The sequence below is a fragment of the Streptomyces sp. NPDC031064 genome (genome assembly GCF_055570965.1).
Map to the genome: position 1 here is coordinate 1546976 of NZ_JBVIGF010000001.1, position 56762 is coordinate 1603737.

Annotated in this window: 50 protein-coding genes and 2 pseudogenes; 21 read left to right on the top strand and 31 right to left on the bottom strand. The window is 72.4% G+C overall.

All coding sequences use genetic code 11. From position 1 onward, the window contains the following. Positions 1-105: 105 nt before the first annotated feature. The 4 genes from ACZ46W_RS06440 to sbnB all read right to left on the bottom strand — a co-directional run bounded on the left by ACZ46W_RS06440 (position 106) and on the right by sbnB (position 5581). Positions 106-900 carry an AfsR/SARP family transcriptional regulator gene (locus ACZ46W_RS06440; RefSeq protein ID WP_468332170.1) on the bottom strand — a complete coding sequence of 265 codons (795 nt, stop codon included), beginning with the start codon at positions 898-900 and terminating at the stop codon, positions 106-108. A 171-nt stretch (positions 901-1071) separates the two neighbouring features. Beyond that, entirely contained in the window at positions 1072-3306 is a 2235-nt protein-coding gene (locus ACZ46W_RS06445; protein WP_468332173.1) for an MMPL family transporter, read from the bottom strand. Between the two features lie 220 nt (positions 3307-3526). Then, on the bottom strand, positions 3527-4504 hold the full coding sequence (gene sbnA, locus ACZ46W_RS06450; protein ID WP_468332176.1) for a 2,3-diaminopropionate biosynthesis protein SbnA: 978 nt from the start codon (positions 4502-4504) through the stop codon (positions 3527-3529). A 15-nt stretch (positions 4505-4519) separates the two neighbouring features. After that, positions 4520-5581 carry a 2,3-diaminopropionate biosynthesis protein SbnB gene (sbnB, locus tag ACZ46W_RS06455; protein WP_468332179.1) on the bottom strand — a complete coding sequence of 354 codons (1062 nt, stop codon included), beginning with the start codon at positions 5579-5581 and terminating at the stop codon, positions 4520-4522. 313 nt (positions 5582-5894) lie between these two features. On the opposite strand from sbnB, the gene ACZ46W_RS06460 reads away from it, so the two are divergent. The 8 genes from ACZ46W_RS06460 (at position 5895) to ACZ46W_RS06495 (ending at position 14771) form a co-directional block, all read left to right on the top strand. Next, on the top strand, positions 5895-7445 hold the full coding sequence (locus tag ACZ46W_RS06460) for a tryptophan halogenase family protein (RefSeq protein WP_468332182.1): 1551 nt from the start codon (positions 5895-5897) through the stop codon (positions 7443-7445). A 40-nt stretch (positions 7446-7485) separates the two neighbouring features. Beyond that, complete coding sequence (locus tag ACZ46W_RS06465; protein WP_468332185.1) at positions 7486-8841, top strand: cation:proton antiporter; 1356 nt, start codon at positions 7486-7488, stop codon at positions 8839-8841. Continuing rightward, on the top strand, positions 8838-9377 hold the full coding sequence (locus tag ACZ46W_RS06470) for a flavin reductase family protein (RefSeq protein ID WP_468332188.1): 540 nt from the start codon (positions 8838-8840) through the stop codon (positions 9375-9377). Before ACZ46W_RS06465 ends, ACZ46W_RS06470 begins: the two co-directional genes overlap by 4 nt. A 151-nt stretch (positions 9378-9528) precedes the next feature. Further along, positions 9529-9858, top strand: a complete 330-nt coding sequence (locus tag ACZ46W_RS06475; protein ID WP_366129648.1) for an ArsR/SmtB family transcription factor — start codon at positions 9529-9531, stop codon at positions 9856-9858. After that, positions 9855-10088 (top strand): hypothetical protein, encoded by a 234-nt coding sequence (locus ACZ46W_RS06480; protein ID WP_366129647.1) that lies wholly within the window; start codon positions 9855-9857, stop codon positions 10086-10088. The genes ACZ46W_RS06475 and ACZ46W_RS06480 overlap by 4 nt, the downstream gene beginning before the upstream one ends. After that, entirely contained in the window at positions 10085-11365 is a 1281-nt protein-coding gene (locus ACZ46W_RS06485) for a sensor domain-containing protein (protein WP_468332193.1), read from the top strand. The genes ACZ46W_RS06480 and ACZ46W_RS06485 overlap by 4 nt, the downstream gene beginning before the upstream one ends. Further along, complete coding sequence (locus ACZ46W_RS06490) at positions 11362-12189, top strand: ABC transporter ATP-binding protein (RefSeq protein WP_468332195.1); 828 nt, start codon at positions 11362-11364, stop codon at positions 12187-12189. The genes ACZ46W_RS06485 and ACZ46W_RS06490 overlap by 4 nt, the downstream gene beginning before the upstream one ends. Continuing rightward, positions 12186-14771: an FtsX-like permease family protein gene (locus ACZ46W_RS06495; RefSeq protein ID WP_468332198.1), complete on the top strand. Its 2586-nt coding sequence runs from the start codon at positions 12186-12188 to the stop codon at positions 14769-14771. The genes ACZ46W_RS06490 and ACZ46W_RS06495 overlap by 4 nt, the downstream gene beginning before the upstream one ends. 122 nt (positions 14772-14893) lie before the next feature. Here ACZ46W_RS06495 and ACZ46W_RS06500 read toward each other — a convergent pair whose 3' ends face one another. From ACZ46W_RS06500 to ACZ46W_RS06540, 9 genes are all read right to left on the bottom strand, one after another. Continuing rightward, positions 14894-15838 (bottom strand): ArsR/SmtB family transcription factor, encoded by a 945-nt coding sequence (locus ACZ46W_RS06500; RefSeq protein ID WP_468332201.1) that lies wholly within the window; start codon positions 15836-15838, stop codon positions 14894-14896. Positions 15839-15907: 69 nt separating this feature from the next. Continuing rightward, the gene (locus ACZ46W_RS06505; RefSeq protein WP_468332495.1) at positions 15908-16849 is read right to left on the bottom strand and encodes an ATP-binding cassette domain-containing protein; all 942 of its coding nucleotides are present in this window, start codon (positions 16847-16849) and stop codon (positions 15908-15910) included. Positions 16850-16868: 19 nt separating this feature from the next. Then, entirely contained in the window at positions 16869-17087 is a 219-nt protein-coding gene (locus ACZ46W_RS06510; protein WP_362319600.1) for an MbtH family protein, read from the bottom strand. Positions 17088-17252: 165 nt separating this feature from the next. After that, positions 17253-18821 carry an amino acid adenylation domain-containing protein gene (locus ACZ46W_RS06515; RefSeq protein ID WP_468332205.1) on the bottom strand — a complete coding sequence of 523 codons (1569 nt, stop codon included), beginning with the start codon at positions 18819-18821 and terminating at the stop codon, positions 17253-17255. A gap of 59 nt (positions 18822-18880) precedes the next feature. Then, complete coding sequence (locus tag ACZ46W_RS06520) at positions 18881-19852, bottom strand: TauD/TfdA family dioxygenase (RefSeq protein WP_468332208.1); 972 nt, start codon at positions 19850-19852, stop codon at positions 18881-18883. Positions 19853-20710: 858 nt separating this feature from the next. Further along, entirely contained in the window at positions 20711-20944 is a 234-nt protein-coding gene (locus tag ACZ46W_RS06525) for a hypothetical protein (protein ID WP_468332211.1), read from the bottom strand. Continuing rightward, entirely contained in the window at positions 20941-21330 is a 390-nt protein-coding gene (locus ACZ46W_RS06530) for an ArsR/SmtB family transcription factor (RefSeq protein WP_366129639.1), read from the bottom strand. The genes ACZ46W_RS06525 and ACZ46W_RS06530 overlap by 4 nt, the downstream gene beginning before the upstream one ends. 27 nt (positions 21331-21357) lie before the next feature. Beyond that, on the bottom strand, positions 21358-22050 hold the full coding sequence (locus ACZ46W_RS06535) for a 4'-phosphopantetheinyl transferase family protein (RefSeq protein ID WP_468332215.1): 693 nt from the start codon (positions 22048-22050) through the stop codon (positions 21358-21360). Positions 22051-22057: 7 nt separating this feature from the next. Further along, positions 22058-23365, bottom strand: coding sequence for an AMP-binding protein (locus ACZ46W_RS06540; protein WP_468332218.1), 1308 nt, complete (start codon positions 23363-23365; stop codon positions 22058-22060). Positions 23366-23499: 134 nt separating this feature from the next. Here ACZ46W_RS06540 and ACZ46W_RS06545 point away from each other — a divergent pair, with 134 nt between their 5' ends. Continuing rightward, positions 23500-24498, top strand: coding sequence for a TAXI family TRAP transporter solute-binding subunit (locus ACZ46W_RS06545; protein ID WP_468332221.1), 999 nt, complete (start codon positions 23500-23502; stop codon positions 24496-24498). Between the two features lie 4 nt (positions 24499-24502). On the opposite strand, the gene ACZ46W_RS06550 is transcribed toward ACZ46W_RS06545, so the two are convergent. Beyond that, on the bottom strand, positions 24503-25927 hold the full coding sequence (locus ACZ46W_RS06550; protein ID WP_468332224.1) for a sensor histidine kinase: 1425 nt from the start codon (positions 25925-25927) through the stop codon (positions 24503-24505). Between the two features lie 14 nt (positions 25928-25941). Continuing rightward, positions 25942-26676: a response regulator transcription factor gene (locus ACZ46W_RS06555; RefSeq protein ID WP_468332227.1), complete on the bottom strand. Its 735-nt coding sequence runs from the start codon at positions 26674-26676 to the stop codon at positions 25942-25944. A 274-nt stretch (positions 26677-26950) separates the two neighbouring features. On the opposite strand from ACZ46W_RS06555, the gene ACZ46W_RS06560 reads away from it, so the two are divergent. From ACZ46W_RS06560 to ACZ46W_RS06595, 8 genes are all read left to right on the top strand, one after another. Beyond that, entirely contained in the window at positions 26951-27736 is a 786-nt protein-coding gene (locus tag ACZ46W_RS06560) for an amino acid ABC transporter ATP-binding protein (RefSeq protein WP_366129633.1), read from the top strand. A 72-nt stretch (positions 27737-27808) separates the two neighbouring features. After that, positions 27809-28729: a glutamate ABC transporter substrate-binding protein gene (locus ACZ46W_RS06565; protein ID WP_468332231.1), complete on the top strand. Its 921-nt coding sequence runs from the start codon at positions 27809-27811 to the stop codon at positions 28727-28729. A gap of 276 nt (positions 28730-29005) precedes the next feature. After that, the gene (locus ACZ46W_RS06570; protein WP_366129631.1) at positions 29006-29653 is read left to right on the top strand and encodes an amino acid ABC transporter permease; all 648 of its coding nucleotides are present in this window, start codon (positions 29006-29008) and stop codon (positions 29651-29653) included. After that, entirely contained in the window at positions 29650-30591 is a 942-nt protein-coding gene (locus tag ACZ46W_RS06575; protein ID WP_468332235.1) for an amino acid ABC transporter permease, read from the top strand. Before ACZ46W_RS06570 ends, ACZ46W_RS06575 begins: the two co-directional genes overlap by 4 nt. Positions 30592-30777: 186 nt before the next feature. Then, the gene (locus ACZ46W_RS06580) at positions 30778-32376 is read left to right on the top strand and encodes an FAD-dependent monooxygenase (RefSeq protein WP_468332238.1); all 1599 of its coding nucleotides are present in this window, start codon (positions 30778-30780) and stop codon (positions 32374-32376) included. A 42-nt stretch (positions 32377-32418) separates the two neighbouring features. Then, the gene (locus ACZ46W_RS06585) at positions 32419-32505 is read left to right on the top strand and encodes a putative leader peptide (RefSeq protein WP_338015579.1); all 87 of its coding nucleotides are present in this window, start codon (positions 32419-32421) and stop codon (positions 32503-32505) included. A 79-nt stretch (positions 32506-32584) separates the two neighbouring features. After that, a complete protein-coding gene (locus ACZ46W_RS06590) occupies positions 32585-33112 on the top strand; it encodes a cupin domain-containing protein (RefSeq protein WP_468332241.1) in 528 nt (175 codons plus the stop codon). Further along, entirely contained in the window at positions 33109-33489 is a 381-nt protein-coding gene (locus ACZ46W_RS06595; protein ID WP_468332244.1) for a rhodanese-like domain-containing protein, read from the top strand. The genes ACZ46W_RS06590 and ACZ46W_RS06595 overlap by 4 nt, the downstream gene beginning before the upstream one ends. 339 nt (positions 33490-33828) lie before the next feature. Here the strand turns inward: ACZ46W_RS06595 and recX are convergent. The 4 genes and pseudogenes from recX to ACZ46W_RS06615 form a co-directional block, all read right to left on the bottom strand. Next, positions 33829-34524: pseudogene (recX, locus tag ACZ46W_RS06600) on the bottom strand (recombination regulator RecX); the annotation flags it as partial. A gap of 85 nt (positions 34525-34609) precedes the next feature. Beyond that, positions 34610-35533, bottom strand: a pseudogene (gene recA, locus ACZ46W_RS06605) (recombinase RecA); the annotation flags it as partial. Between the two features lie 207 nt (positions 35534-35740). Then, positions 35741-36892: an AI-2E family transporter gene (locus ACZ46W_RS06610; protein ID WP_468332498.1), complete on the bottom strand. Its 1152-nt coding sequence runs from the start codon at positions 36890-36892 to the stop codon at positions 35741-35743. Positions 36893-37254: 362 nt separating this feature from the next. Further along, positions 37255-37449 (bottom strand): DUF3046 domain-containing protein, encoded by a 195-nt coding sequence (locus ACZ46W_RS06615; RefSeq protein WP_468332247.1) that lies wholly within the window; start codon positions 37447-37449, stop codon positions 37255-37257. A 79-nt stretch (positions 37450-37528) separates the two neighbouring features. Here ACZ46W_RS06615 and ACZ46W_RS06620 point away from each other — a divergent pair, with 79 nt between their 5' ends. Next, a complete protein-coding gene (locus ACZ46W_RS06620; RefSeq protein ID WP_468332250.1) occupies positions 37529-38437 on the top strand; it encodes a hypothetical protein in 909 nt (302 codons plus the stop codon). Between the two features lie 36 nt (positions 38438-38473). Here the strand turns inward: ACZ46W_RS06620 and ACZ46W_RS06625 are convergent, their stop codons facing one another. From ACZ46W_RS06625 to ACZ46W_RS06635, 3 genes are read right to left on the bottom strand one after another with little or no spacing between them, the layout of a single operon-like run. Further along, positions 38474-38782, bottom strand: coding sequence for an AzlD domain-containing protein (locus tag ACZ46W_RS06625; protein ID WP_468332253.1), 309 nt, complete (start codon positions 38780-38782; stop codon positions 38474-38476). Continuing rightward, positions 38779-39534, bottom strand: coding sequence for an AzlC family ABC transporter permease (locus tag ACZ46W_RS06630; RefSeq protein WP_468332256.1), 756 nt, complete (start codon positions 39532-39534; stop codon positions 38779-38781). The genes ACZ46W_RS06625 and ACZ46W_RS06630 overlap by 4 nt, the downstream gene beginning before the upstream one ends. Before the next feature lie 9 nt (positions 39535-39543). After that, the gene (locus ACZ46W_RS06635) at positions 39544-40416 is read right to left on the bottom strand and encodes an AraC family transcriptional regulator (protein ID WP_468332259.1); all 873 of its coding nucleotides are present in this window, start codon (positions 40414-40416) and stop codon (positions 39544-39546) included. 101 nt (positions 40417-40517) lie between these two features. Between ACZ46W_RS06635 and ACZ46W_RS06640 the strand changes: the two genes are divergently transcribed. The 3 genes from ACZ46W_RS06640 to ACZ46W_RS06650 all read left to right on the top strand — a co-directional run bounded on the left by ACZ46W_RS06640 (position 40518) and on the right by ACZ46W_RS06650 (position 47125). Continuing rightward, on the top strand, positions 40518-45149 hold the full coding sequence (locus ACZ46W_RS06640) for an ATP-dependent helicase (protein WP_468332262.1): 4632 nt from the start codon (positions 40518-40520) through the stop codon (positions 45147-45149). 342 nt (positions 45150-45491) lie between these two features. Continuing rightward, positions 45492-46310, top strand: coding sequence for an Fpg/Nei family DNA glycosylase (locus ACZ46W_RS06645; RefSeq protein ID WP_468332265.1), 819 nt, complete (start codon positions 45492-45494; stop codon positions 46308-46310). 50 nt (positions 46311-46360) lie between these two features. Beyond that, positions 46361-47125 (top strand): SDR family NAD(P)-dependent oxidoreductase, encoded by a 765-nt coding sequence (locus tag ACZ46W_RS06650; RefSeq protein WP_468332268.1) that lies wholly within the window; start codon positions 46361-46363, stop codon positions 47123-47125. Here ACZ46W_RS06650 and ACZ46W_RS06655 read toward each other — a convergent pair. The 9 genes from ACZ46W_RS06655 to ACZ46W_RS06695 all read right to left on the bottom strand — a co-directional run bounded on the left by ACZ46W_RS06655 (position 47073) and on the right by ACZ46W_RS06695 (position 56699). Further along, on the bottom strand, positions 47073-47348 hold the full coding sequence (locus ACZ46W_RS06655) for a hypothetical protein (protein WP_468332271.1): 276 nt from the start codon (positions 47346-47348) through the stop codon (positions 47073-47075). The genes ACZ46W_RS06650 and ACZ46W_RS06655 overlap by 53 nt on opposite strands. 301 nt (positions 47349-47649) lie before the next feature. Next, a complete protein-coding gene (locus tag ACZ46W_RS06660; protein WP_366129616.1) occupies positions 47650-48135 on the bottom strand; it encodes a Dps family protein in 486 nt (161 codons plus the stop codon). 174 nt (positions 48136-48309) lie between these two features. Then, positions 48310-48693 (bottom strand): helix-turn-helix domain-containing protein, encoded by a 384-nt coding sequence (locus ACZ46W_RS06665; protein WP_019889909.1) that lies wholly within the window; start codon positions 48691-48693, stop codon positions 48310-48312. A 94-nt stretch (positions 48694-48787) separates the two neighbouring features. Then, entirely contained in the window at positions 48788-49324 is a 537-nt protein-coding gene (locus ACZ46W_RS06670; protein ID WP_468332274.1) for a CinA family protein, read from the bottom strand. After that, complete coding sequence (gene pgsA / locus ACZ46W_RS06675; RefSeq protein WP_468332277.1) at positions 49321-49995, bottom strand: CDP-diacylglycerol--glycerol-3-phosphate 3-phosphatidyltransferase; 675 nt, start codon at positions 49993-49995, stop codon at positions 49321-49323. The genes ACZ46W_RS06670 and pgsA overlap by 4 nt, the downstream gene beginning before the upstream one ends. After that, positions 49992-51470 (bottom strand): 30S ribosomal protein S12 methylthiotransferase RimO, encoded by a 1479-nt coding sequence (rimO, locus tag ACZ46W_RS06680; RefSeq protein ID WP_468332280.1) that lies wholly within the window; start codon positions 51468-51470, stop codon positions 49992-49994. Before rimO ends, pgsA begins: the two co-directional genes overlap by 4 nt. 435 nt (positions 51471-51905) lie before the next feature. After that, complete coding sequence (locus ACZ46W_RS06685) at positions 51906-52820, bottom strand: helix-turn-helix domain-containing protein (RefSeq protein ID WP_468332283.1); 915 nt, start codon at positions 52818-52820, stop codon at positions 51906-51908. Between the two features lie 207 nt (positions 52821-53027). Then, positions 53028-55874, bottom strand: coding sequence for a DNA translocase FtsK (locus ACZ46W_RS06690; RefSeq protein WP_468332286.1), 2847 nt, complete (start codon positions 55872-55874; stop codon positions 53028-53030). Between the two features lie 144 nt (positions 55875-56018). After that, positions 56019-56699: a response regulator gene (locus tag ACZ46W_RS06695; RefSeq protein WP_366129610.1), complete on the bottom strand. Its 681-nt coding sequence runs from the start codon at positions 56697-56699 to the stop codon at positions 56019-56021. Positions 56700-56762 lie beyond the last annotated feature (63 nt).

Below are 56762 nucleotides of genomic sequence, written 5' to 3' on the forward strand. Positions count from 1 at the left end.
GACGTCCACCGCACTTTTCTGCACGGGGACTTCACAAAGTTTGCCCCGAATGAATGCCGTGTGAACACGGATCGGACGGAACAAGCCGTTGGGCGGGGATCGCCACTATCTGTGCCCGGCGGACAGCAGGACCTGGCGGGGCTCCCCCAGGACGTCGTCCTGGGTCAGGATCGCCTGGTACGCGCGATGCAGCCCGCGCCCCGGTTCCAGGCCGAGGTCGTCGGCCAGCCGGCGGCGCGCGCCGTGGAACACCTCCAGCGCCTCCGCTTGCCGGCCGTCGCGGTAGAGGGCGAGCATGAGCAGCTCACTGAGCCGCTCGCGACCCGAGTGCTCGATGGCGAGCTGTCGCAATTCGGCCAGGGGGACGCGTTCCGCATCCATCCGCAGCCTGGCCGCCGTCAGGTCCTCGTACGCGGTGATCCGGCGCTCCTCCAGGTGCGCCGCCTGGACGCGGCACCGCAGGCCGTCGCACGTGTCGAGCAGTGCGGGCCCGCGCCAGAGCGCGAGAGCCGATTCGAGCGTCACCATCGCCTCGGCCGGGTTGTGCGGGACGAGCGCGGCGCCCATATCGGCCAACTCGACAAACCTGTGTGCGTCTACGACATTGGCCGGAACATCGAGCACGTAACCGCTGCCGACGGTCCGGACGAGCGAGTCGCCGTCCCGGCCCGTGACCATCTTCAGGAATTTACGGAGCCGTCCGACGTTGGCCTGGAGCGCGTTGCGCGCGTTGGTCATCGACCGGTCCGCCCACAACTCGTCCACAATCTGGTCGAACAGCACCGGCGTCCCGGGCGAGAGCGCCAGGAGGGTCAATACGACACTCGCCCGCTTCGACGCCATGGTGTACTGCTCGCGCCCTTGCGTCAGGTAAAGCGATCCCAACAGGTTGATCTCCACAGCCTGAAACCCCCATAGCTATCGGCAGCCGCTGGAAATTCTGCCCAGGATCACTCGACCGGAGGAAATACCATCTCGGTGGCGTTCGCGCACCGAAATGGTATGGGCCCGACGGGAACAGGCGCCGAACCGGCGGGGGATCCGGTCCGACGCCCGTCTGTGGGCCGGCGGCTAGCGGAGGCGAGCCGCCGGGGCGGTGGTGGTGGCCGCCCGGCCACCACCGGTTCCCGACGCGGCGGCGGTCTGCGCGCGCCGCATCTTCTTCGAGGGCCACCAGCTCGCGTCACCCAGCAGGATGAGGGCCGAGGGCAGGATCATGACCCGGATGATGAAGGCGTCCAGCAGGACCGCGACCGCGAGGCTGAAGCCGATCTGCTTCATCTCGGCCAGGTGCAGGAACATGAAGCTGGCGAACACGGTCACCATGACGATGGCCGCGCTGGTCACGACCTTGGCCGACTTCTCGATGCCGTCCAGGACCGCCTGACGGGTGGGCACCCCGTTCATCGCCGCCTCCTTGATGCGGCTGACGACGAAGACCTGGTAGTCCATCGACAGGCCGAAGAGGATCACGAAGAGGAACAGCGGCACCCGTGAGCCGATGGCGTTGGTGGCGCTTTCGTCGAACCCGAAGATGGTCGAGGCCAGGCCCCACTGGAAGAAGACCACGACCAGGCCGAAGGCCGCGCCGACGGACAGCAGGTTGAGCAGGACGCCCACCAGGCCGATGACCACCGAGCCGAAGACCAGCACGGTCATCAGGAAGGTCAGCAGCAGCAGGAACCCGACGACGATGGGCAGCTTGTCGTTCTGGTGCTTGAGGTAGTCGACGTCGACCGCGACCGGCCCGTCCACGCCGTACTCGGCGCCCTGCACCTTGCCCAGCGTGGCCGGCAGGTAGTCCTGGCGCAGGTGCTCCAGGGAGCCGGTCGCCTCGGGCGAGCTGAGCCGGTGCGGCACGGCCAGGGTCATCACGCTGACCCGGCCGTCCTTCGAGGTCTCCACGGCCGGCGGGTTCTTGGAGAACATCGGGTCGTCCTTGGCCCGCTGGGCGAGTGCGTCCAGCGCCGTGGCCACCTCGGCCTTCTTCTCGCCGTCGGCTCGCACGACGACCCAGTGCTCCGAACGCCGGTCGGGGAAGGCGTCGTTGAGCTTGTCGTACGTCTGCATCTCGGGGATCGCCCGGGAGTGGGTGTCCTTGTTCAGTACGCGCAGCTCCATGCCGAGCGCGGGGAGCGCCAGGCCCACCATGACGAGCGTGGAGACGACCAGGGTGGCGACCGGGTGCTTGCGCGCCGGGTTCAGCAGGGCGGTGAAGATGCGGCCGGTGCGCTCGGGGTGGCGCTGGCGGAGCTGCTTGCCGCGTGCCGCGGCGCGGGCCGCGCGGCGGTCGGTGCGCCGGCCGATCTTGACCAGGAGGCCGGGCAGCACGGTCACCGAGCTGACCATGGCGACGAAGACCACGAGGATGGTGGCGGTGGCCAGCGAGGAGAAGATGATGTCGGTGGCCAGGAACAGGGTGGCGCTGGAGATGATCACCGCGAGGCCGGAGACGATGATGGCGCGTCCGGCGGTGGCCGCGGCGATGCCGACGAGCGCCTCGGGGCTGAGGGAGCCGGCCGCCTTGTCCCGTTCCTCGCGTTCCCGCTTGAGGTAGAAGAGCGTGTAGTCGACGCCGACCGCCATGCCGATGAGCAGGATGACGTTCATGCCGACGCCGGCGTCGGGGATCAGGTGCGAGACCACCATGGACAGTCCGACCGCGGCGGCGATCGAGGAGAGCGCCAGCAGCAGCGGGACGCCGACCATCACGAGCGAGCCGAACACGATCAGCAGGGTGACCAGGGTGACCGGGAAGGTGATCATCTCGGTCTGGGCGAGGTCGTCGCTGCGCTGCTTGTTGAGGCCCTTGCTGACCGAGGCGTCACCCGTCTCCTCGACGACGAGGTCGGGGTTGGCCTTCTGCACGGCGGCGGTCTGCTCCTGGAGCGGCTCGACGTGCTTCAGCGCCTCGCGCTTGACGCCCTTCATGGTCACTTCGACCATGAGCATCCGGCCGTTCTCCGAGAGGACCGGCTCCTCGACCTGGAGGACCTCGGGCAGCCCCTTCATCCGGCCGCTGAGGTCCTGGGCCGCCTCGCGTGCCTTCGCCTCGTCGAGCGGGCCGGACTTGGCGCTGAACATGATCTGCTCGGTCGGCTTGCGCTCCAGGCCCGCCTCGGTCGCGATGGCCTCGGCGCGGCCGGACTCGCCCACCTGGTAGTCCTTGGCCACCGCGCTGTTGGTGCCCACCGCGATGCCCACGGCCAGGCACAACGCAACGAACGCGAACCATGTGGCGATCGCACGCCCCGGGTGTAAGGCGCTCCAGCTCGCCACCCTCACGGTGATCGGCTGCTTCTTCACTGTCCCAGCTCCTTCAGGGTCGTCATGACCGCCCAACGGGTGTAAGTCGACGATGACAGGTGATGGTGAGATGCGTCAACCGTAAGCCCGCATGGTGGCCGGATCGGTGCCCGTTGGCGCGCTCCCGACGCCGGGCGCCCGCCGGCGGGAGCCGGGCACAACGACACGGCTCCCGTCGCCAATGGGGAACGGGAGCCGTGCTGACCTGCAAGGACGTGCGTCAGCGGGACCGGATGGCGTCCCGGTCCAGCGCGTGGGCGCCGTAGATGTCACTGACCCAGTTGGTCTGGTAGACCGAGTCCAGATACCGCTCACCCAGGTCCGGCGAGATCGCCACCGCGGTGGCCCGCCCGTCCGGCCGGTGCTCGGCCAGCCAGCCCGAGGCGCCCGCGATGACCGTCCCGGTGGAGCCGCCGAACAGGAAGCCGGCCGTCGCCAGCCGGTGCGCGACCCGGATCGCCTCCACCTCCGGTACGTGCACCACGTCGTCCACGAACGACTCGTCGAGCAACTGCGGTCTGACGCCGGCCCCGAGGCCGGGGATCATCCGCAGCCCCGGCGGCCCGCCGAAGGTGACCGAGCCGACCGAGTCGACGGCCACCACCGTCACCGGGCGGCCGGACTCCTTGAAGTAGCGCGCGCAGCCCATCAGCGTGCCCGTCGTACCGGCGCCGACGAACAGCACGTCGAGGTCGGGGAAGTGCGATGCGATGGAGGGAGCCGTCGTGCGGTAATGGGCCAGCCAGTTGTACGGATTGGCGTGCTGGTTCAGCCACAGGTGGCGGTCGTCGGAGGCGCAGAGCTGGCGTACGTAGTCGAGCCTGGCGCCCAGGAACCCGGTCTCCGGATGGGGCTCGGTGACGATGTGCACCTGGGCGCCCATCGCCTCCATCAGCCGCCGGGTGACCAGGTTGCAGCGGGTGTCCGTGACGCACAGGAAGCGGTAGCCCTTGTCGGCCGCGATCATGCTCAGTGCGACACCGAGGTTCCCCGACGAGGACTCCACGATGACCGAGTCGCCGGTGAGCGCGCCTCTGCTCTCGGCGTCGGCGATCATCGACGCCGCCGCCTTCAGCTTGATGGAGCCGGCGAAGTTGAAGCCCTCGCACTTCAGGTAGACCGACGTGTCGAGGGCCGGCCGGAGATCCACGTAGAGATCGTCCACATGGAAGTCCTCCGGCGCGGAGATCACGGGCACTGCGACCACCCCGTCTCAGGTACGGCCGCCGGCCTCGCCGGCGCGTCCGTAGCGGTCGATCTCGTGGAAGAAGCCGTCGACGACGTGCAGATCCCCGCCGGCGCGCACCATGTCGTACACGTGCTTGCCGACCGCGAGGTCCAGGACGCCGAGCCCGAACGGGGAGAACACCACGGGCCGGTCGGCGGGCATCCGGACCTGCCCGGTGAGCACGTCGTACAGCGTCCCGTCGATGAAGTCCCGGCTGCCGGTGAGCTTCTCGGTCAGGTGCGGAGAGGTGTCGGCCTTCAGGCAGTGCTCGACGTCGTCGACCACGTTCGCCGAGGCGAGCAGCACCTCGGGCGCGAGGTCGCGCAGCGAGACGTTGAGGACGAGCGGGTTGTGCGTGAACCAGTCCGGGTCGGTGACGTGCGGGGCGGCGGCGACGGTCGCGAACACCACCAGGTCGCTGGAGCGCACCAGGTCCTCGGCGCGCTCGTGCACGGTGATCCGGCCGCCGGCGCCGCTGTTCTCCAGGTACGAGCGGAAGCCGGCGGCGTGCTCGGCGGACAGGTCGTGCACACCCACCTCGTCGAAGGCCCAGCCGGTCCGGGTCAGGTAGGTGTGGATGTGGCGGGCGATGAGCCCGGTCCCGATGAAGCCCACTCGGGCCGGCCGGGTGCGGTCGCGGGAGAGCCGGTCAGCCGCCAGCGCCGCCGAGGCGGCCGTACGCGCCGCGCTGATGATGGAGCTCTCCAGGCAGGCGAACGGGTAGCCCGTGTCGTAGTCGTTGAGCACCAGCACCGCCGAGGCCCGGGGGATGCCCCGGCCCACGTTCTGCGGGAAGCTCGATATCCACTTCAGCCCCTCGACGCGGGTGCCGCCGCCGATCGAGGCGGGCAGCGCGATGATGCGTGCGGAGGGGCGGTCGGGGAAGCGCAGGAAGTACGAGGGCGGGTTGACCGTGTCGCCCTCGCCGTGCACCCGGTAGGCCGCTTCCACCAGGTCGACGGTGCCCTTCTCGTTGCCGGACAGCACACGGTCCACCTGGGCGCCGGGGATCACGGCGAACGGCGGGACATGGACTTGCTGTGTCATGCACAACTCCATTGCAGTAGGCGGGCGACCCGTTGCCACCCCCGGGCGGAACGCCACTCGGCCGACGCCCGCCACCATTCGCGCGGCAATGTTGCCGCTTCCCGCTGACACAGTGCTGACATCGCGTCAATCGCCGTGGCGGCCTGCGATTTTCGTCCAACGCTTAATGATCTGTCCCGCCCTTCCCCGCCTGCCTAGGGTTCTTCATCGGTGGCGCCACCCCGAGAAACGCACGGTCGGGCCGGTGCCATCGGCGACCGGAAATCCGGCCTTCCGGAACCGGAACTCGTGGAGCTACCGACGGGAGTAATCAGTGCTCAACAACGTAGTGATCGTGGGCGGCGGAACGGCGGGCTGGATGACGGCCTCCTATCTCAAGGCCGCCTTCGGTGACCGAATAAACATCACGCTCGTGGAATCGGGGAACGTCGGCACCGTCGGCGTCGGCGAGGCCACGTTCAGCGACATCCGCCACTTCTTCGAGTTCCTGGGGCTCAAGGAGAAGGACTGGATGCCGGCCTGCAACGCCACGTACAAGCTCGCCGTCCGGTTCGAGAACTGGCGCGAGAAGGGGCACTACTTCTACCACCCCTTCGAGCAGATGCGGTCGGTCAACGGCTTCCCGCTCACCGACTGGTGGCTCAAGCAGGGTCCGACGGACCGGTTCGACAAGGACTGCTTCGTGATGGCGTCCGTCATCGACGCCGGCCTCAGCCCGCGCCACAAGGACGGCAGGCTCATCGACCAGCCCTTCGACGAGGGCGCGGACGAGATGCAGGGCCTGACGATGTCCGAGCACCAGGGCAAGACGCAGTTCCCCTACGCCTACCAGTTCGAGGCCGCGCTGCTCGCCAAGTACCTGACGACGTACTCGGTCGAGCGGGGCGTCAAGCACATCGTGGACGACGTCCGGGAGGTCTCCCTGGACGACCGGGGCTGGATCACCGGGGTGCGCACGGCCGAGCACGGCGACCTCACCGGCGACCTGTTCATCGACTGCACCGGATTCCGCGGGGTGCTGCTGAACCAGGCCCTGGAGGAGCCGTTCATCTCCTACCAGGACACCCTTCCCAATGACAGCGCGGTCGCGCTCCAGGTGCCGATGGACATGGAGCGCCGGGGCATTCTGCCGTGCACGACGGCTACCGCCCAGGACGCCGGCTGGATCTGGACGATTCCGCTGACGGGCCGCGTCGGCACCGGATACGTGTACGCCAAGGACTACCTCTCCCCGGAAGAGGCCGAGCGCACTCTGCGGGAATTCGTCGGCCCGGCCGCCGCCGATGTCGAGGCCAATCACATCCGTATGCGCATCGGCCGCAGCCGGAATTCCTGGGTCAAGAACTGTGTGGCCATCGGCCTGTCCAGCGGATTCGTCGAGCCGCTGGAATCCACCGGTATCTTCTTCATCCACCACGCCATCGAGCAGTTGGTCAAGAACTTCCCGGGCGCGGACTGGAATTCCATGCACCGCGATCTGTACAACAGCGCCATTTCCCATGTCATGGACGGCGTACGGGAGTTCCTGGTGCTGCACTACGTGGCGGCCAAGCGGAACGACACGCAGTACTGGCGGGACACCAAGACCCGGCAGATCCCCGACTCCCTCGCCGAGCGCATCGAGAAGTGGAAGGTGCAGCTCCCCGACTCGGAGACGGTCTTCCCTTACTACCACGGGCTGCCGCCGTACTCGTACATGTGCATCCTCCTCGGGATGGGCGGCATCGAGCTGAAGCCGTCGCCCGCCCTCGCCCTGGCCGACGCCGGTGCCGCGCAGCGGGAGTTCGAGCAGATCCGGGAGAAGACGGAGCGGCTGACCCAGGTGCTGCCGAAGGCCTACGACTACTTCACGCAGTTGCGCTGACCGGAGCTCACCGAGCCGATCGGGAAGGACCCCCCACGCCATGGACGTCCAGGACCTCCTGCTGCGCGGCGCACACGCGGTGGCGGCGCTCGCCGTCGTGCTGCTGCTCGCCGCGGCGGGGAGGTCGGCCGCCCGGCGGCTGCGTCAGCCGGAGGTCATCGGGGAGATCACGGTGGGCCTGATGGCCGGGCCCGCCGTGATCGCCCTGTTCGGCAAGACCTCCCTCGACGCGCTGCTGCCCGGCCCCGTGTTCGACATCCTCAAACTCCTCGGCCAGGCCGGCCTGGTGCTGTTCCTCGTCGGCCTCGCCCACAAGCTGCGGATCGGTCCCGACCGGCCGCCGCGCCACACCATGGGCTGGGTGGTCGCCGGCTCCCTGGTGCCGCCCCTGCTCACCGGACTGCTGCTGACCGGCTGGGTGACCCTGACCGAGGGCGCGGCGGTCCGGGGCACCGCGCCGCTGCCCGCCTTCGTCCTGATGGTCGCCGTGGCCATGTCGATCACGGCGGTGCCGGTGATGTCGCGGATCCTCGCCGACCGGGGCATGAGCGAGTCGGCCGCGGGCCGGCTCGCGCTGGCGTCGGCCATCGCCATCGACGCGGTGGGGTGGCTGCTGCTCACGATCGCGATCAGCCTCGGCGCGGGCGACCTGACGAGCTCGCTCGACTCCGCGCGGGCGCTGCTGTTCGGCGCGGTGTGCGCGCTGGCGGTCCGGTACGCGCTGCGTACGCGCGCGGCGCGCGGGCTGTGCGTACGGCTGCCGAGGAGCATGGCGGTCGCGCTCGGCGCCTGTGCCCTGGGCGTGGCGCTGGCCATGGAGCACATGGGCATGACCGCCATCCTCGGTGCCGCCCTGGTCGGGCTGGCGGTCCCGGGTGACGAGCGGGCCCCCTGGGCCGGCGCGGTGTCCACGGTGTCCCGGGCGGGGCGCGCGCTGGCGCCCGTGTTCTTCGTGGTCACCGGTATCACCGTGCTGACCGGCGCGTTCTCCGCCACCTCCTGGCCGCTGATCGTGGTGGCCGTGGCGCTCGGCTGCGCCGGCAAGCTGCTCGGCGGGTACGCCGGTGCCCGTCTCGGCGGCCTGCCGCGCTCCACCGCGTGGCGGATCGGCGTGCTGGTGAACACCCGGGGCCTGACCGAACTCATCGTGCTCCAGGCGGGGTTCAGCGCGGGCATCCTGTCGGCGCCGCTGGTGCTGGCGCTGGTGGTGATGGCCCTGGCGACGACCGCCATGACCGGCCCGCTGCTGAACGTGCTCGACCGCCGCGACGCGAGCCGTGCGCGGCGCCGCACGGAACGCCTGACGGGGCGGCCCCCGGGGCGTCCCGCCCTCGCCCGGCACGACGTTTCCGACCGCGACAAGCTTCCCGTTGAGACAGAAAGCGGTACGCGATGACCGACCCCGCGATACGGACCCCGACCCCCACCGCCCCTCCGGTGTCCGCTCGGGCCACCCCCGACGGCTTCCGCGCCATGATGAGCGGCTTCCCCACCGGTGTCTGCGTGGTGACCACCACCGACCACGAGGGCGCCCCGCGCGGGATGACGTGCTCCTCGGTGTGCAGCGTGTCGCTCGATCCGCCCACGCTGCTGGTCTGCCTCCGTGATGGCAGCCCGACGCTGGAGGCGATCATGAAGAGCGGCGTGTTCGCGGTCAACCTGCTGCACGAGGGCGCCCGGGAGGCCGCCGAGCTCTTCGCCTCGGGCAACCCGCGCCGCTTCGACCTCCTCCCGTGGGAGCAGACGCCGGACATGGCGGGCCCCCACCTGTCCAGGGACGCTCACACCGTCGCCGACTGCGACGTCGTCCTGACCCAGAAGATCGGCAGCCACGTCACCGTGTTCGGCGCCGCACGCCACATCGTCGAACGGCACGACCACCCCCCGCTGCTCTACGGGCTGCGGCAGTTCCGCTCCTGGTCCGCCATGTGACGGCCCGTCGTACCCCAGGCCCGGTTCCCCTTCCGGGGGCCGGGCCTTCGCGCTGCCCGGACAGGAGAAGGCCCCGCATGACGTTTGACAGCCATCAAAGGCATGTGTAAGTCTCGACTTACATGCTTCCGGCAGTGAGAGGGCGTGGACCATGACGAGCGAGGAGCTGCTGGCCGTGCTCGCCGCCGTGGGCCACGCACAGCGCCTCCGGGTCATCGCGGAGATCGCCGGCGGGCGGATGTACGTCAGCGAGCTGGCCCGCCGCCTGGGGATGTCGAGACCGCTGCTGTACATGCACCTGGAGCGGCTGGAGAAGGCCGGCCTGGTGGTCGGCAGCCTGGAGCTGTCGAAGAGCGGCAAGGCGTTGAAGTACTTCGAGCTGGCGCCGTTCGACCTGCGTGTGAACGCCCGCACGATAGCCGCGGCCGTGGCGGCGGACACGGAAGGCACAGTCAGTGACGTGAAGGGAATCCCCACATGACCGGCGCCGTCATCACGATCGCCATCATCCTGATCATCGCCGGTGGCAGCACCCTCAGTGTGGTCGCCTACTTCCGGCTCCAGCGCCACCGCGCCGACGCCGTCGCCATGGCCTCCTACCGCAAGCTCGCCGAGGAGGCGAGCGCCGGCCACGAGGCCCTGCGCCGCCAGCTCGGCGCGCTCGACGACCGGCTCAAGTCGATCGAAACCCTGCTCCGGAGCGTGGGATGACCACCCCCGCCCACCCCTTCGGAACCCCGCCCGGCACATCGTCCGGCCCCGCGCCGGCACCCCGCCGGGAGGCCACACGCGGCACCCCGTCCGGTGTTACGCCGCCGACGCCGCCCGACGCCACCCCCGGCCCCCTGCCGGGCACCGCGTTCGACACCGCACCGGACACGCCCCGGCAGGCCGCCGCCGACCCGTCCTGGACGCGCCGGTCGGCCGCCACCGGCACTCCGTCCGGCGCCACCCCAGGCCACACCCCCGGCATCCGGTCCACAGGCGCCGCACCCGGCGACCTGTCCGGCAGCGCGCCGGACGACGCACCCGGCACCGCCTCGGCCGCCGCCGCGCCCGGGGCCCCGCGCCGGACAGCACCGGGGCCGACGGCCGGGCAGGCGGCCCGGGAGACCTCCCCAGAGACGCCCCGGCGGGCGGCCCGCAAGAGGGCCGGGGCCACCCGGGCGCGGCGGCGGCCTTCCGTGGTGGCGTCCCTCAGGGCGGCGATGGTGCCCGCGCGGCGGTTGACGCCACAGCGGAAGCCGTTGCGGATGCTGCTGTCCGCCGCCCCGTGGCGGGCGACCGGCTACCTGGCGGGGTACGTGGTGGCCGGCACCGTGTTCTTCGCGGTGGCGACCGCCGCCGTCCTCGTGGGCATGGTCTTCAGCCAGTTGACCGTGACCGTGGCGCTCACCATCGGTTCGGTGTGGGTGGTCCGGTGCTGCGCCCAGGTCGAGCGCGGCCGGGCCGTGCTGGTCGACGCGCCGATCCCGTACGCGTACCAGGAGGTCACCGAGGCCGGGCTCGTCGGGCACCTGAAGGCCCGCTGCACCGATCCCGCCTTCTACCGCGACTGCTGCTACCTGATTCTGCTCCACCCGTTCCTGCTGCTCCTCGACGCGCTCACGCTGGCGGTCTGGCTGCCCCTGCTCACCGGGGTGTCCCTGCCGCTGTGGTTCTGGGCCGTCGAGTCCCGGCAGGCGGACGGGAGTTTCGCGGACGGCGTGCGGCTCGGCCGGTCGGACGGCACGGGCGCGGGGATCTGGATCGACACCTGGCCGGCCGCCCTGGCCGCCTCGGCGATCTTCCTCGTCCTGGCCATGTACGCCTCGTACGCCGTGGTCGCGGCCGCCCGGCTGCACCTGACCGTCGCCCACACCCTGCTCCGCCCCCCGCCGGACCCGCTCGCCGAGGCCAAGCACGTGCTCGCCGCGCCCGGCCCGCTCTCGCTCACCCCATCACGCCCGGTCGCCGGGCCCACCGCACACGGAGGACACCGCACATGAACGGGACACCGAGCCCGCACGGTTACGCAGGACACGGCGGCGGCTACGAGGTCGTCAAGCTCGATTCCGTACGCAAGGTCTACGGCGGCTCGAAGAACCAGGTGGCCGCCCTCGACGGCGTGACCATCGGCTTACCGCGCGGCAGCTTCACGGCCGTCATGGGTCCCTCCGGTTCCGGCAAGAGCACCTTCCTGCACTGCGCGGCCGGGCTCGACCGGCCCACGTCGGGGACCGTGCTGCTCGACGGCGTGGACCTCGCACCGCTGGGCGAGAAGGAGCTGACCAAGCTCCGCCGGGAGCGCATCGGCTTCATCTTCCAGGCGTTCAACCTGCTCCCCGCGCTCAGCGTGGTCGACAACGTCACCCTGCCGCTGCGCCTCGCCGGCCGCCGGCCCAAGCGGGCCGAGGTCGACGAGGTTATCGAGCGCGTCGGCCTGTCGGCCCGGCGGGGCAACCGCCCCGGTGAGCTCTCCGGCGGCCAGCAGCAGCGCGTCGCGATCGCCCGGGCACTGATCACCAAGCCCGCCGTCATCTTCGGCGACGAGCCGACCGGCGCCCTGGACACGTACACCGCGCGCGAGGTGCTCACGCTGCTGCGCGAGGCGGTCCAGTGGGCCGGGCAGACCATCGTGATGGTCACCCACGACCCGATGGCCGCCGCGCACGCGGACCGTGTGCTGTTCCTGGCCGACGGGCGGATCGTCAGCGCCCTGGACCGGCCCACCGCGGACCAGGTCGCCGAGCGGATGACCCACCTCGGCGCCTGGGGCAACGAGCCCGCCGCCGCCCCGGGTTCCTCCCACGGCCGGGGGGCACGGCGATGATCAGGCTCGCGCTCAAGACCCTCCGGTTCCACAAGGGCGGCTTCATCGCGACGTTCATCGCGCTGTTCTTCGGCGCCGCGATCGTCGTGGGGTGCGGCGGCCTCTTCGAGACGGGCCTGCACCGGGCCGCCCCGCCCGAGCGCCTCGCCGCCGCCCAGGTCGTCGTCACCGGCGACCAGCGCTACCCCGGCACCCGGCGCGACATGTTCCCCGAGCGCATCCGCGTCGACACCGCGCTGGTGGACCGGATCAAGGCGGTGCCGGGCGTCACCGACGCCGTCACGGACGTCTCCTTCCCGGCCGCCGTGCTGGGCGACGAGCAGGCCGGCGCCCAGCAGGCCGGCGCCCAACTGACCGGCCACGGCTGGTCGTCCGTCAAGCTCGCCCCGTACCGCGTCGAGCAGGGCGAGGCGCCGTCGGCGGCGGGTGAGATCGCCCTGGACGCGCGGTTCGCGGCCCAGCACGGTGTACGCGTCGGCCAGGAACTGCGCCTGGCGCTGCGCGGCACGGCCGACACCTACCGCGTCACCGCCCTGGTCTCCGGCCCCGGTTCCGGCGACCCGGCGACGGCCTTCCTGACCGACACCGAGGCCGCCGAGGCCACCGGCCGCCCCGGACAGGCCGACACCATCGGCGTGTTCACCGCCCCCGGCACCGACCTCGCACCGGTCGAGCAGGCCATCGAGAAGATGGTGGGCGAGCGTCCGGCGCAGGTGCTGACCGGCGACGAACGCGGCTGGGCGGAGAACCCCGACGTCATCGCCGAGGGAAGCAAACTCGTCACCCTGGCCTCCGTGTTCGGCGGCCTGTCCGCCGCCGTCACCATCTTCGTCGTCTCCAGTACGGTCGGCCTGTCGCTCAACCAGCGGCAGCGGGAGTCCGCGCTGCTGCGGGCGATCGGCGCCACCCCGGCCCAGCTCCGGCGGATGGTGCTGGGCGAGACGCTGTTCATCGCCGTGTTCGCCACCGCGCTCGCCTGCTTCCCCGGCCCGATGATCGGCCGGTGGCTGCTGGACGCCTTCGCCAGTGCGGGCGTCGTCCCGGAGACCATCGCCTTCCGCGCGGGCTTCGTCCCGATGGCCGTCGGCGTCGCCACGGCGCTGCTCACCGCGCTCGGCGCGGCGTTCCTCGGCGCACGGGCCGCGACCCGCACCCGGCCGACCGAGGCGCTGGCCGAGGCCTCCCTCCAGCAGCGCTGGTTCAGCAAGTCCCGGCTGGTCTTCGCGCTGCTCTTCCTCGGTGGCGGCACGGCGCTCGCCCTGGTCACCGCGAACATGGCCGGCCCGTCGGCGGGCAGCACGGCGACCCCGGCGGCGATGCTGTGGACGGCCGGATTCGGCCTGCTCGGTCCGGGCCTCGCCAAGATGATCACCGCGGCGCTGCGCGGTCCGCTGCGCGCCTTCACCGGCCTCGCGGGCTCGCTCGCCTCCCTCAACGCCAAGGCGCGCACGAGCCGGTTCGCGGGCGCGGTGATGCCCGTCATGCTCGCCAGCGGCCTGGCCCTGGCGCTGATCTACCTCCAGACCACCCAGTCCAGCGGCGGGGAGCGGGCGTTCCGGGAGAACCTGCGGGCCGACCTGGTCGTCACCTCCGCCGGCGGCGGTCTGCCGCTGGACCTGGTCGAGACCGTCGCCCGGCAGCCCGGCGTCGAAGCCGCGTCCGCCCAGGTCTCCACCATCGGCTACATCGACCCGCCCGCCCCCAGGAAGCCGGCGCCCGGCAGCGAGGACGAGGGCGACGAGCCCGACGAGCCGGAGCCCACCGAGGTGCCGATGCAGGGCGTCACCCCCGCCGGGCTGGACCGGACGACCGCGTTCCGGGCCGCCGGCGGCAGCCTGACGGAGCTGACGGGTGACACGGTCGCCCTGCCGACGTCGTTCGCCGAGGCGTCCGGGCACCAACTGGGCGACAAGGTGCCGATGCGGCTCGGTGACGGCACCCGGGTCGAACTGACCCTGGTCGCCACGGTCGACGGCCGGCGAGGCTACGAGACCGCGCTGCTGCCCGCCGCACTCCTGGTGCCGCACACCGACTCCGGTCTGCTGCCGCAGATCATGGTGAAGGCGGAGCCGGGCGCGGACCGGGCCGAGCTCGCCCGGACGCTGTCCGCGCTCGCCGCCGACCACCCCGGCCTGCGGGTCGCCGACCGCGCGGCGCTGGCGGTCGTCCAGGCGGAGGCGGACGAGACGCAGACGTGGATGTCGTACCTGCTGCTCGGCATGGTGGTGGGGTACGCGACGATCGCCCTGGTCAACACCCAGGTGATCTCCACCACCGAGCGGCGGCGGGAGTTCATGCTCCAGCGGCTCATCGGCTCCACGCGCCGCCAGGTGATGCAGATGATGACGGTCGAGGCGTTCCTGGTGGCCACCGCCGGCATCGTGCTCGGCGTGCTGGTCGCGGCGCTCACGCTCGTACCGCTGAGCATCAGCGTGCTGGGCTCACCCGTCCCGGACGGCTCCCCGTGGATCTTCGTCGGGGTGGTCGGGGCCGCGCTGGGGCTGACCCTGGCCACCACGCTGCTGTCGGCGAGGCTGGTCCTGCGCGGCAAGCCCGGCGAGATGGCGGGCGTGCGCGAGTAGGGGGACACAAGGCACGGAAGAGCCCCGGTACGCTGCCCGTACCGGGGCTCTTGCCTGTGCTGCGTACGCGACGTGCGGCGTACGCGACGTGCGGCGTACGCGGCGGGGGCGGCGTGCGCGGGTTACGAGGCGCGCCGCTGCTGCGGGAAGCTCTCCAGGGCCGAACGGCCGCGCTGGCGGACGACGTTCTGGGGCGGTAGCTGGCGGACGACCCGGCCGTCGAGCAGGGCGACGCCCAGCGGGGTCACCGTGTGCAGCACGGTGTTGCGGATGCGGCGGGTGGTGATCAGGCCGGTCTCGCGCAGCACCGCGGTGTGCTGGCTGGCGCCGGCCGCGGAGATGCCGAGCTGGTCGGCGAGTTGGCTGGTGGTGCAGGTGGCCCGCAGCACGCGCAGCGCCGCCGCCCGGGTCTGGCCGACCAGGGCGCCGAGCGACTGCTCCCGGCCGTCGGGCTCCTCCCACAGCGCGGCGGCGCGCGCGGGGTCGGGCGGCGCGGCGAACGCCAGCACCGCCTGGCCGTTCTCCGCCGTGGCCGTCATCAGCCGCCCCGGGCGGTGGTTGAGGAACACCGACGGCGTGAGGACCAGGCCCCGCCCGTCGAGGTGGATGTCCTCGTCGGGCCCGCCCGGGATCTCCAGGACGGGGGCGCGCCAGTTCATCCGGGGGTGCAGCGTGGCCAGGAGCTGCTCCACTCCCCCGGCCATCACGATCCTGCCGCGCGCCTCGCACTCGGCCTCCAGGTACGCGCGTAACTGGTCCCAGTACGGGGCGACCGCCGCGCGCCAGACCTCCGGCAGCTCGGTGGGCCCGGTCACCGCGCCCGGGTCGTCGCCGTACCGCTCGGCGTGCGCGACGAGCAGTTCCGGGTCGAGGGCGCCGCCGCCGTGCGCGGGCGGCGACGACCATCGGGGCAGCCGTTTGGAGACCTGGCTGCGCCACCGCGCGTAGGGCGCGCCGACGCTGCGGCTGAGGAGGCCGGCCGCGAAGGCCGTCTCCACGAGCGGCCCCACGGTGGGCCGCAGCCGGGTTCTGGCGAAGTCGGCGGCGTCGAAGTGGATTCTCTGCATGGTGGCCCCCGTAGTCCCGCGGGCAGGCGCGGGAAGAGAAAAAAGGAGAAGGAAGACGCGAAGAAACGTTCAGGCGGAGCGGCCGGTGAGGGAGACGAAGACGTCGTCGAGAGTCGGCCGCCGCAGTGCGAAGTCGGCCACCTCGACGTTCTCCCGGCGCAGCGCGGCGGCCGCCGTGGCGATGCCGTCCATGCTGTCCATGCCGTCGCCGACGGCGATGGAGACCACGCCCTTGTCGCGGTCCACGACCGGCTCACCGGCGGTCACCCGGCGCAGCGCGGACACCGCCGCCGGCACCCCGTCCGGGTGCGTGACAACGATTTCCAGCCGCTCCTCGCCGACCTTGCGCTTCAGCTCGTTGGGCGTGCCGTCGGCGATCACCCGGCCCGCGTCCACGACCACGATCCGGTCGGCGAGGTAGTCGGCCTCCTCCAGGTACTGCGTGGTCAGCAGCACGGTGACGCCGTCGGTGACGAGCTCCCGCACCGCCGACCACAGGGCCATCCGGCTCACCGGGTCCAGCCCGGTGGTGGGCTCGTCGAGGAAGAGCACCGAGGGCCGCGCGACCAGGCAGGCCGCCAGGTCCAGGCGCCGCCGCATGCCGCCCGAGTACGTACGGGCCGGCCGGTCGCCCGCGCCCGTCAACTCGAACCGGTCGAGCAGCTCCGCCGCCCGCTCCCGCGCGGCCCGCCTGCCCAGGTGCAGCAGCGTGCCGATCAGCACCAGGTTCTCGCGCCCGGTGAGCAGTTCGTCCACCGCCGCGTACTGGCCGGCCAGGCCGATCCGGCGGCGCACCTCGCGCGGCCGGCGCACCACGTCGTACCCGGCGACCTCGGCGCGGCCGCCGTCCGGGACGAGCAGCGTCGCCAGCGTGCGCACCGTGGTGGTCTTGCCCGCGCCGTTCGGCCCGAGCAGACCCAGCACCGTGCCGGCCGGCACCGCGAGGTCGACCCCGCGCAGCGCCTGGGTCCGCCCGTACCCCTTGCGCAGCCCCTCGGCCTGAATCGCCATGTCCACGGGTCGGGATCCCTCAAGAGGCCCGCGGGGCACTGGACTCGCGCAGGCTCAGGGGGCGCATGTCCGTCCAGTTCTCCTCGACGTACGCCAGCGCCGCGTCGCGCGGGCTCTCGTCGAGGGCGACCGTCCAGCCGTCCGGCCGCTGGGCGAAGGCCGGCCACAAGGAGTGCTGGCCCTCGCCGTTCACGAGTACGAGAAACGTTCCGTCCTGGTCGTCAAAGGGGTTCGACACGTCGCCCACTCACTCCCGTATCCGAGTCGTATGTCGCGCACGTCGTGTGCCCGACGCATGGTCATGCTGTCGAATTCCACTGACACGCCACTGACCGTCCTCTGATACGCGGTGCCGGCCCGCGCGGGGGTGGCCCGCGCGGGGCCGGCCCGCGCGGTGCTCCCGCTAACGGGACAGGCGCTCCAACTGCCGCCTGGTGGCGGCGAGATCGCACTTGCCGTTGGAGTTGAACACGATCTCCCGGACGACGTGCACCTCATTGGGGACCAGCCCCGAGGGCAGCGCCTCGGAGAGCGCCTGGCGCAGCGTCCCGGCGAGCGCCTCGCCGTCGGTGCGCTCCGGGTCGGTGGCGCGGACGAACAACTCCAGGCTGTCGACGGGGCCCCGCACGACGTCGAAGGCCGCGTCGGCGACGCCGGGGACGGCCAGCACGTGGTGGCGCAGCTCGCCCAGCTCGACGCGGTAGCCGTTGACCTTCCACTGGTCGTCCCGGCGCCCGAGGTGGAGCAGGAGCCGCTCGGGGAGCAGCTCGGCCAGGTCGCCGGTGCGGTACGCCGGGCCCGGCGCGCCGCCCAGTTCCCGCTCGTCGATGAACCGGTCGCCCGCCCCGGCGCCGCCCAGGTACCCGGCGGCGACGGCACGCCCGGCGATCACCAGTTCGCCGGGGCGGCCGGGCGGCAGGGGCCGCAGGCCCTCGTCCACCACGTAGGCGCGGGTGTTCCAGGCGGGTGTGCCGATGGGCACGGTGGGCGTGCCGGGCAGGGCGGTGTTGTCGAAGCGGTGGGCGCAGCAGCCGATCGTGGTCTCGGTCGGCCCGTAGTGGTTGACCAGCCGCACCCCGTCGAGCCGGGGGCCCAGCGCGGCGATGAGCGCGGGGTCGAGCGCCTCGCCCCCGAACATCAGCAGCCGGGTCGTCCGGTCGTAGCGGGGCGGCTCGGCGAGGGCCTCGAAGAACCGGGCGTGCGACGGCGTGAGCTTGATGAAGGTGTACGGGTCCGCCCCGGCGCCGAACAGCGTGGCCTGGTCCCACAGCCCGGGCACGGTCACCACCCGCGCGCCCTGGGCGAGCGGCACCCACAGGGACGTCATGGCCAGGTCGTAGCCCAGGCTGGCGAAGAGCGGGCTGCCGCTCCCGTCCGCCCCGACGAGGGAGCCGCACCAGGCCACGTAGTTGGCGAGCGACGCGTGCGGGACCATCACGCCCTTGGGCGTGCCGGTGGAGCCGGAGGTGAACACCACGTACGCGATGTCCTCACCGCGCGGCGGTTGGCGCTCGGGCGGGGCGGGGACGTCCGCGATGTCCGCCACGTCGATGACGGGTGCGTCGAGCGCGGGCAGCCGGCCCCCGGCCACCGGTCCGTCGTGGACCAGGGCGGCCGGGCGGGCGCCGGCGAGCACCGTACCGACGCGTTCGGCGGGGTGGGTGGGGTCGATGGGCACGTAGGCGGCGCGCAGCGACATGACGCCGAGCGCGGCGGCGATCACCCCGGCGCTACGGTCGGCCCACACGGCCACCCGGTCGCCGGGGCCCACCCCGGCCTCCTCCAGCACGGCGGCCACGACGAGGGCGCGGTGCCACAACTCCCGGTACGTCGTGGACGTACCCCCGGACCGGACGGCCACGGCGTCCGGCCGCAGTCGCGCGTGCGCCCGGAGGATCCGCACCACCGAGTCGGCTTCGATGTCGCGCACCTCACCGGACAGCATGCCGGGGTGCGCCGCTGACGAGACCATCGCTGCTCCTGTTGTGTGGGGCCCGGGCGCGGGCGCCCGGGCCCGGATGGTGAAGGGGGTCAGCTCACCGCGGCACGGCTGACCATGTCCCCCATGGCCACGATGATCTTCCGGTCGCCCTCGAAGGGGTCGCGGCCGTGCGAGACGAGCATGTTGTCGATGATCGCCACGTCGCCCCGCTCCCACGGGAACCGCTGGGCGAGGGAGTCGTAGAGCGAGCGCAGCAGGGCGACGGTGTCGTCGTCGATCGGCGAGCCGTCCCCGAAGGACGCGCTGCGCGGGTACGCGGTCTCGTCGTCGCCGAACAGCGACCTCATCACCTCCCGCACGGACGGCTCCAGACAGGCCGTGTGGTGCAGGAAGAGCTGGTTGAAGAAGACCTGCTCCCCGGTGCCGGGGTGCTGGACGACGGCCGGCGCGTTCTGCACCGTGCGCAGCACGCCGTCGGGCAGCCACTCGCACTCCACGCCCTGGGCGCGGCAGCGCTCCTCCACCTCGTCGCGGTCACTGGTGCCGAACATCTGCTCCCAGCCGACGTCGAGCCCGGGGATGAAGTTGCGTACGTAGCGGATGCCGAGCGCCTCGAACCGGCCCCGCAGCTCCTCCGGGAGCGCCGCCCACACCTTGCGCCCGTCGACGATCGGCGTCGCACCGCCCTTGGCCGACGGCTGGATGCAGCAGAAGAACTGGCGGCTGGGCCACTGCGGCATGTGCGAGCTCTCGTGGTGGAACAGGATCGACTGCTGGGCGGGGTAGGGCGTCGACTTGTAGACCCGGTCGGCGTCCTTCTCGTGCGGGAGGTCGCCGTAATCGCCGTACAGGGTGTTCACCAGGGAGGAGGCCACCGCCTCGAACGCGTCGGCGTCGGCGACACCGAAGCCGCGCAGGACGACCGCGCCGTGCGTGAGGAGCAGTTGGTCGATGGCCGGGCGGTGCTGTGCCGCCCACTCCACCGCGTCGAGGCCCGGTGTCTCGCACCGGAGCAGGGGCGGATAGATCTCGTCATTGAATGAGACGCCAGGACCGAACATTCCCGACCATCCCTTCCTCTCGTGGTCGCAGACACCGGCCGCGCCTCGTCCGAGGCCGCTTCGGTCTGCCCGACGGAGTGACACCGCCGGGAGCCCGGCGGCACCATGGGACGTGTTCGGCTTCTGGTCGTGCGTCAACAGGCTTGGCGCCGTGCTCAGTAGGAACGGGCACGAGTCTAGGAACGCGGGTGGGGGCGGACCATGCCCTTAAGTTCCCGGCGAAAATCGCAGGTCACCAGGCCTTTCCAGCCCGTACCTCGGGCGGCGGCGCCCCAACCCGTCCCGAGCAGTCGCCCGGCTCGGGGCACCCCGGTTGTGGGCGTCGTTCCGCGGGCGGGGCCACTCCCGCCCCTCTGTCGTAGGCCGTCGTCCGGGTGCCCTGCGCCCCTCCGCTTCCGTTGCGGGCAGTCGTTCCGCCGGTGGGCGCGTCCCCTTCTCCGTTGTGGGTTGCCTCCGTCCGGCTTCCGTTGCGGGCAGTCGTCCCGCAGGGAGGTCCCACCCCCGCCGCTCCGTTGTGGGCAGTCGTCCGGGTACCCTGCCCGCCCCCTCCGCTTCCGTTGTGGGCAGTCGTTCCGCAGGGCGGAACGGGTGGGCACAACGGACCGGGGCGGTGCCCTTGCCCGGTGCCCCGGGGGGGGTGCCTGTTTCCGGTGACCGCGGGTGCGGGTCGGTGGGGCGGGCGGCCACCGCAGGTGCGTGGGGGGCGGGGCCCCTCCGGGCTCACCTCCTCGAGGCCGGCGGCCTTGGGTCACGGGCAAGGGAGCCGACCCCTCGCCGCCAACCTCTGCGGGGGCGACCCTGCACGGCCCCACCCCGGCCGTCGCCCGGGTGCGGGCCGTGGGCGGGGCCCATGCAGCGCTACTCGACGCTGCGCAGCAGCGCTTCGACGGCCTTCACCCGGTCGCCGAGCTCCGCGAGCTGCCCCCGCAGCGACTCCTGCTGGGCCACCGCCTCCTCCGCGAGCTTGCGGTACGAGGCCATGGCGACGGCATCGGCACGGTGGCGCTGGAGTCTGAAGTACGAGACCACGCTCGCTGTGATGCCGCCGACGACGATCAGGACGACGGCGATGGCGATGATGGCCCCGGTCATGTGCGTTTCCCCTTCACGTCTTTCAGGCCCTTCTGGTCTTTCGGGCCCTCCGCGGCCGCCCGCTCCGGCGCGGCACCGGCGTCCCCCGCCCGGGCCTCGTCGGCCCGTACGGCCGCGAGGATCGTATCGACATTCAAGTGGAGGTCGAACGCGCCCAGTTCGAAGTACTTCAGCGCCTTGCCGTCGTCGGACAGCTCCAGGTTGCCGACGACCAGGCCGGCCTTTTCCAGCCGTTCCAGGTGCATGTACAGCAGGGGGCGGGACATCCCGAGGCGGCGGGCCAGTTCGCTCACGTACATGCGGCCCTCGGCGAGCTCGGCGATGACGCGGAGGCGCTGTGCGTGGCCCACGGCAGCGAGTACAGCCAGAAGCTCCTCGCTGGTCATGGCCCACCTCTGACATCCCGGGAAACTTTAGGACGAGACTTTCCCACGACCTGCGCCGATGTCAAACGACGCGAGGGCCACCACGGCCGCCACCACACCGTGGCCGACGACCCACCGGCCGGTCAGCCGCCCGTCGGAGAAGGCGGGCTCGTCCACCTCCTCCCCGCCCGCCACCACCCGCGCCCGGAACCGGTCGGTACCCGGCTCGAAGTCGACGTCCACGTCATGGAAGCCGAGCCACAGGCCCGTGAGCGGGAACCACGCCTTGTACACGGCCTCCTTGGCGCAGAACAGCACCCGGTCCCAGCACACCGAGCCGTCCAGCCCCGCCAGCCGGGCACGCTCGCCGGGGCGGGCCACGCTCGCCAGCACGCCGTCCCGGAGCGGGCGGTGCGGCTCGGCGTCCACCCCGAGGGCCCGGGCGGCGGTGCGTGGCGCCACCGCGGCGGCGCGGTAGCCGCCTCGGCAGTGGGTCATGCTGCCGACCACCCCGTCCGGCCACCGGGGCGCGCCCCCGGGGCCGGGCAGGAGCGGTACCGGTGGCCGGCCGAGCCGGGCGAGGGCGAGGCGGGCGCAGTGCCGGACGGTCGTGAACTCGCGCCGGCGCCCCTCCGCGGCGTCTGCCACCACGGCCTGCTCGGCCGGGAAGAGGCGGGCGCCCGGCGGGTCGGAGAAGGCCTCGACGGCGGTGACGTACGGCGGCAGTATCCGCTCGATCACGCCGGGGTCAGCCCGTCACGAACAGCTCGCCGCCGTCGAGGAAGCCCAGGTCTCCGGTCCGGCTCCCGGCGCACCCCGGCGCGTCCACCCGGATCTCGCCGACGGCCCGCTCGGGGAGGGCCAGGCCCGAGGCGGGGTCGACGACCCGCACGGTCGTGCCCGGCAACGGCGTTCCCCGGCCGACCAGTTCGACCCCGCCGCGGCGTGACGGGGGCACGGGCACCGCCTTGCCCCGGGTGAGGGCCTCGCGGTCGTAGCGGCCCGTCACGGTCGGGTAGAGGGGGCGGGCCAGGGTGCCGCCGGGCGTGCCGTCGCCGGGGCTGTAGCCCGCGGCGAACATCTCCTCGCGGAAGAAACCGGGCCGGAACGCGTCCGCGAACCCGCGCAGCGTCCGCGCCCTGACCGGCCGCCCGGCACCGCCCCCGACGGCGGCCACCCGCCAGGTCGACAGGTCGATCCGCATCCGCTCCGCCACCGGCACGCGCCTGACGCACAGCTCGTACGCGCTGTCCGGCGCCGCCGCAAAGACGTCCTCCTCCGCCTCGATGGCGCGCAGCCACACGCGCGGGTCGCGTACGAACGCGGCGGGCTCCATGGTCACGGCGGCCGCCCCCGAGGTGAGCGGGAGGACCAGCGCGGTGGCCAGCCCCGTGCCGTGCCAGAGGGGCAGCCAGCTCACGACGGTGGTGCCGGGGTCGACGTCGCACCGGGCGCGTACCGCCGCCTGGCCGGCCACCAGGGCGCCGTGGCCGACGGCGACACCGCTGGCCCGCCGCCCGGGCCGCGCGGTGTACTGGAGCAGCGCCGGCGCCAGGGGGTCCGGGGCCACCGGGGCGCCGCGCCGGTGGTGGGCGGCGTGCACCGGCCCCCGTACGGGCACCCGGGGCAGGTCCGGCAACGGCCCCGGAGCGGCGGCGTCCGGCACCAGCACCGCACCGGCGCGGCAGTCCCGGGCGATGGCGGCGGCGGCCGGTCCGGTCGCGTCCGCCACCGGTACGGCGACCATCCCGGCGTACAGGCAGCCGAAGAACCCGATGTGGAAGTCGAGGCCCGGCATCGGCGGGATGATCACCCGGTCGCCGGGCCGTCCGGTCCGGTGCAGCGCGGCCGCCACCGTACGGGCCCGCGCGTCGAGCTCGGCCGGGGTGAGGCGCGCGAGCCGTTCGCCTCCGGCTCCCAGGGCGGTGAACAGGGGCCGGCCGGCGCCCGGGCCCGTGGCCCGGGCGAGCAGCATGGCCACGACCGTCGGGGCCGGCGGCGGGGCGGCGGCCCGGAGGTCCTCGGTGACGTTCTCGATCGGCGGTGCGCTGCTCATCGGCTCGTCCTCCCGGTCCAGCCACTCGTCCCACCGTCATGCTGCCGGGCCGCGCTGACGTGTCACTGACAGCGATCCGAACCGTTGCCCGCCCGCCCTGGCCATCACCGGGAGTGAGCTGGCAGGATCGCGCCATGCTCCAGGCCCTGTCCCGCATCACCCGCCGCCGCGCCCTCCAGGGCTCGGCGGTGGGCCTCGTGGTGCTGGGCCTGCTCCTGTGGTGGCTGCTTCCGCCCGGCGAGCCGTCCCCGCGCGGGAAGGTCGCCTTCAGCACCGGCGTACCGACGGGGGTGTACCAGCGGTACGGCGAGCTGCTGGAGGAGGCCCTCGGGCGCAATGTGCCCGACGTCGACATATCCCTCCAGGACAGCGAGGGCTCCCGGCAGAACCTGGAGCGGCTCGCGTCCGGGGAGGCCGATTTCACGATCGCCACGGCCGACGCCGTGGCGACGTACATCCGGGACAGCAGGCCGGGCGCGTACGACCTGCGTGGCTGTGCCCGGCTGTACGACGACTACGTGCAGCTCATCGTGCCCAAGGGCTCGAAGGTGCGGTCCACGGCCGATTTGCGGGGCCTGAGGGTCGGTGTGGGACAGGACGGGTCGGGCGTGCGGCTGATCGCCAACCGGCTGCTCCAGGCCGCCAGGATCGACCCGGAGAAGGACATCAAGCCGGTCTCGGCCGGGATCGACACCATGCCGACGCTGCTGCAGCAGGACCGGCTGGACGCGTTCTTCTGGTCGGGCGGCCTGCCCACCAGCGCCGTGCAGAAGCTCTCGGAGCGCTTCCCGATCCGGCTCGTCCCGCTGGAGGGCGACCTGATCAACCGGGTGCACGAGGGCGGTGGCAGCGGCCGCTACTACCGCTCGGCCGTGATACCCGCCGATGCCTACGCCCTGGCCACCGAGGGCCGGCCGATCGAGACGGTGGCCGTGGCCAACCTGCTCGTCACCACCGACCGTACGGACGCCGCGCTGGTGGAGGCCTTCACGCGCACGGTGATCCACAGCCGGGACCGGATCGGCCGCGAGGTGCACCCCGCACAGCTCGTCGACCTGCGGACGGCGCTCTACACGGACCCGCTGCCGCTGCACGAGGGAGCGCGGCGCTACTACCGCTCGGCCAAGCCGTAGCCGGTCACTGCCTGTCGGGCTCCCCGGGCTGTTCGGGCTTCTCGGGCGCGGTACGCGGGACGGTCAGCGTGACGCGCAGGCCGCTCGGCTCGTGGTGGGAGTAGGAGATCGAACCGCCGCCCGCCGCGAGCAGGGCGCGTGAGATCGACAGGCCCAGGCCCGAGCCCTTGACGTTCTGGTGGCGGCCGCTGCGCCAGAAGCGGTCGCCGATACGGGTCAGCTCCTCGTCGGTCAGGCCGGGGCCCCGGTCCGTGACGACGATCGTGGAGGTGTCGCCGTCGGCGGCGACGGTCACGGTGACCTCCTCGCCCGTCGGTGTGAACTTGAGCGCGTTGTCGATCACGGCGTCGAGTGCGCTGGAGAGCGCCACCGGGTCGGCCCAGGCGGTGACGGCCGACCCGCCCCAGGTCAGCCGGACGCCCTTCTCGTCGGCGAGCGGCCGCCAGGCGGCGACCCGCTCGCCGGCCAGCTCGCCGATGTCGGTCAGCCGCAGGTCGGCGGGGGCGTGCTCGGCCAGGGCGAGGTCCAGGAGGTCGTCGAGGACCTGGGCCAGGCGCTTGCCCTCGGTGCGTACGGAGGCGATCTCCTCGTTGCCCTCGGGCAGCTCCAGCGCGAGCAGCTCGATGCGCAGCAGGAGCGCGGCGAGCGGGTTGCGCAGTTGGTGGGAGGCGTCGGCGACGAACGCGCGCTGCTGTTCCAGCACCTCTTCGACGTTGTCGGCCATCTCGTTGAACGACCGGGCCAGGCGGCGCAGTTCCGGCGGTCCGCCGGCCGCCGCGACGCGGGAGTTCAGCCGGCCGGTCGCGATGTCGTGGGTGGCGGCGTCCAGGACGCGGACGGGCTTGAGCACCCACCCGGTGAGCCGGAACGCCGCGCCGACCGCCAGCAGCATCGCCGCGACCTCACCGGCCGCGATCAGCAGCCAGCCGTGCAGGATGCGGGAGCGCAACTGGCCGGTGGGCGAGTCGGTGAGCACGACGGCGACGACGTCCCCGTCCCGGACGACGGGCGAGGCGACCGCGAGGCGGGCGTCCCGCTGCCAGGGCCACACCTGGGGCGGGTCGTGGCTGCGGCGGCCCAGCAGGGCCTCGCGGAAGGCGCGCCGTGGCTCGCCGCTCGCGGGGACGTCCCAGTCCTTGGGGGCGCGGGCCATGGCGGTGGTGTCGCGGTAGAAGACGCCGACCTCGATCCCGTACACCTCGTGGTAGCGGACGAGTTCCCCGTGCAGGGTGGACTGCCGTTCGTCGATGCCGGGGCCGCGCTCGGTGACGAACTGGGCGAGGGCCGCGAAGCGGGCGGTGTCGTCGATCCGGTCGACGACGACGGTCTGCTGCTGGGCGGCGGCGAGGCTGGCCGCGAGCGGAAAGCCGAGCGCGAGCAGCACGCCCGCCATGAGGACGAGGAGCAGCGGCAGCAGACGGGTGCGCACAGGGCTTCAGGGCGTTACGCGGCCGGCGCGACCAGGCGGTAGCCGACGCCGCGCACGGTCTCGATCAGGGCGGGCATCCGCAGCTTGGCGCGCAGGGACGCCACGTGGACCTCCAGGGTGCGGCCGGTCCCCTCCCAGCTCGTGCGCCAGACCTCGCTGATGATCTGCTCCCTCCGGAAGACGACGCCGGGCCGCTGCGCGAGCAGGGCGAGCAGGTCGAACTCCTTGCGGGTGAGCTGGACCTCCGTACCCGCCACGCTCACCCTGCGGGTGGGCAGCTCGATGGTGACGGAGCCCAGGCGCAGCGGCGCCGCCGTGTCCGTACCGCCGCCGCCCGTGCCGGTCGTGCCGCCGGGGTCGTCGGTGTCCGGGGCGCCGGAGCGCCGGCTGACGGCGTGGATGCGGGCGAGCAACTCGCCCGTGTCGTACGGCTTGACGACGTAGTCGTCGGCGCCGAGGTTGAGTCCGTGGATGCGGGAGCGGACGTCGGCCCGCGCGGTCACCATGATCACCGGCGTGGTGGTCAGCTTCCGGATCTTGCCGCAGACCTGGTAGCCGTCCTGGTCGGGCAGGCCGAGGTCCAGGAGGACGACACCGAAGGGCGGCCGGCCGGCGTTGGCGGCGGGCAGCACGGCCTGGAGCGCCTCCTCGCCGTTGCGGGCGTGGGTGACCTCGAATCCGTGCTTCTTGAGGATCGCCGACAGGGCCGCGGCGACGTGGTCGTCGTCCTCGACGAGCAGCAGTCTCATGGCCCCCCTCCGAAAGGTGCGATCGCTTCGGTGACCATATGGCCACCTGGGCATGAACGCCGATGGGCGGCCCGCCAGTCAAGAGGGTTCCGGGGGCATCGATGGTTCCGTTATGCACCCGTTCTCCGGACCGCCGTCCCGGCGCCGTCCCGTTCACGCATAGTGTCCGGTTGCAGCCGGATCGTTATGCTCAATTTCCGCTCAGATGTAATGACGCTGGTCGCACCGCGTGCTTAATGTCCTCTGCAACCGAGGAGGACGGAGCAAGAAGCCGATGAGCGGAGTGTCAGTGACCAAGGGCGCGGAGGACGCCGTACCGACGGCGAGCGACCTGGTCGTGCTGAGCAACGTCAACAAGCACTTCGGCGCGCTGCATGTGCTCCAGGACATCGACCTGACCATCGCCCGCGGCGAGGTCGTGGTCGTCATCGGACCGTCCGGGTCCGGCAAGTCCACGCTGTGCCGCACCATCAACCGCCTGGAGACGATCGACTCCGGCAGCATCACCATCGACGGCAAGCCGCTGCCGCAGGAGGGCAAGGAACTCGCCCGGCTGCGGGCCGACGTCGGCATGGTCTTCCAGTCGTTCAACCTCTTCGCGCACAAGACCGTGCTGGAGAACGTCATGCTGGGCCAGGTCAAGGTCCGCAAGGCGGACAAGAAGGCCGCGGAGCAGAAGGCCAGGGCGCTGCTCGACCGGGTGGGCGTCGGCTCCCAGGCCGACAAGTACCCGGCGCAGCTCTCCGGTGGTCAGCAGCAGCGCGTCGCGATCGCCCGGGCACTGGCGATGGACCCGAAGGTGATGCTCTTCGACGAGCCCACGTCGGCGCTCGACCCCGAGATGATCAACGAGGTCCTCGAGGTCATGCAGCAGCTCGCGCGGGACGGGATGACGATGATCGTCGTCACCCACGAGATGGGCTTCGCCCGGTCCGCCGCCAACCGGGTCGTCTTCATGGCGGATGGCCGCATCGTCGAAGAGGCCACGCCGGAGCAGTTCTTCAGCAGTCCGCGCAGCGACCGGGCCAAGGACTTCCTGTCGAAGATCCTTCACCACTGACGGTTGCCACTGATCCCGCCGGTGACGAGCGGCGATGACGACCAACGAACCACGACATAAGGGATGTTCACCATGAAGCTTCGCAAGTCGGCCGCACTGGCCGTTGCCGTGCTCGCGCTGTCCGCGACCGCCTGTGGTGGCAAGGAGGGCTCCGCGGGCGACAAGCCGGCCGGCGTCCAGCCCGGCGCCACCAACGCGCCGGCCCTGCCGAAGTACGTCGTCGCCACGGGTGTGAACCTTGACTCGCCGACCTTCAAGGCGGCCAAGGAGCGCGGCAAGCTGATCATCGGCTCCAAGGCGGACCAGCCGTACCTCGGCTTCGAGGACCAGGCCACCAAGAAGCGCTCCGGCTTCGACGTCGAGATCGCCAAGATGATCGCCGCCGAGCTGGGCTTCACCGAGAACCAGATCGAGTGGAAGACGGTCGACTCCAGCACCCGCGAGACCGCCATCTCCAAGGGCCAGGTCGACTACTACGTCGGTACCTACACGATCAACGACAAGCGCAAGGCGCAGGTCGGCTTCGCGGGTCCGTACTACAAGGCCGGCGCCGACCTCCTGGTCCGCAAGGACGACACCTCGATCACCGGCCCGGACTCCGTCAAGGGCAAGAAGGTCTGCTCCATCAAGGGCTCCACGCCGCTCCAGGAGATCAAGCAGCCGAAGTACGGTGCCCAGACCACCGAGCTCGGCAAGTACTCCGACTGCGTCCAGCAGCTCCTGACCAAGCAGGTCGACGCGGTGACCACGGACGACGCGATCCTCAAGGGCTACGCCGCGCAGAACCCGACCAAGCTGAAGGTCGTCGGCAAGCCGTTCACGCAGGAGCCGTACGGCATCGGCATGAACAAGGAGGACAAGGTCCTGCGCGACGCGGTCAACAACGCGCTGGACAAGCGGATCAAGGACGGCACGTACAAGAAGATCTACGAGGCCACCCTGGGTCTGTCCGGCTCGGCCTACACCCCGCCGCCGGCGCTCGAGCGCTACTGATCGCGCCCCGCACCACCGCTTCACGACGAAGCGCCCCGTACCGATGCGTACGGGGCGCTCCGCCCCGTGCCAGGCGCGCACGCCGCACGACCGCAGGTGCCGCGGTACCGCAAGTACCGCAAGTACCGCAGGTACCGCAGGTACCGCAGGTACCGCACGTACCGCGGTGCCGCACGTACCGCACGCAACGGTCCTCACCCACCGGACCGGGCGCGCCGCACCGCACGACCGCACGCACTTTGACCGCCAGCCGCTGACCGCCGACGCGGAGACCCCATGAACGTACTGCTCGACCACTTCTCAGAGTTCCGCGACGGCTTCATAGGAACCGTGTCGATCACCGCCGTCAGCACCGCCATCGCGCTGGTCCTCGGCATCGTCATCGCCGGTTTCCGGGTCTCCCCGGTCCCGCCGCTGCGCTGGTTCGGCACCGCCTGGGTCACCCTGCTGCGCAACACGCCGCTGACGCTGCTGTTCCTGGTGACGACGTTCGTGGTGCCCGAGATCCTCTTCCCGGGCATGAGCGCCTTCGTCCTCGGCTCGATCGCGCTCGGCTTCTACACCTCCTCCTTCATCTGCGAGGCGGTCCGCTCCGGCATCAACACGGTGCCGCTGGGCCAGGCCGAGGCGGCCCGCTCCCTGGGCATGACGTTCTCGCAGACGCTGCGGCTCATCGTGCTGCCGCAGGCCACCCGTACCGTGCTGCCGCCGCTGAGCTCGATCCTCATCGCGCTCACCAAGAACTCGGCCATCGCGGGCGCCTTCAGCGTCACCGAACTCTTCGGCTGGCAGAAGCTGATGAGCGAAGAGGGTTACGACATCATCCCCATCTTCATCTGGGTCTCCCTCGCCTACCTGGTGGTCACGTTCTCCATCAGTGGTGTCTTCCGAGTCCTCGAGCGCCGCCTGGAGGTCGCCCGATGAGCGCCAGCGTTCTCTTCGACGCCCCCGGCCCCAAGGCCATCGTCCGCAACCGCGTCTACGCCGTGCTCGGCACCCTCGCGATCCTGGGGCTGCTCGCCGTCACGATCATGCGGCTGAGCGACAAGGGGCACCTCGCCCCCGAGATGTGGGACATCTTCAACTACGCGGGCATCCGGCAGAACATCGCCGACGCCATCCTCGCCACCCTCAAGGCGTTCGGCATCGCGGCCGTCGGCTCGCTGGTCCTGGGCGTACTGTTGGCCGTGGCCCGGCTCTCCGACCACAAGCCGGTCCGGTGGCTGGCGACCGGCTTCATCGAGCTGTTCCGCTCCATCCCGTTGCTGATCACCATCTACGCCGTGTGGGTCGGTTTCCTGACCGACTACTCGATGTGGGCGCTGGCGGTCGGCCTGTCGATCTACAACGGCTGCGTCCAGGCCGAGGTGCTGCGCGCCGGCGTCAACTCCGTGCCGAAGGGCCAGCGAGAGGCCGCGTACGCGCTCGGCATGAGCAAGACGCAGGTCATGACGACCGTGCTGCTCCCGCAGGCCGTCCGGGCGATGCTGCCGACGATCATCAGCCAGCTCGTGGTCACCCTCAAGGACACCTCGCTCGGCTTCATCATCCTGTACCCCGAGCTGCTCCAGACGGCCCGTCTGATCGCCTCCAACACGCAGGTCAACGGCATGTACCCGTACGTGTCGACGATCGTGGTGGTCGGTGCCATCTACGTCGCGATGTGCCTGGCGCTGTCCGCGCTCGCCACCTGGATCGAGAAGCGCGGCCGCCGCGCCAAGACGGGCATCGGAACGGCCGCGGCCGCCGACCCCGCCTCGAACGCCGTGCTGGCCGCCGAAGCCGGCAACGCCGTCGCCAAGGGCCCGCTTCCCGGTGGACCGGGCGGTGGTGACGGTGGTACCGGCACACCGGGGAACTGACGGTATGTGACATCATCCGGGTGTCTTACGGGTTGAACGGGGGCAGTGGCGGTCGCGCCGCTGCCCCCGTCACTTGACGCAAGCAGCGGCAGTGGGTTGCATACGTTCTGTGATCACGTCGCGTCGGGCTCCAGCCGTATTGTCCCGTGTTTCCCCTGCTCACGTACGGGTCTCAGGAGCCGCGTCGTGGACCCGGTGATCGTGGTCGGCGCCGGCCCGGTCGGGTTGGCGCTCTCCCTGGCGCTCGCCGCCCAGGGCGTGCCCTCCGTCGTCCTGGACGAGGGCCCCGGCAAGGAGGAGCCGCGCGCCGCGCGCACGGCCGTACTGCGCCCCGACACGGCGGCGTTCGTGGAGCGCCTCGGCTGCGCCACCGTACGGGACGAGGGCGCGCGCTGGACCGGCTGGCGGTCGATGCGCCGGCGGCAGCAGATGCGGCACTTCGAATTCGGCCCGGAGGCGCCCTCCCCGCTGCACATCCCGCAGCACGCCCTGACGCGCGGCCTGCGGGAGGCCATCGCCTCGCTCCCGGACCCGGATCTGGTGCGGGTGGTCACGCACAGCCGCGTGGACGGCATCGAGCAGGACGCGCACGGCGTCACGGCGCACACGCGCGGGCCCGGGGCGGTCTCGTGGCGCGGCAGCCACCTGGTCGGCTGCGACGGGGCCCGCTCGACCGTGCGCAAGCTGCTGGCCGTCCGCTTCCCGGGGCGTACGGCGGTCGAACGGCACGCCGTCGCCGCCCTCCACGTGGAACTGCCCTGGCCGGACGAGGCCCTGTTGCACCGTCAGCCGCCGTGGCGCGGCGTGGGCGAGGAGGTCACGGCCCGGCCGTTGCCGGACGGCGGCTGGCGGCTGGACTGGCTGCTGCCGCCGCGCGGCGACCTCGTGACGCCCGACGCGCTGGTGGCGCGCATCCGCGAGACCCTGTCCGGCTGGTGCGGTGCGACACCGGCGTACGACCTGGTCGACACCGGCGTCTACACGCTGCACCACCGGCTCGCGAAGCGCTGGCGGGTGGATCGCGCCTTCCTCGCCGGGGACGCCGCCCACCTGCTGGGCGCGCTCGGTACGCAAGGGCTCGACGAGGGGCTGCGGGACGTCGAGAACCTGGCGTGGAAGCTGGCGCTGGCGTGGCGCCACGGAGCCTCGGACGCCCTGCTGGACAGCTACCAGGCCGAGCGGCGCACGGCGGTCGCAGCCCGGCTGCGGGCGGCCGACCAGTCGCTGCCGGTGCTGCGCGGGGCGGGCGGGCTGCGGACGTACCTGCGGGGCGGCGGGCACGACGCGCTGCTGATGGACGGGCACGTGGGGCGCGGCCCGCTGGGTGCGCCGCCCGCGTACCCGCACTCCCCCCTCGCACCCCCGTACGCCGAGGGGCACACGAGCGTCGGTACGCCGCCGGGTGCGCCGGTCGCGGACGTGCGGGTGACGGCGCCGGAGGACGGCACGACGGTGCGGCTGCGGGACCGGCTGGGCCGCGGCAGGCTCCTGGCGGTGCTGGTCGCGCCGGGTACGGGGGTGTGGGACCGGCGGCACTGGATGTCCGCGGGCGTGATGCCCCGGCTGGTGGAGGCGGTGGCGGGGCTGCCGGTCGAGGGCGAGGTGCTGGTCACGGAGGCGTACCCGGGGGCGGCCGCGCACACCGTGCTGCTGGTGCGGCCCGACGGGAACCTGGCGGCGGCCTTCTCCGGGGTCCGGCCGGCGGAGCTGCACGCGGCGGCCGACGCGGTACGGGGCGGTGCTCCGTCGCCCGCGCACAGCGACCGGACGGCCGACGTGAACTGACGTCGATTGACGTGATGGGGAGTACGTGCTGTACTCCCGATCATGAACGGCACCGATGTGCGCCTGTGGCGGAGGGTCCACATGGACCTGGTCCGCTACGCGGGCTGCGTGTGTCGTCGGTCCTGCTGAACTCGCTCTTTTCCCTTACGCGCCGTTTCGCCGTGCGCGTCTTCCGCGACTTCATGTCCAGGACCCAGGACGGTTTCCCGTGTCCCAGCCTGTCTCCGCACCCGTGGCCACTGATGTGCCGACGGCTGCCCAGCTCCTCGCTTTCGTCCGCCGCACGGCGGCCGACGCCGAACTGATCGCCTCCCTTCCGCTCGACCCGGAGGGCCGCACATGGGTGCGGCTCGATGGGCCCGGCGGCAGCGAGGCGTGGCTCATCGGCTGGCCGCCCGGCACCGGCACGGGGTGGCACGACCACGCCGAGTCGCTCGGCGCCTTCGCCACCGCGCGCGGCGCCCTGAAGGAGAACTCCCTTTCCGTACGGCTGCCTTCGGGCGGCTGGCGGGCGCTCGAACTGAACGAGGACGTCGACCGCGAGCGCCTGCTGCGGGCAGGCGAGGGACGGGCGTTCGGCCGCCACCATGTCCACGAGGTGCTGAACGCCTCCCCTGCCGAGCACGCCGTGTCGGTCCACGCGTACTACCCGCCGCTTCCGCTGATCCGCCGCTTCAGCCGCACCGGCCCGGTGCTGCGACTGGAGCAGGTCGAGCGTCCGGAGGACTGGCAGTGAACATCGACGGGTTGCTGGAGCAGGTCCGGGCGGGCCTGAACCGCCTGACCCCGCCGGAGGCCTTCGCGGCCGCCGAGGCGGGTGACGCGCTGCTGGTGGACATCCGGTACGCGGCACTGCGCGAACGCGACGGGCTGATCCCCGGGGCCCTGGTCGTCGAACGCAACGAACTGGAGTGGCGCCTCGACCCCCACGGCACCCACCGCGCCCCGGAGGCGGTGAGCCACGACCTCCGCGTCGTGGTCGTCTGCGCCGAGGGCTACGCCTCCTCCCTCGCAGCCGCCTCCCTCCACCACCTGGGCCTCCACCGCGCCACCGACCTCATCGGCGGCTTCCAATCCTGGCAAGCCCACGGCCTCCCCATCACACCCCCCTGATCCCGACACGGCTACTGGTCCGGGGAGGCCCGGGGTCCCTGGGGAGGGGCGGGCGCCGGCGGGAGGCGCGGGGGCGGGGCGCCCTGGGGAGGTGGCGCCGTGAGCGGGAGGCCCCAGGGGCGGGCCAGCCGGGCCTGGGGAGGTGGCGCCGTGAGCGGGAGGCCCCAGGGGCGGGCCAGCCGGGCCTGGGGCGCTTCCAGGTGCGGGGAGATGGGGCTGGCATCCAGGCGGGGGTGAGCCCACCGGACCCCGGACCGCTGGGCGCGGAGCCCGGGCGGCACAAGCCCACCGGCGGGGAGGCCGCCCGGCACTGGCCGCCCCCTGAGCGGGCCCGGCCGTTCAGAGGGCGTCGAGGTCTTCGACGTCCTCGCCCTCTTCCGCCAGCGCCTGGCGCACCACTCGTAGGGCCATGCCCTCCGGGTAGCCCTTGCGGGCGAGCATGCCCGCGAGGCGGCGGAGGCGGCGGTCGCGGTCGAGGCCGCGGGTCGCCCGGAGCTTGCGGGCCACCAGCTCGCGGGCCGTCTCCTCCTCCTGCTCGGAGTCGAGCTGACCCACCGCTTCGTCGATCAGCTCGGCGTCCACCCCCTTGGTGCGCAATTCACATGCGAGCGCGCGGCGGGCCAGACCCCGGCCGTGGTGCCGGGACTCCACCCACGCGCCCGCGAAGGCCGCGTCGTCGATCAGGCCGACGTCCTCGAAGCGGGAGAGGACCTCGTCGGCGACCTCGTCCGGAATCTCACGTTTGCGCAACGCGTCCGCGAGCTGCTTGCGGGTGCGCGGGGTCCCGGTGAGCAGGCGCAGGCAGATCGCCCGCGCCCGCTCAGCCGGATCCTGGGGCGACAGCTCCTTCTCGGCCCTCGACGAGTCGTCGCTGTCGCCCGGCCATTCGGTGCGCCGGACCACGGGGTCAGGCCTTGGCGGCCGCGGTCTTGGTCGCCTTGGTGGCCTTGGCCGCCGGAGCCGGGACCGACTTCGCCGGCTCGTCGGCGGCCGCCGCGCCCGCCGCACCCGCCGCGTCCGTGCCGGGCTCCGCCGCCGGGGCCTCGGGCCGGACGCCGACGCCCAGCTTCTCCTTGATCTTCTTCTCGATCTCGTTGGCGAGGTCGGGGTTGTCCTTCAGGAAGTTGCGGGCGTTCTCCTTGCCCTGGCCGAGCTGGTCGCCCTCGTACGTGTACCAGGCGCCCGCCTTGCGCACGAAGCCGTGCTCGACGCCCATGTCGATCAGGCCGCCCTCGCGGCTGATGCCCTGGCCGTACAGGATGTCGAACTCGGCCTGCTTGAACGGCGGCGCGACCTTGTTCTTGACGACCTTGCAGCGGGTGCGGTTACCGACCGCCTCCGTGCCGTCCTTCAGCGTCTCGATCCGGCGGATGTCGATACGCACCGAGGCGTAGAACTTCAGCGCCCGGCCACCGGTCGTGGTCTCCGGCGAGCCGAACATCACGCCGATCTTCTCACGGAGCTGGTTGATGAAGATCGCCGTGGTCTTGGACTGGTTCAGCGCGCTGGTGATCTTCCGGAGCGCCTGGCTCATCAGACGGGCCTGGAGACCCACGTGCGAGTCACCCATCTCGCCCTCGATCTCCGCACGCGGCACGAGCGCGGCCACGGAGTCGATGACGATCAGGTCGAGCGCACCGGAGCGGACCAGCATGTCCACGATCTCCAGGGCCTGCTCGCCGTTGTCCGGCTGGGACAGAATCAGGTTGTCGATGTCGACACCGAGCTTCTTCGCGTACTCGGGGTCGAGGGCGTGCTCCGCGTCGACGAACGCGACCTGGCCGCCCGCCTTCTGCGCGTTGGCCACGGCGTGCAGGGTCAGGGTCGTCTTACCGGAGGACTCCGGGCCGTAGATCTCCACCACACGGCCGCGCGGCAGGCCGCCGACGCCGAGCGCGACGTCGAGCGCGGTCGAGCCGGTCGGGATGACCTCGATGGGCTCCCTCGACCTCTCGCCCATGCGCATCACTGCGCCCTTGCCGAATTGCCGTTCAATCTGTGCGAGCGCGGCGTCGAGCGCCTTCTCGCGGTCGGTTCCTGCCATGGGTTCCACCCGGTTTGCTTGAGTCGATCGCTTCACGTCAAAGACGCTAACCCCTGCCACTGACAATGGGCCCCGACGTCCCTCCGACCTGTGGATAACTCAGCGGCCGACACCTCGTCGCCCCCGTAATTCCGGGCCGGAACCCCCATAAGAATGGATGTTCGATTTTGCTGTCAAGCGAGCCACACCGCACCTCGCGGCGTGGCGTCAGGAGCCGTCCGCGGGCGGCACCGCGTGGCCCAGCTCCTTCTCCTTCTTCGCCCGCAGCGCCCGCTGCACACGGTCCAGCACGGCCTCCCCGTGCCGCCGGTGGCCGTGCATGCGCGGGTCCTCCGTCACGTCGTACCGCTTCACGTACGCGCCGAGGAACGCCTGGAGGGTCGCGACCGCCGGGATCGCGATGAGCGCGCCGACCGCGCCGAGCAGCGCGGTGCCCGCGACGACCGACCCGAAGGCCACGGCCGGGTGGATGTCGACGGTCTTCGCGGTCAGCTTGGGCTGCAGCACGTAGTTCTCGAACTGCTGGTACACCACGACGAACGCCAGCACCCACAGCGCGTACCAGGGGTTCTCGGTGAAGGCGATCAGCATCGGCAGGGCGCCCGCCAGGTAGGTGCCGATGGTGGGCAGGAACTGGGAGACCAGGCCCACCCAGACCGCCAGCGCGGGCGCGTACGGCACCCCCAGGAACTCCAGCAGGACGTAGTGGGCGACGCCCGAGATGAGCGCCATCAGACCGCGCGAGTACAGGTAGCCGCCGGTCTTGTCCACGGCGATCTCCCAGGCGCGCAGCACCTCGGCCTGCTTGGCGGGCGGCAGGACGGAGCACAGGGCCCGGCGCAGCCTCGGGCCGTCCGCCGCGAAGTAGAACGAGAACAGGAAGATCGTCAGGAGCTTGAACAGCCCGCCGAGCACGGTCGCGGAGACGTCCAGCACTCCGCTCGCGCTGTTCTGGACGTACTTCCGCAGCCAGTCCGAGCGCAGCAGGCTGTCCTGGACCTCGACCCGGGACAGCTCGGTGTGGAAGGTGCGGTTGATCCAGTTGATCAGCGAGTCGAGGTACCGGGGGAAGTCCTCGACGATCTCCACGATCTGGCCGGCCAGCATCGAGCCGAGCAGCACGACGAACCCGATGCTCGCCGCCAGGACGGCGAAGAAGACCAGGAAGGTGGCGAGGCCGCGGCGCATCCCCCGGGCGGCCATCCGCCCCACGGCCGGTTCGATCGCCAGCGCCAGGAAGAACGCGATGAGGATGTTCATCAGCAGGCCGATGAGCTGGTGGAACGCCCAACTGCCCAGTTGGAAGCAGGCGTACAGGGCGAGCGCCAGGACCATGGCCTTCGGGAGCCAGCGGGGCATGCGGGCGGCGGGAGCCCCTCCCCGGGTCGGCGCGCCGCCGGCCGAGCCGCCCCCGGCCGACGCGGACGCGGTCGGCCCGGACGCGGTCGGCGCGGACGCGGTCGGCGCGGACGCGGTCGGCCCGGCCGTCGCGGACGTGGACGCGGTCGTCGTGGTCGTCGCCGGCTCTGCCGTCCTGCTCGGCGGCACGGGGACCGCGTGGGCGGCCGGTGACGCGGGGTCGCCGGTCACCGGCTCGGTGGTCGTCGTCTCGGTCTCGTCAGTCGGGGCCACGCAGCAAGTCTCGCGTACGGCGGTGACAAGCGGGCGGTCAGCCCGGGGAGCATCGCGTCACACCATCACCGCGGCGCCCCACCACCGCGTCACCGCTTGTCCGCGGGCACGTCCACGGCCGCGCAGACCGCGCGCCACACGTCCTTGGCCTCCCACCCCTCCTCCAGCGCCTGGTACACCGTCCGGCCGCCCAGCTCGGACATGACATGGTCCCGAGCGAAGGACTCGGCGTACACCTCACCGAAGTGGTCCGCCATCCGCTCCCAGAAAATCGTCAACCGCATGCCTCGAGTATCCCGCTCCTGAGAGTGCAGCCCTGTCCACGCCGCTTGCCGAAAGCCCTTTCCGCCCTACGGTCGGAACATGGCTGGAACTCCCCTCTCGCGCGCCGAGCACTTCATCTGGCTGACGGCCCGCGTGCTCGAACAGCGGCGGTTCGCTTACCACTTCCTGGGTGGTGGCGCCGACCCCGTGGAGGCCGCCCTGAACGCGTACCTCAATGAGGACGGGGGTTACGGCCACGCCCTGGAGCCGGATCTGCGCGGGCCCGTCAGCCAGCCGCTGCACACCGCGCACGCGCTGCGGGTGCTGGACTCCATCGGCCGCTGCGGCGGGCTGCGCGTGGAGCGCGTCTGCCGCTACCTGACGGGGGTGTCCACGCACGACGGTGCCCTCCCGGCCCTCCACCCCTCGATCCGTGGTTATCCGGTCGCGCCGTTCATGCCGGTCGTGGACGATCCGCCGAGCGAGCTGCTGGCGACCGGCCCGGTCGTCGGGGTGCTCCACCGCAACCAGGTGTGGCACGCGTGGCTGTTCCGCGCCACGGACTTCTGCTGGGCCGCCGTGGAGGCGCTGGAGAAGTCGCATCCGTACGAGATCCAGGCCGCCGTCGCGTTCCTGGACGGCGTTCCGGACCGTGCCCGCGCGGAGGCCGTCGCGGACCGGCTCGGCCGCCTGGTGCGGGAGCAGCGGCTGGCGGTGCTGGACCCCGACCACCTCGACGAGTATCCGGTCGCGCCCGGCTACGCCCCGGACGAGCACCACTTCCCGCACGACTACGCGCGCGTGCCGGACTCGCTCGCCCGGCGCTGGTTCACGGACGAGGAGATGGCCCGCTCCCTGGACCACCTCGCGGCCGACCAGGAGGAGGACGGCGGCTGGCCGGTCAGGTGGCGCCAGTGGGCGCCGGGCACGGCCCTGGAGTCGCGTCCGGTCGTGACGATCGAGGCGCTGCGCACGCTGCGGGCGCACGGCCGCCGCATCGGCGGCTGACCGCCGCCCGCCGAGCGTACGGTCATGGCCCTGCCCTCAGCCCCCGATGGCCCGTACCCCCGCCGTCACCACGACCGCGGCGGCGACCACGACCAGGAAGGGGGCCCGCAGCACCAGGGCGAGTGCCGCCGCGGCCAGACCGGCTCCCCGCGCGTCCACCACGAGCGCGCTGTTGGTGCTGAAGGTCTGCTGTGCGGTCAGCGCGGCCAGCAGGGCGACGGGAAGCAGCGCCGCCAGCCGCTGCACGAGCGGCCGCTCCAGCGCCCCGGCGGGCACCAGGAGGCCGACCAGCTTCAGGAGGTAGCAGCCGGCGGCGGTCAGGCCTATGGCGATCCAGATGTTCAACGGTCCGTCCCCTCCGCGTCCGCACGGCCGGTCTTACGTCCCTGGTGCCACAGCACGACGGGCGCGGCGAGTGCCGCGACCAGTACCGGCACCCCGGCGGGCAGCACCGGCAGGAAGCCGAGGCCCAGGACGACGGCGAACGCGGCGACGGCCCGTTCGGTGGTCGTGCGCAGCATGGGCGCCAGCAGGGCGAGGAAGACGGCGGGCCCCGCGGCGTCCAGTCCCCACGCGTTCGTGTCCCCGATGGCCTCGGCGCCCAGCGCTCCGAGGAGCGTGGTCAGGTTCCACAGCACATAGAGGGTGAGTCCGGTGACGGTGAAGCCGATGCGGGCGGCCCGCCGGTCCGGCTGGGCGAGCGACACGGCCGCCGTCTCGTCGATGACCCAGTGGGCGGCGAACGGCCTCACCGACCACCGCAGGGCGAGGAGCTGTGACAGCCGCAGCCCGTAGAAGGCGTTACGGGTGCCGAGGAAGAACGCGCCCGCGGCGGCGGTGAACGGGTTCCCGCCCGCCGCCAGCGCCCCGACGAGCGCGAACTGCGAGGCACCGGTGAAGACGAGCAGGCTGAGCGCGCAGGTCTGGAGGAGGCCGAGCCCCGCCCCGGCCGAGGTCACGCCGAACGCGAAGCCGGAGAGTCCGACGGCCACGCCGACGCCGAGCGCGTCACGTACGACGGCCCGGTCGGGCTTGGCCGCGGCCGGTGGGCCCGCTTCCACGAGTGCTGTCTGTTCGAGTGCTGTCTGTTCTGCCACGCCCCGACGTTACGAACCCGGGGGCTCCCCGGTCTTGTACGTTCTTGCGCGCTCGCGCTGGTAGGCGCCCGGCGGCACCCCGACGATCCGGGTGAAGTGCCGGTTGAGGTGGGGTTGGTCGGTGAAGCCGACCGCGGCGGCGGCAGCGGCCGGGGACGTGCCGGACTCCAGCAGGTGGCGGGCGGTACGCACGCGTGCGTTGGTCAGCCAGGTGTGCGGGGGCATGCCGTAGGCGGCCTTGAAGGCGCGCAACAGGGCGAAGGGGCTGGTGTCGAACTCCCGTGCCAGCTCGTCCAGGGACGGCGGGTCGGCCATGCGCTGCTGGAGGAGTTCCCTGGCCAGGGCGGCCGTGCGGGCCCCGGCGTCGACCGGGCGGCGCCGGGGCAGCGACTGGCCGTGGCGGCGCAGCAGGCGCGCGACGGCCACCCGGAGGAGGCTGTCGGCGGCCAGCGCGTTGCCTTCCTCGGCCGCCCGGTGCACGGCGCTGATGAGCCGGGCGGTGTCCTCGTCCTCGACGATGGTCTCGGCGAAGCCGGCGGTGCCGCGCAGGGTCGTCTCCTCCTCCGCGATCGCGGCGACGAGCGCCGACGACGGGTAGAGGGTCGCGTAGGACCAGCCCTCGGGCACCCCGGCGTGCGCGGAGTGCGGCACCTCGGGGTTGATCATGACTACGGTGCCGGGGCGGGCCCGGATGGTGCCCTCGGGCATGACCACGTCCTCGACCCCGCGCCGCACGGCGCCGAGGACGAACCCCTCATGGCTGTGCCGGGTGAAGGAATGGCGTACGTAGCGGGCGCGGAGCAGGTCGAGCCCGGGCACGCCGGGGTACTGCCAGTGCCGGGCCCATTCGCCTTCGCTCTCCCGCCCCCGCCTGCTCGCCATTCCTCCATTCTGCGTCCCGCGCACGCCGCTGACCTGAGCGTCCACGGTGCGGACAGCGCCGCCGCGCCGGATTGTCAGTGGCGGGGTGCACGATGGGGGGCATGGCCAGGACTGCGCTCGATACCTTCTCCCCCGCGACCCGCGGCTGGTTCACGGGGGCCTTCCGCGCGCCCACCGCGGCCCAGGAAGGTGCCTGGCGGGCCATCGGCGAGGGCTCGGACGTCCTCGTCGTGGCCCCGACCGGGTCCGGCAAGACGCTGGCCGCGTTCCTCGCCTCCCTGGACCGACTCGCGTCCACACCGCCGCCGGCCGACGCCAAGAAGCGCTGCCGCGTGCTGTACGTGTCTCCGCTCAAGGCGCTCGCGGTCGACGTCGAGCGCAATCTGCGCAGTCCGCTGACCGGCATCCGCCAGGAGTCCGTCCGCCTCGGCCTGCCGGAGCCGGACGTGCGGGTCGGCATCCGCTCGGGCGACACCCCGGCCGCCGAGCGGCGCTCGCTCGCCACCCGGCCGCCGGACATCCTGATCACCACGCCCGAGTCGCTGTTCCTGATGCTCACCTCCGCCACGCGGGACGCCCTGTCCGGCGTCGAGACGGTGATCCTGGACGAGGTGCACGCGGTCGCGGGCACGAAGCGGGGCGCCCACCTCGCGCTTTCCCTGGAGCGGCTCGACGAGCTGCTGCCACGCCCGGCCCGCCGTATCGGGCTGTCCGCGACGGTCCGGCCGGTGGACGAGGTCGCCCGCTATCTGTCGCCCCAGCGGAAGGTGGAGATCGTCCAGCCGCCCTCCGGCAAGGAGTTCGACCTGTCGGTGGTCGTCCCGGTCGAGGACCTGGGTGAGCTCGGGGGCTCCCCCGCGACGGACACGGACCAGGCCGAGCGGCCGTCGATCTGGCCGCATGTCGAGGAGCGGATCGCCGACCTCGTCCAGGCCCACCGCTCGACGATCGTCTTCGCCAACTCCCGGCGGCTGGCCGAGCGTCTGTGCAACCGGCTCAATGAGATCGCCTACGAGCGGGCCACCGGAGAGGCCCTCCCCGAGGACCAGTCCCCCGCCGAGGTGATGGCCCAGTCCGGCGCGGCGAAGGGCGCCCCGCCGCTGCTGGCGCGGGCGCACCACGGCTCGGTCTCCAAGGAGCAGCGGGCCCTGGTCGAGGAGGACCTCAAGGCGGGCCGGCTGCCCGCCGTGGTCGCCACCTCCAGCCTGGAGCTGGGCATCGACATGGGGGCGGTCGACCTGGTCGTCCAGGTCGAGTCGCCGCCGTCCGTGGCCTCCGGCCTCCAGCGCGTCGGCCGCGCCGGGCACCAGGTGGGCGCCGTGTCGACGGGCGTGGTGTTCCCCAAGTACCGGGGCGACCTGGTGCAGGCGGCAGTGGTCACCGAACGGATGCGCTCCGGCTCCATCGAGTCGATGCGGATCCCGGCCAATCCGCTGGACGTGCTGGCCCAGCAGCTCGTCGCCATGGTCGCCCTGGACACCTGGCAGTTCGACGACCTGCTCGCCGTCGTCCGGCGGGCCGCGCCGTTCGCCTCGCTGCCCGAATCGGCGTTCACGGCCGTCCTGGACATGCTCGCCGGGCGCTATCCGTCCGACGCGTTCGCCGAGCTGCGCCCGCGCGTGGTGTGGGACCGCGTCGCGGGCACGGTGACGGGCCGCCCGGGGGCGCAGCGCCTGGCCGTCACCTCCGGCGGGACGATCCCCGACCGGGGCCTGTTCGGGGTGTTCCTGGCGGGCGCCGACCCGAAGAAGGGCGGCGGGCGGGTCGGCGAGCTGGACGAGGAGATGGTGTACGAGTCGCGGGTCGGCGACGTGTTCACCCTGGGCACGTCCTCGTGGCGCATCGAGGACATCACGCGCGACCGGGTGCTGGTCTCCCCCGCCCCGGGCGTGCCGGGCCGGCTGCCGTTCTGGAAGGGCGACCAGCTCGGCCGCCCGCTGGAGCTGGGCCGTGCGGTGGGCGCGTTCCTCCGCGAGGTGGGCTCGCTGGCGCCGGACGACGCGCGGCTGCGCCTGCTGGCGGCGGGCCTGGACGCCTGGGCGGCGGACAACGTCCTGGCGTACCTGGACGAGCAGCGTCAGGCGTGCGGCCATGTGCCGGACGACCGCACCATCCTGGTGGAGCGGTTCCGCGACGAGCTGGGCGACTGGCGGGTGGTGGTGCACTCGCCGTTCGGCGCGCAGGTGCACGCCCCGTGGGCGCTGGCGCTGGGCGCCCGGCTCACCGAGCGGTACGGCATGGACGCCCAGGTGATGCACGCCGACGACGGCATCGTGCTGCGGCTTCCCGACGCGGACCTGATGGGCCTGGACCTGCTCGACCAGGACCCGGCCGCCCCGGGCCTGGAGTACGACGGCGACCAGGCGCCGGTCGGCGCCGCCGACGTCCTGTTCGACAAGGGCGAGGTCGACCAGATCGTCACCGACCAGGTCGGCGGCTCGGCGCTGTTCGCCTCCCGTTTCCGCGAGTGCGCGGCCCGCGCCCTGCTGCTGCCGCGCCGCAACCCGGGGAAGCGCACGCCCCTGTGGCAGCAGCGCCAGCGCGCCGCCCAACTGCTCCAGGTGGCCAGCGAGTTCGGGTCGTTCCCCATCGTCCTGGAGGCGGTCCGCGAATGCCTCCAGGACGTCTTCGACGTCCCCGGGCTCAGGGAGCTGATGGGCGACATCGAGTCCCGCCGCGTCCGGCTGGTCGAGGTCACGACACCCGAGCCGTCCCCGTTCGCCCGCTCACTGCTGTTCGGCTACGTGGCGCAGTTCCTGTACGAGGGTGACTCGCCGCTCGCCGAGCGGCGGGCCGCCGCGCTGTCCCTGGACTCGCGGCTCCTGGCGGAGCTGCTGGGCCAGGCGGAGCTGCGCGAGCTGCTGGACGCGGACGTCCTGACCGAGCTGGAGAGCGAGCTCCAGTGGCTGACCGAGGACCGCCGCGTCAAGGACGTGGAGGGCGTCGCCGACGTGCTGCGCGTCCTCGGCCCCCTCACCGACGCCGAGCTGGTCGAGCGCGGCGCCGACCCCGAGTGGCCCCGGCACCTGGCGACGACCCGCCGGGCCATCCGGGTCCGGGTCGCGGGCGCCGACCACTGGGCGGCCGTCGAGGACGCGGGGCGGCTCCGCGACGCCCTGGGCACCGCCCTGCCGGTCGGCGTCCCGGAGGCGTTCACCGAGCCGGTCAAGGACCCGCTCGGCGACCTCCTCGCGCGGTACGCGCGCACGCACGGGCCGTTCACGTCCGCCCAGGCCGCCGCCCGGTTCGGTCTCGGCGTCGCCGTCACCGACGGCGCCCTGCACCGCCTGGCCGCCGCCGGCCGTGTCGTCCAGGGCGAGTTCCACCCGTCCGGCATCGGCCAGGAGTGGTGCGACGCGGCCGTGCTGCGCCGGCTGCGCCGCCGTTCGCTGGCCGCCCTCCGCCACGAGCTGGAGCCGGTCCCCCCGGCCGCGCTCGCCACCTTCCTGCCCCAGTGGCAGCACCTGGGCAGCAACAGCCTGCGCGGCATCGACGGGCTGGCCCGCGCCATCGAACAGCTCCAGGGCGCCCCGGTGCCCGCCTCCGCCCTCGAAAAGCTGATCCTGCCCTCCCGCGTCTCCGGCTACAGCCCGGCCATGCTCGACGAGTTGACCACCACCGGCGAGGTGGTGTGGGCCGGCGCGGGTGCCCTGCCCGGCAAGGACGGCTGGGTGTCGCTCTACCTGGCCGACGCCGCGCCCCTGCTGCTCCCACCGCCGCACCCGCTGGAGCTCACCGCCCTCCACGAGTCGGTCCTGACCGCCCTCTCCGGCGGTTACGGCCTGTTCTTCCGGCAGATCGCCGACCAGGTCCGCGCCACCACGCACCCCGACGCCACCGACCCCCAGCTCGCCGACGCCCTGTGGGACCTGGCCTGGTCCGGGCGGCTGACCAACGACACCCTGGCGCCGCTGCGCTCCCTGCTCGGCTCAGGCCGTACGGCGGGCTCCACCGCCCACCGCGCCAAGCGCACGGTCCCCCGCGGCCGGTACGGCACGCTGACCGCCGCCGCCCGCCCGGCCGGCCGCCCCGCGTCCCGCTCCGGCCCGCCCACCGTCAGCGGCCGCTGGTCGCTCCTCCCGCCGCCCGAGCCGGAGCCCACCCACCGCGCCCACGCCCTGGCACGCACCCTGCTGGACCGGCACGGCGTCGTCACGCGCGGCGCGGTGGCCGCAGAGGGCGTGGAGGGCGGGTTCTCGGCGACGTACCGCGTCCTGTCGGCCTTCGAGGACAGCGGCCAGGCCCGCCGCGGCTATGTCGTCGAGGGGCTGGGAGCCGCCCAGTTCGCGATGGACGGCGCCGTGGACCGGCTCCGCGCGGCGGCCACGGCCCGCGACCGCGCCGACGCCGCGGCCGCCCCGCGCGCGGTCGTCCTCGCCGCCGCCGACCCGGCCAACGCGTACGGCGCGGCACTGTCCTGGCCCGAGCCCCCCACCGGCGCCGGCCACAAACCCGGCCGCAAGGCGGGCGCCCTCGTGGTCCTCGTCGACGGGGAGCTCACGCTCTACATGGAGCGCGGCGGCAAGACCCTGCTGTCCTGGCCCACCGACCCGGACGACCCGGCGCTCCATGCCGCCGCCGACGCCCTCGCGGCGGCCGCCCGCGCGGGCTCGCTGGGCACCGTCACGGTCGAGCGGATCAACGGCGCCGCCGCCCTCACCTCGCCCCTCTCCCGCTCCCTGGAGGCGGCCGGCTTCCACGCGACACCGAGAGGCCTCCGCCTCCGCGCCTAGGGCGCCCGGACGTCCCGGGCCTCCCGGGCCGGGAGGCCCGGGAGGCCCGGGAGGCTCGGACAGGCCCGGGCCCCAAGCGCCCGCCCCCAAGCCCCCACCCCGTGCCCCAGCCCCACACCGCGAGCCCCCACCGCGAGCCCAGCCCCACACCGCGAGCCCGCACCCCGTGCCGCAGCCCCACACCCCGGCCCACGCCGCCGACCCACACCCGGAGCCCCACAACCCTCGCCCCACACCCCCCGAGAGCCCGTCGTCGGACCCGAAGAACAGCCCCCGCACCACGGAGCCGCCCCACACGCCCGGCCCCGCCCTCGGAGCCCTGTCCTCCCGCATCATGGACCCATGCCCGAAGGAGACACCGTCTGGCTGACCGCCCGGCGCCTGCACACAGCCCTCGCGGGCCAACTGCTGACCCGCTCCGACCTGCGGGTTCCGCGCCTGGCCACCGCCGACCTCACCGGGCGGACGCTGCTCGACGTCACCCCGCGCGGCAAGCACCTCCTCACCCGCATCGAGGGCGGCCTCACCCTCCACTCCCACCTCCAGATGGACGGCGCCTGGCGCGTCTACGCACCCGAGGAACGCTGGAGCGGGGGCCCCGGCCACCAGATCCGGGCCATCCTCGGAACCACCACCCACACCGCCGTCGGCTACCGACTCCCCGTCCTGGACCTGATCCGCACCAAGGACGAGCCGTCCGTCGTCGGCCATCTCGGGCCCGATCTGCTCGGTCCGGACTGGGACTTCGAGGAGGCGGTGCGCAGGGTGTGCGCCGACCCTGCCCGCCCGCTCGGCGAAGCGCTCCTGGACCAGCGGAATCTGGCGGGCATCGGCAACGTCTACAAGTGCGAGCTCGCCTTCCTCGCCCGGGTCACGCCCTGGCTGCCGGTCGGCGAACTCCCGCCCGGCGTTCCCGAACGGCTGATCGCCACCGCGCACCGCCTCCTGGAGGCCAACAAGGAACGCTTCGACCGCCGCACGATCACCACCACCGACCGCCCCGACCGCAAGCTCTACGTCTACGGCCGCAAGAACCAGCCCTGCTACCGCTGCGGCACCCCCATCCGCCGCAAGGAGGAGACCGGACGGGACCGTATCTCCTACTGGTGCCCGGGCTGCCAGTCGGGCCCCGGACCGGACCCGGCCCCTCCCGCCCTCTGAAGACCGACGGCCAATTGACGATCCGTCAGATCACGTCGTACCGTCCCGGCATGCCACTCCCGGCGTACGACCTCACCGGCCGCACCGCATTCGTCACCGGGGCCGCGGGCGGCATCGGCCGCGCGACCGCCATCCTGCTCGCCGAGGCGGGCGCCACCGTTCACTGCGCGGACCGCGACGCGGTGGGCCTGCACGGCACACGCGCGCTGATCGGGAAGCAGGGCGGCACGGCCCACACGCACACCCTGGACGTGACCGACCACGCCGCCCTCCGTGCCGCCGTGGAGGACGCCGGCGCCCTCCACGTCATGGCCGCCATCGCGGGCGTGATGCACACCAGCACGGTCCTGGAGACGACGGACGAGGACCTCGACCGCGTGTTCGCCGTCAACTTCAAGGGCGTCCTGTACGCGGGCCAGGAGGCGGCCCGCTCCATGATCACGAACGGCGTGCCCGGCTCCATCGTCACGATGGCGTCCGGCGCGGTGGACGCGGCGAGCCCCGGCCTGCTCTGCTACAGCGCGGCCAAGGCCGCCGTGGTCCAGCTCACCCGGACCCTCGCCACCGAGCTGGGACCGCACGGCATCCGTGTCAACGCCGTCGCGCCCGGCTGGGTCCGTACGCCCATGACGCAGCGCCATGAAGCCGAGCAGCAGCGGCGGGTCGAGGCGGGGATGGTGCGAATGTCCCCACTCGGCCGGGTCGGGGAGCCGGAGGACATCGCCCACACGGTCCTCCACCTGGCCTCCGACGCCTCACGTTTCACGACGGGTCAGATCCTCCGCCCCAACGGCGGCGTAGCCATGCCCTGGTAGACGGCACGGCGCAACGCGGAGCGGTACGGGTGGTCCGGGCGGTACGGGCCGAGGCCACGTGTACGGGCAACAGGCTCAGCCCCCAGCCGCCCGCCGCCATGGTGCCCTCGAGGAGTCCGGCCTGCCCTGGTGCCAGCGCCAGTCTCAGCACCGCCCACCACCACAGCCCGCCCAGCACCAGCGCGAGCGCGAGCGCCGGCAGGGGAACCCGTCGCCGTACCATGGCCGCCTCCTCCGGTCGACGCTAGACCGGGACGATCACATGACGGGAGGGCGTACCGTTGCGCGCCTCCGGCGCACGCCGGGCGCCGCGGTACACCCTCCCGTCCGATCCATCTCCGTGCTCGTCTCCGTCTCCGTACTTGCCGGCATCGCCACGCTCGTCGACAACCCCGGAGCCCGTCGACATCCCCGGAGCCCGCCAACACCTCCGGAGCCCGCCGACACTCCCGGAGCCCGCCAACACCTCCGGAGCCCGCCGACACCTCCGACGCCTGCCGACGCCTCCGGTGCCTGTGGACTCGCTACGGGTTGTCCGCCTGGCGGCTCTCCGCCTGGAACATCCAGGCATGCTTTTCGAGGTCCGCGGTGAGCTCGATCAGCAGGTCCTGCGTCACCGGGTCGGGCTTGTCGGTCTCTTCGATCCGCTCACGCATCCGCCCGATCACGGTCACGAGCGCGTCGACCATGATGCGCACGGCTTCGTCGTCCTTGATCCAGCCGGTCGGCACGTTCTTGATCGCCGTGCTGGACGCGATCGTGCCGGCTCGCCCGTCCGGGGTGACACCCAGCGCCGAGGCGCGCTCCGCCATGACGTCGGAGTGCTGGCGGGCAGTGGCCACGACCTCGTCGAGCTGAAGGTGGATGGACCGGAAACGCGGCCCAACCACGTTCCAGTGCACCTGCTTCGCCACCAGGGACAGGTCCACCGCGTCCACCAGTGCGCCTTGCAGGGCTTCGCCGACCACCTTCAGGTCGGCGTCGGACAGCGGGCTCTTCACGACAGACATTCCGAATCCTCCGTTCCCGGCGTGCGGCGGGAGCGCACGCCCGACCACCATTGCACATACGACCTAAAACGGGCATTCGGGGTAAACGAAAGCCCCGGTCGGCCATTCGGGTACCCGACCGGGGCTCAGCCCAAAACGTGTGCTCCCACGTACGCTCCCAAAAAAGCGAGAGCGTCAGGCGGCGACGACGTCCACCGCCTCCGCGGGCGCCTTGATCGTCACCCGCTCCGTCGGCACACCCGCCACCGACGTCACGGACACAGAATTGAGCATCGGGCGTACTGGTGCCGGCACCGGCTCACTCGCCGCTGCCGATTCGGCCAGCTCAGCCAGCGAGAGCTCGTCGCTCACCTCTCGCATGAGCTCGGACATCCGTACGTCAAGCGCGTCGCAGATGGCGGAGAGCAGCTCGGAGGAAGCCTCCTTCTGCCCCCGCTCCACCTCGGAGAGATAGCCGAGCGAAACTCGGGCGGACGAGGAGACTTCGCGCAGAGTACGGCCCTGGCGCTGGCGCTGCCGACGCAGCACGTCACCCAACAGGCGACGGAGCAGAATCATCGGTGGCTCCCTCCTCGGACCGTGTAGCCGCATCCTTCACGCCCCACCGTACCGCCTCGCGCTGCGGCCGTGCGGGGAGCGATGACGTGTTCACTCAGGGCTGCAAACATCCGTTCCCCCCGTTCTGTTCCGTATCCTGTGCCCGCGCGTTCTCCGAGAGTTGGTCCGCGAGCAGTTCCAGCACGCTCCGTACACTCTCTCTACGGATTTCCGCACGGTCGCCGTTCAATCGCAGTGCGGCGACTTTCCCCGCACCCAGGGGCCCGCCGTCCGGCCCACAGACGGCCACGTACACCGTGCCCACGGGCTGCCCGTCCTGCGGTTCGGGCCCCGCGACGCCCGTCGTGGCGATCCCCCATCCGGCCCCGAGCCGGGCCCGTACACCTGCCGCCATCTGCAACGCGACCTCGGGATCGACGGCTCCGCGCTGCGCCAGCAGGGCGCCGTCGACGCCGAGCAGGTCCTGCTTCAGCGCGGTCGCGTACGCCGTGACCGACCCCAGGAACGATTTCGAGGCCCCGGGCACGGACGTCAGCTCCGCCGCCACCAGACCACCCGTGAGTGACTCCGCGACGGCGACCGTCTGGTTACTCTCCGCAAGGAGAGCGAGAGCCCGCACCGCCGGATTCATCGCCCCGACTCCCTCCGGGAGCGCTCCGCCCGTTCCGCGGCGAGTCCCTGACGTCGCAGCACCACCGCCTGCCGCACGTAGTCGAGGCCGGTGACGACCGTCAGCACGACGGCCACCGCCATCACCCAGAAGCGCAGTGTCGCCAGCGGCCCGGTCAGCATCAGAACGTACATCCCGACCGCCGTGCCCTGCGCCAGGGTCTTCATCTTGCCGCCGCGACTGGCCGGAATGACTCCGTGCCGGATCACCCAGAACCGCATCAGCGTGATGCCCAGCTCACGGAAGAGGATCACTCCGGTCACCCACCAGGGCAGGTCCCCGAGCGCCGAGAGGCAGATCAGTCCGGCCGCCATGATCGCCTTGTCGGCGATCGGGTCGGCGATCTTCCCGAAGTCCGTGACCAGGTTGTACGCGCGCGCCAGGTGACCGTCGAAGATGTCGGTGATCATGGCGACGGCGAACGCCGCCCACGCCCAGGCCCGCCAGGCCGGGTCATACCCGCCGTCCTGGAGCATGAGCACTACGAAGGCCGGCACGAGCACCAGCCGCACCATGGTGAGGATGTTGGCGATGTTCCACAGGCTGGCCTGATTGACGGCCGCAGCGCCCAGCTTGCCGCCGGGCGCCGGCCTACCCGTACCGCCCGCCGCGGATGCCGGGGCTCCGGTCATCTGCCCGCCTCCTCAAGGCACTGGGCCAGCAGGTCGACGCCCTCCGTGCCGACGACCTTGGCCGAGACCATACGGCCGGGCACCAGGCCCGCGGCCGAGGTGAAGACCACCTGGCCGTCGGTCTCGGGCGCCTGGTGCGCGGCGCGGCCGACGGCGCCGTCCCCGTCCGGCGTCTCGTCCACCGACTCGACCAGTACTTCCAGGGTCTCGCCGAGCCGCTCCTCCGCACGCTGGGCGGTCAGCTCCTCGGCGAGCCGGGACAGGTGGGCGAGCCGCTCGTCGACAACGTCCTGGTCCAGCTTGTTCTCGTACGTGGCGGCTTCCGTACCGTCCTCGTCCGAGTACCCGAAGACGCCGATGGCGTCGAGACGGGCGTGCGTGATGAAGCGTTCCAGCTCCGCGAAGTCCTCCTCGCTCTCGCCGGGGAAGCCGACGATGAAGTTGGACCGCACACCGGCCTGGGGCGCCTTGCCCCGGATGGTGTCCAGCAGCTCCAGGAACCGGTCGGTGTCCCCGAAGCGCCGCATGGAGCGCAGCACGTCGGGAGCCGAGTGCTGGAAGGACAGGTCGAAGTACGGCGCGACCTTCTCGGTCGACGTCAGGACGTCGATGAGCCCGGGCCGCATCTCGGCGGGCTGGAGGTAGCTGACGCGTACGCGCTCGATCCCGTCGACCGCCGCCAGCTCCGGCAGCAGGGTCTCCAGGAGGCGGATGTCGCCGAGGTCCTTCCCGTACGAGGTGTTGTTCTCGGAGACCAGCATGATCTCCTTCACGCCCTGCTCGGCCAGCCAGCGCGTCTCGCCCAGGACGTCGCTGGGGCGCCGGGAGACGAAGGAGCCGCGGAAGGACGGGATGGCGCAGAACGAGCATCGGCGGTCGCAGCCGGAGGCGAGCTTCACCGAGGCGACCGGGCTGGTGCCGAGCCGGCGGCGCAGCGGGGCACGCGGCCCGGACGCCGGGGCGACGCCCTCGGGCAGGTCCTGCGGGGCCGGCGCGGGCTCCTGGGAGTGGCCCGGCAGGGCCACCTCGGCGGCGGCCTGCTGCCGCTGCACGGGGCTGAGCGGGAGAAGCTTGCGCCGGTCGCGCGGGGTGTGGGCCTCCACGCTGCCGCCGCTCAGGATGGTCTGGAGGCGGCTGGAGATGTCGGCGTAGTCGTCGAAGCCGAGCACCCCGTCGGCCTCGGGCAGCGCCTCGGCGAGCTCCTTGCCGTACCGCTCGGCCATGCAGCCCACGGCGACCACGGCCTGGGTGCGGCCGTGGTCCTTGAGGTCATTGGCTTCGAGCAGGGCGTCGACGGAGTCCTTCTTGGCGGCCTCGACGAAGCCACAGGTGTTGACGACCGCGACGTCCGCGTCGGCGGCTTCCTCGACGAGCTCCCAGCCGTCCGCTGCCAAGCGGCCTGCGAGCTCCTCCGAGTCCACCTCGTTACGGGCGCAGCCAAGAGTGACAAGGGCGACGGTACGGCGTTCGGGCATGGACTCAAGACTACTTTGTCCCAGCGACACCCCCGCCGCTCAGGGGTCACACCCCTGGCGGCTGTCCGGGGCCACCCCCGATGCCCCGTCCGTAAACCACCCGACCCAGTGGTCCGCCGCCCCACGCCGCCCGCCGCGGCGCCCCAGGCCGCCCCACAGCGCCTCGAAAGCGCCCGCCACGGCGCCCCAGTGCCCCGCACCCGTCACCTCGCACCCCGCGCCCCCGCCGGACAACGCCCCGCACCCGCCACCCAGGCGCGGCGGCCCCGGGGCGCCCGAGCAGCCCAGGCGCGCCCCAGCAGCCCAGGCGCGCCCGAGCGGCCGGATGCCCGCGAGCAGGCCCGGCGGCATCCGAGCGGCCCCGAGGCGCCCGAGCGGCCCGTACACGCCAGATACGGCGGGCACGGCACGGGCACGGCACGGGCACGGCGGCGGTCAGCCGACCTGCGGGTCGCCCTTCGTGTACGACAGGCGCTCGACCTGGCCGGCCTCGAACTCGTCCTCGACCTTCTTGCCGTTCACGAACAGCTCGATCGCCCCGGCGTTGCCCAGGATGAGGTCCAGCCGCTCGTCGTCCTGGAACGTCTTGGTGTCGCCCTTGAGCAGCAGCCCGTCGAACAGCAGCTTGCCGTCGCGCGCCTTGGCCGAGATCCAGCTCTTGTCGTCCGTCGCGGTCAACCGGACCGTGACCTTGTCCTTGGGCGCCGCCGCGATGGCGCTCTCCGACGGCGCGGGCGGCGGGGCGACCACCTTGGGCGGCTTCGGCTTGCTGGTGGGCTTCTGCGCCGGAGCCGGGCCCTCGGCCACGTTGTTGCTGCGGGAGCCGCCGCCGTCACCGTTGAACATGGTGAAGCCGACGAACCCGATCACCGCGACGATCGCGGCGACCATGGCGGCCGTCCAGTTGGGCCGCCGCCGGTCCGGGCGGATGCGTTCGGCCTCGAACAGCGGCGCGGCGGGCGTCGGCGCGGGACGGCCGCCGTGCTCGGCGTCGTACTGCTCGACCAGGGCGACGGGATCGAGCCCGACCGCACGCGCGAGCGTACGGATGTGGCCACGGGCGTACACGTCGCCGCCGCATCGCGTGAAGTCGTCGTCCTCGATCGCGTGGACGATCGGGATGCGGACGCGGGTGGAGGTGCTGACCTCCTCGACCGTCAGGCCGGCGTCGGTGCGTGCCTGCCGCAGTACACGGCCGATCGAGGGCCGGGCGTCCTCGGGAGCGTCCGGGACGTCCGGAGCCTCGGGAGCGTCCGGGACCTTGGAGGCGTCCGGAGCCCCGGGAGCGTCCGGGAGAGCGTCGTCGGGGGTCGAAGGCCGGTCGTCTTCGGGGGAGTTGCCGATGGACACGGGGGCGCCTTTCGAGCGTGTAACCACCTGCTGGAGGTTCAGTCTATGGGTGGTACGAAAGGGTGGAGCAACCGGGCGGACGCACTTTGTACGCCATCGGAATGGCCGCGCGTCCGAGGGGCGGGACAACTATTTTCCGCCCCTCCCTCCAACTTGACGTACAAGAGGGGGAAACGGTTGCTCACAGTTCCCTAACGAGTGAGAGTCCTACGAGTCCGACTCCCCACGGATGACAGCGAGTACTCCATCCAGCTCATCCGGTTTGACAAGGACGTCCCGCGCCTTGGATCCCTCGCTCGGTCCGACGATGTTGCGCGACTCCATCAGGTCCATCAGCCGGCCCGCCTTGGCGAAGCCGACGCGCAGCTTGCGCTGGAGCATCGAGGTGGAGCCGAACTGCGTGGAGACGACCAGCTCGGCGGCCTGGCACAGCAGGTCCAGGTCGTCGCCGATGTCCTCGTCGATCTCCTTCTTCTGCTTCGTCCCGACCGTGACGTCGTCCCGGAAGACCGGCGCCATCTGCTCCTTGCAGTGCCTGACGACCGCCTTGACCTCGTCCTCGGTCACGAAGGCGCCCTGCATACGGATCGGCTTGTTGGCCCCCATGGGCAGGTACAGGCCGTCGCCCTTGCCGATCAGCTTCTCGGCGCCCGGCTGGTCCAGGATGACCCGGCTGTCGGCGAGCGAGGACGTGGCGAAGGCGAGCCGGGACGGCACGTTCGCCTTGATGAGGCCGGTCACGACGTCGACCGAGGGCCGCTGGGTGGCGAGCACCAGGTGGATGCCGGCGGCCCGCGCGAGCTGGGTGATGCGGACGATGGCGTCCTCGACGTCCCTGGGCGCGACCATCATCAGGTCGGCCAGCTCGTCGACGATGACCAGCAGGTAGGGGTAGGGCTGGAGTTCGCGCTCGCTGCCCGGCGGCGGCTCGACCTTGCCGGCCCGTACGGCGGCGTTGAAGTCGTCGATGTGCCGGTACCCGTACGCCGCGAGGTCGTCGTACCGCAGGTCCATCTCGCGCACGACCCACTGGAGGGCCTCGGCGGCCCGCTTGGGGTTGGTGATGATGGGCGTGATCAGGTGCGGGATGCCCTCGTACGCGGTCAGCTCGACCCGCTTGGGGTCGACGAGCACCATCCGGACGTCCTCGGGGGTCGCCCTTATCATCACGGACGTGATCAGGCAGTTGATGCACGACGACTTGCCGGAGCCGGTCGCACCGGCGACCAGGATGTGCGGCATCTTCGCGAGGTTGGCCATCACGTAGCCGCCCTCGACGTCCTTGCCGAGCGCGACCAGCATCGGGTGGTCGTCCTCGGCGGCGTCCGCGAGCCGCAGCACGTCGCCGAGGTTGACCATCTCGCGGTCGGTGTTGGGGATCTCGATGCCGACGGCGGACTTGCCCGGGATCGGCGAGATGATCCGTACGTCGGGGCTGGCGACGGCGTACGCGATGTTCTTGGTCAGCGCCGTGATCCGCTCGACCTTCACGGCCGGGCCGAGCTCCACCTCGTACCGGGTGACCGTCGGGCCGCGCGTGAAGCCGGTGACGGCCGCGTCGACCTTGAACTCCGAGAAGACCGTGGTCAGCGAGGCGACGATCGCGTCGTTGGCGGCGCTGCGGGTCTTGCCGGGCCCGCCGCGCTCCAGCAGGTTCAGTGAGGGCAGGGCGTACGTGATGTCCCCGGCGAGCTGGAGCTGCTCGGCGCGCGGCGGCAGCCCCTCCGGCTCGTCGCGGACGGGTGCGGGCTTGGTGAGGTCCGGTACGAGGCCGCCGGGCGTCCCCGCCTCCCGGGCGGAGTCCCGGCCGGGCTCCCGCGCGGGGGGTACGGAGCCGGTGTCGCCGCCCCTGGCCGGCCGGCCGCTCCTCGCCTCCCGTGCGTCCCGCCCACGGTCGCCCGTGACGTCCCGCGTCAGGTCGGCGACCAGCGGCGAGGGCGGCATGCCGTTCAGTACCGCACCGTCCAGCGCGGCGGCCGCGGCCGCGGCGACGTCCACGGCGTCCATGGGCCGGTCGAAGTCGGCCGGCTCGGGGGGTGCGGCAGCCGTCTTGCGGGGCCGCCTGCGCCGGGTGAGCGCCTCCTCCTCGGCCCCGTCGGGGTCGTACGCCCCAGCACCGGCACCGGCACCCGCTCCGGCACCGCGCCGCCGCGACCGGGCGGGCAGTGCCTCGCGCCACTGGTCGTCGTACCGCTCGTCGTCCTCGGTCACCTCCCGTACGCCGGGCTCGACGATCCCGAGGCGTGCGCCGAGCGCCCGCAGCCGCTGCGGGATGGCGTTGACGGGCGTGGCCGTGACGACGAGCAGCCCGAAGACGGTGAGGAGGACGAGCATGGGGACGGCGAGGACCTCGCCCATCATGAAGATCAGCGGCTTGGAGGCGCCCCAGCCGATCAGCCCGCCCGCGTCCCGCACCGCCTCGCTGCCCTGGTCGCGCCCGGGCGAGCCGCACGCGATGTGGACCTGGCCGAGCACGCCGATGACGAGCGCGGACAGCCCGATGACGATCCGGCCGTTGGCCTCGGGCTTCTCGGGGTGGAGGATCAGCCGGACGGCGATCGCGCCGACGAGGAGCGGCACGAGCAGGTCGAGCCGGCCGAAGGCGCCGGTCACGAGCATCTCGACCAGGTCGCCGACCGGTCCCTTCAGGTTGGCCCAGGTGCCGGCGGCGACGATCAGGGCGACGCCGAGCAGCAGCAGGGCCAGGCCGTCCTTGCGGTGCGCCGGGTCGAGCCCCTTGGCGCCGCGCCCTATGCCCCGGAACATGGCGCCGACCGCGTGCGCGAGGCCCAGCCACAGGGCGCGCACGAGCCGGTACACGCCCCCGGTGGGCGACGGCGCGGGTTTCGGGGCGGGCTTCTTGGCCGCCGCCTTCTTGGCGGGCCTGGCGGGCGCCTTCTTGGCGGACTTCGCAGCGGAGGCGGTCTTCTTGGCGGGAGGCTTCCCCGGGGCCGCCTTCTTGGCGGCGCTCGCAGCGCCGGTCGTACGGCCGGCGCGCGGCTTCGCGGTGCCCGCCGTGCCTGGGGAACCCTTGCCGGACGTACGTGAGGCCATGGGGGTGAGGTTACCGGTGTGGGGCGCGGTGGACACGTGTGCCCACCGCTTCACCCGTTCGTGTCGTTCCGGTTGGGTGCGAGAAGCTGACGCCCGCTCAACCGGTAAGCGGCCGAACCCATGGGCAGAGCCTATGAGAAGACGTCAGTTCTGCGCCGGCAGCGTGGGCGAGCCGCCGCCCCCGGTGCCCGGTTCGAGCGCGTCCAGCGCCCGGCGCAGGCCGGTGAGCTTGCGCTCCAGGTGCGCGGCGGTGGCGACGGCCGCGGCGTCCGCCGAGTCGTCGTCGAGCTGTTTGGACAGCGCTTCCGCCTGCTCCTCAACTGCCGCGAGCCGCGCGGACAGTTCCGCCAGGAGACCGGGCGACTCCTTGACGGCTCCGCCCTGGCCGCCGCCTTCGAGCTGGAGGCGCAGCAGGGCGGCCTGCTCGCGGAGCTGACAGTTCTTCATGTACAGCTCGACGAAGACCGAGACCTTGGCGCGCAGCACCCAGGGGTCGAAGGGCTTGGAGATGTAGTCCACGGCGCCCGCCGCGTACCCCCGGAAGGTGTGGTGCGGGCCGTGGTTGATCGCCGTCAGGAAGATGATCGGGATGTCCCGTGTCCGTTCCCGACGCTTGATGTGCGCGGCGGTCTCGAAACCGTCCATACCTGGCATCTGGACGTCCAGCAGAATGACCGCGAAGTCGTCCGTCAGCAGCGCTTTGAGCGCTTCCTCCCCTGACGATGCCCGCACCAGCGTCTGATCGAGCGCAGAGAGGATGGCCTCCAGCGCCAGCAGATTCTCCGGTCGGTCATCGACCAGGAGGATCTTGGCCTTCTGCACCATGGCCCGTCCTCCTCGCCCCGGCAGTTGGCCGGGCGCCGCCCCAGGGGACGACTCCCTTGCGCC

Coding starts and splice junctions, on each gene's coding strand:
- sbnB (WP_468332179.1), bottom strand. CDS start 5,581: ATGACACAGCAAGTCCATGTCCCGCCGTTCGCCGTGATCCCCGGCGCC.
- ACZ46W_RS06465 (WP_468332185.1), top strand. CDS start 7,486: ATGGACGTCCAGGACCTCCTGCTGCGCGGCGCACACGCGGTGGCGGCG.
- ACZ46W_RS06470 (WP_468332188.1), top strand. CDS start 8,838: ATGACCGACCCCGCGATACGGACCCCGACCCCCACCGCCCCTCCGGTG.
- ACZ46W_RS06475 (WP_366129648.1), top strand. CDS start 9,529: ATGACGAGCGAGGAGCTGCTGGCCGTGCTCGCCGCCGTGGGCCACGCA.
- ACZ46W_RS06480 (WP_366129647.1), top strand. CDS start 9,855: ATGACCGGCGCCGTCATCACGATCGCCATCATCCTGATCATCGCCGGT.
- ACZ46W_RS06485 (WP_468332193.1), top strand. CDS start 10,085: ATGACCACCCCCGCCCACCCCTTCGGAACCCCGCCCGGCACATCGTCC.
- ACZ46W_RS06490 (WP_468332195.1), top strand. CDS start 11,362: ATGAACGGGACACCGAGCCCGCACGGTTACGCAGGACACGGCGGCGGC.
- ACZ46W_RS06495 (WP_468332198.1), top strand. CDS start 12,186: ATGATCAGGCTCGCGCTCAAGACCCTCCGGTTCCACAAGGGCGGCTTC.
- ACZ46W_RS06500 (WP_468332201.1), bottom strand. CDS start 15,838: ATGCAGAGAATCCACTTCGACGCCGCCGACTTCGCCAGAACCCGGCTG.
- ACZ46W_RS06505 (WP_468332495.1), bottom strand. CDS start 16,849: ATGGCGATTCAGGCCGAGGGGCTGCGCAAGGGGTACGGGCGGACCCAG.
- ACZ46W_RS06515 (WP_468332205.1), bottom strand. CDS start 18,821: ATGGTCTCGTCAGCGGCGCACCCCGGCATGCTGTCCGGTGAGGTGCGC.
- ACZ46W_RS06520 (WP_468332208.1), bottom strand. CDS start 19,852: ATGTTCGGTCCTGGCGTCTCATTCAATGACGAGATCTATCCGCCCCTG.
- ACZ46W_RS06525 (WP_468332211.1), bottom strand. CDS start 20,944: ATGACCGGGGCCATCATCGCCATCGCCGTCGTCCTGATCGTCGTCGGC.
- ACZ46W_RS06530 (WP_366129639.1), bottom strand. CDS start 21,330: ATGACCAGCGAGGAGCTTCTGGCTGTACTCGCTGCCGTGGGCCACGCA.
- ACZ46W_RS06540 (WP_468332218.1), bottom strand. CDS start 23,365: ATGAGCAGCGCACCGCCGATCGAGAACGTCACCGAGGACCTCCGGGCC.
- ACZ46W_RS06545 (WP_468332221.1), top strand. CDS start 23,500: ATGCTCCAGGCCCTGTCCCGCATCACCCGCCGCCGCGCCCTCCAGGGC.
- ACZ46W_RS06555 (WP_468332227.1), bottom strand. CDS start 26,676: ATGAGACTGCTGCTCGTCGAGGACGACGACCACGTCGCCGCGGCCCTG.
- ACZ46W_RS06560 (WP_366129633.1), top strand. CDS start 26,951: ATGAGCGGAGTGTCAGTGACCAAGGGCGCGGAGGACGCCGTACCGACG.
- ACZ46W_RS06565 (WP_468332231.1), top strand. CDS start 27,809: ATGAAGCTTCGCAAGTCGGCCGCACTGGCCGTTGCCGTGCTCGCGCTG.
- ACZ46W_RS06570 (WP_366129631.1), top strand. CDS start 29,006: ATGAACGTACTGCTCGACCACTTCTCAGAGTTCCGCGACGGCTTCATA.
- ACZ46W_RS06575 (WP_468332235.1), top strand. CDS start 29,650: ATGAGCGCCAGCGTTCTCTTCGACGCCCCCGGCCCCAAGGCCATCGTC.
- ACZ46W_RS06585 (WP_338015579.1), top strand. CDS start 32,419: ATGAACGGCACCGATGTGCGCCTGTGGCGGAGGGTCCACATGGACCTG.
- ACZ46W_RS06610 (WP_468332498.1), bottom strand. CDS start 36,892: ATGCCCCGCTGGCTCCCGAAGGCCATGGTCCTGGCGCTCGCCCTGTAC.
- ACZ46W_RS06615 (WP_468332247.1), bottom strand. CDS start 37,449: ATGCGGTTGACGATTTTCTGGGAGCGGATGGCGGACCACTTCGGTGAG.
- ACZ46W_RS06620 (WP_468332250.1), top strand. CDS start 37,529: ATGGCTGGAACTCCCCTCTCGCGCGCCGAGCACTTCATCTGGCTGACG.
- ACZ46W_RS06635 (WP_468332259.1), bottom strand. CDS start 40,416: ATGGCGAGCAGGCGGGGGCGGGAGAGCGAAGGCGAATGGGCCCGGCAC.
- ACZ46W_RS06640 (WP_468332262.1), top strand. CDS start 40,518: ATGGCCAGGACTGCGCTCGATACCTTCTCCCCCGCGACCCGCGGCTGG.
- ACZ46W_RS06645 (WP_468332265.1), top strand. CDS start 45,492: ATGCCCGAAGGAGACACCGTCTGGCTGACCGCCCGGCGCCTGCACACA.
- ACZ46W_RS06650 (WP_468332268.1), top strand. CDS start 46,361: ATGCCACTCCCGGCGTACGACCTCACCGGCCGCACCGCATTCGTCACC.
- ACZ46W_RS06655 (WP_468332271.1), bottom strand. CDS start 47,348: ATGGTACGGCGACGGGTTCCCCTGCCGGCGCTCGCGCTCGCGCTGGTG.
- ACZ46W_RS06660 (WP_366129616.1), bottom strand. CDS start 48,135: ATGTCTGTCGTGAAGAGCCCGCTGTCCGACGCCGACCTGAAGGTGGTC.
- ACZ46W_RS06665 (WP_019889909.1), bottom strand. CDS start 48,693: ATGATTCTGCTCCGTCGCCTGTTGGGTGACGTGCTGCGTCGGCAGCGC.
- ACZ46W_RS06670 (WP_468332274.1), bottom strand. CDS start 49,324: ATGAATCCGGCGGTGCGGGCTCTCGCTCTCCTTGCGGAGAGTAACCAG.
- pgsA (WP_468332277.1), bottom strand. CDS start 49,995: ATGACCGGAGCCCCGGCATCCGCGGCGGGCGGTACGGGTAGGCCGGCG.
- rimO (WP_468332280.1), bottom strand. CDS start 51,470: ATGCCCGAACGCCGTACCGTCGCCCTTGTCACTCTTGGCTGCGCCCGT.
- ACZ46W_RS06690 (WP_468332286.1), bottom strand. CDS start 55,874: ATGGCCTCACGTACGTCCGGCAAGGGTTCCCCAGGCACGGCGGGCACC.
- ACZ46W_RS06695 (WP_366129610.1), bottom strand. CDS start 56,699: ATGGTGCAGAAGGCCAAGATCCTCCTGGTCGATGACCGACCGGAGAAT.